The organism is Marinomonas sp. ef1 (assembly GCF_002806845.1).
Lineage (GTDB): Bacteria > Pseudomonadota > Gammaproteobacteria > Pseudomonadales > Marinomonadaceae > Marinomonas > Marinomonas polaris.
This window is the reverse complement of record NZ_NHTT01000004.1, coordinates 57,672-115,342: the sequence shown is the minus strand read 5'-3', so window position 1 is coordinate 115,342 and position 57,671 is coordinate 57,672. Positions and strand designations below refer to the sequence as shown.

General features: G+C 43.0%; 52 protein-coding genes (2 of these 52 cut by a window edge). 24 read left to right on the top strand and 28 right to left on the bottom strand.

Annotation, left to right across the window (positions count from 1 at the left end; genetic code table 11):
* Together CCS02_RS07105 and CCS02_RS07100 are read right to left on the bottom strand one after the other, a co-directional pair.
* On the bottom strand, positions 1–1,982 hold the 5' portion of the coding sequence (locus CCS02_RS07105) for a TonB-dependent siderophore receptor (protein ID WP_100636219.1). 160 nt of this gene lie to the left of the window's left edge; the window shows 1,982 of its 2,142 coding nt (coding positions 1–1,982); the start codon lies at positions 1,980–1,982; its stop codon lies off the left edge, out of view.
* Between the two features lie 141 nt (positions 1,983–2,123).
* Entirely contained in the window at positions 2,124–3,044 is a 921-nt protein-coding gene (locus CCS02_RS07100) for an AraC family transcriptional regulator (RefSeq protein ID WP_072839307.1), read from the bottom strand.
* Between the two features lie 174 nt (positions 3,045–3,218).
* Between CCS02_RS07100 and CCS02_RS07095 the strand changes: the two genes are divergently transcribed.
* Positions 3,219–4,349, top strand: coding sequence for an MFS transporter (locus CCS02_RS07095; RefSeq protein WP_100187213.1), 1,131 nt, complete (start codon positions 3,219–3,221; stop codon positions 4,347–4,349).
* Between the two features lie 77 nt (positions 4,350–4,426).
* Here CCS02_RS07095 and gmhB read toward each other — a convergent pair whose 3' ends face one another.
* The 7 genes from gmhB to def all read right to left on the bottom strand — a co-directional run bounded on the left by gmhB (position 4,427) and on the right by def (position 11,875).
* Positions 4,427–4,984: a D-glycero-beta-D-manno-heptose 1,7-bisphosphate 7-phosphatase gene (gene gmhB / locus CCS02_RS07090; RefSeq protein WP_072839305.1), complete on the bottom strand. Its 558-nt coding sequence runs from the start codon at positions 4,982–4,984 to the stop codon at positions 4,427–4,429.
* Between the two features lie 61 nt (positions 4,985–5,045).
* Positions 5,046–5,519: a Cys-tRNA(Pro) deacylase gene (ybaK, locus tag CCS02_RS07085; protein ID WP_100636218.1), complete on the bottom strand. Its 474-nt coding sequence runs from the start codon at positions 5,517–5,519 to the stop codon at positions 5,046–5,048.
* A gap of 38 nt (positions 5,520–5,557) precedes the next feature.
* A complete protein-coding gene (locus CCS02_RS07080; RefSeq protein ID WP_011977851.1) occupies positions 5,558–7,006 on the bottom strand; it encodes a TrkH family potassium uptake protein in 1,449 nt (482 codons plus the stop codon).
* Positions 7,007–7,110: 104 nt separating this feature from the next.
* A complete protein-coding gene (gene trkA, locus CCS02_RS07075; RefSeq protein WP_072839303.1) occupies positions 7,111–8,484 on the bottom strand; it encodes a Trk system potassium transporter TrkA in 1,374 nt (457 codons plus the stop codon).
* A 406-nt stretch (positions 8,485–8,890) separates the two neighbouring features.
* Positions 8,891–10,261, bottom strand: a complete 1,371-nt coding sequence (gene rsmB, locus CCS02_RS07070) for a 16S rRNA (cytosine(967)-C(5))-methyltransferase RsmB (protein ID WP_100636217.1) — start codon at positions 10,259–10,261, stop codon at positions 8,891–8,893.
* Positions 10,258–11,274: a methionyl-tRNA formyltransferase gene (gene fmt / locus CCS02_RS07065; protein ID WP_100187208.1), complete on the bottom strand. Its 1,017-nt coding sequence runs from the start codon at positions 11,272–11,274 to the stop codon at positions 10,258–10,260. The genes rsmB and fmt overlap by 4 nt, the downstream gene beginning before the upstream one ends.
* An 85-nt stretch (positions 11,275–11,359) precedes the next feature.
* Positions 11,360–11,875 carry a peptide deformylase gene (gene def / locus CCS02_RS07060; RefSeq protein WP_072839300.1) on the bottom strand — a complete coding sequence of 172 codons (516 nt, stop codon included), beginning with the start codon at positions 11,873–11,875 and terminating at the stop codon, positions 11,360–11,362.
* Positions 11,876–12,130: 255 nt separating this feature from the next.
* Between def and dprA the strand changes: the two genes are divergently transcribed.
* Positions 12,131–13,444, top strand: a complete 1,314-nt coding sequence (dprA, locus tag CCS02_RS07055; RefSeq protein ID WP_100187207.1) for a DNA-processing protein DprA — start codon at positions 12,131–12,133, stop codon at positions 13,442–13,444.
* Positions 13,445–13,515: 71 nt separating this feature from the next.
* Here the strand turns inward: dprA and CCS02_RS07050 are convergent, their stop codons facing one another.
* On the bottom strand, positions 13,516–13,932 hold the full coding sequence (locus tag CCS02_RS07050) for an RNA-binding S4 domain-containing protein (RefSeq protein WP_072839298.1): 417 nt from the start codon (positions 13,930–13,932) through the stop codon (positions 13,516–13,518).
* Between the two features lie 44 nt (positions 13,933–13,976).
* Here CCS02_RS07050 and cysQ point away from each other — a divergent pair, with 44 nt between their 5' ends.
* Positions 13,977–14,837: a 3'(2'),5'-bisphosphate nucleotidase CysQ gene (gene cysQ / locus CCS02_RS07045; RefSeq protein WP_100636216.1), complete on the top strand. Its 861-nt coding sequence runs from the start codon at positions 13,977–13,979 to the stop codon at positions 14,835–14,837.
* A 121-nt stretch (positions 14,838–14,958) separates the two neighbouring features.
* Here cysQ and CCS02_RS07040 read toward each other — a convergent pair whose 3' ends face one another.
* The 5 genes from CCS02_RS07040 to CCS02_RS07020 form a co-directional block, all read right to left on the bottom strand.
* Positions 14,959–16,551 carry an alpha-amylase family glycosyl hydrolase gene (locus tag CCS02_RS07040; protein ID WP_100636215.1) on the bottom strand — a complete coding sequence of 531 codons (1,593 nt, stop codon included), beginning with the start codon at positions 16,549–16,551 and terminating at the stop codon, positions 14,959–14,961.
* A 1-nt stretch (position 16,552) separates the two neighbouring features.
* On the bottom strand, positions 16,553–17,581 hold the full coding sequence (locus CCS02_RS07035; RefSeq protein WP_100636214.1) for an ABC transporter ATP-binding protein: 1,029 nt from the start codon (positions 17,579–17,581) through the stop codon (positions 16,553–16,555).
* A 12-nt stretch (positions 17,582–17,593) separates the two neighbouring features.
* Positions 17,594–18,427, bottom strand: a complete 834-nt coding sequence (locus tag CCS02_RS07030; protein ID WP_100636213.1) for a carbohydrate ABC transporter permease — start codon at positions 18,425–18,427, stop codon at positions 17,594–17,596.
* Positions 18,424–19,386: a carbohydrate ABC transporter permease gene (locus tag CCS02_RS07025; protein ID WP_100187203.1), complete on the bottom strand. Its 963-nt coding sequence runs from the start codon at positions 19,384–19,386 to the stop codon at positions 18,424–18,426. The genes CCS02_RS07030 and CCS02_RS07025 overlap by 4 nt, the downstream gene beginning before the upstream one ends.
* 72 nt (positions 19,387–19,458) lie before the next feature.
* On the bottom strand, positions 19,459–20,736 hold the full coding sequence (locus tag CCS02_RS07020) for an ABC transporter substrate-binding protein (protein WP_100187202.1): 1,278 nt from the start codon (positions 20,734–20,736) through the stop codon (positions 19,459–19,461).
* Between the two features lie 240 nt (positions 20,737–20,976).
* Here CCS02_RS07020 and CCS02_RS07015 point away from each other — a divergent pair, with 240 nt between their 5' ends.
* The 4 genes from CCS02_RS07015 (at position 20,977) to CCS02_RS07000 (ending at position 25,082) form a co-directional block, all read left to right on the top strand.
* Positions 20,977–21,942: a LacI family DNA-binding transcriptional regulator gene (locus tag CCS02_RS07015; protein ID WP_072839477.1), complete on the top strand. Its 966-nt coding sequence runs from the start codon at positions 20,977–20,979 to the stop codon at positions 21,940–21,942.
* A gap of 163 nt (positions 21,943–22,105) precedes the next feature.
* The gene (locus CCS02_RS07010; protein WP_011977865.1) at positions 22,106–22,885 is read left to right on the top strand and encodes a ThuA domain-containing protein; all 780 of its coding nucleotides are present in this window, start codon (positions 22,106–22,108) and stop codon (positions 22,883–22,885) included.
* Positions 22,885–23,934 carry a Gfo/Idh/MocA family protein gene (locus CCS02_RS07005; RefSeq protein ID WP_072839292.1) on the top strand — a complete coding sequence of 350 codons (1,050 nt, stop codon included), beginning with the start codon at positions 22,885–22,887 and terminating at the stop codon, positions 23,932–23,934. Before CCS02_RS07010 ends, CCS02_RS07005 begins: the two co-directional genes overlap by 1 nt.
* An 11-nt stretch (positions 23,935–23,945) precedes the next feature.
* On the top strand, positions 23,946–25,082 hold the full coding sequence (locus tag CCS02_RS07000; RefSeq protein ID WP_100636212.1) for a Gfo/Idh/MocA family protein: 1,137 nt from the start codon (positions 23,946–23,948) through the stop codon (positions 25,080–25,082).
* A gap of 122 nt (positions 25,083–25,204) precedes the next feature.
* Here the strand turns inward: CCS02_RS07000 and CCS02_RS06995 are convergent, their stop codons facing one another.
* Genes CCS02_RS06995 through CCS02_RS06985 form a run of 3 tightly spaced genes read right to left on the bottom strand, consistent with a single transcriptional unit; the run spans position 25,205 to position 26,569 of the window.
* Complete coding sequence (locus tag CCS02_RS06995) at positions 25,205–25,786, bottom strand: DUF4865 family protein (RefSeq protein WP_100636211.1); 582 nt, start codon at positions 25,784–25,786, stop codon at positions 25,205–25,207.
* A gap of 13 nt (positions 25,787–25,799) precedes the next feature.
* Positions 25,800–26,192 (bottom strand): tautomerase family protein, encoded by a 393-nt coding sequence (locus CCS02_RS06990; protein WP_072839289.1) that lies wholly within the window; start codon positions 26,190–26,192, stop codon positions 25,800–25,802.
* Positions 26,192–26,569, bottom strand: coding sequence for a carboxymuconolactone decarboxylase family protein (locus CCS02_RS06985; protein WP_084122291.1), 378 nt, complete (start codon positions 26,567–26,569; stop codon positions 26,192–26,194). The genes CCS02_RS06990 and CCS02_RS06985 overlap by 1 nt, the downstream gene beginning before the upstream one ends.
* A gap of 142 nt (positions 26,570–26,711) precedes the next feature.
* On the opposite strand from CCS02_RS06985, the gene CCS02_RS06980 reads away from it, so the two are divergent.
* Positions 26,712–27,590, top strand: coding sequence for a LysR substrate-binding domain-containing protein (locus CCS02_RS06980; RefSeq protein ID WP_100187199.1), 879 nt, complete (start codon positions 26,712–26,714; stop codon positions 27,588–27,590).
* Between the two features lie 13 nt (positions 27,591–27,603).
* Here CCS02_RS06980 and CCS02_RS06975 read toward each other — a convergent pair whose 3' ends face one another.
* Complete coding sequence (locus tag CCS02_RS06975; RefSeq protein WP_100187198.1) at positions 27,604–28,206, bottom strand: TetR/AcrR family transcriptional regulator; 603 nt, start codon at positions 28,204–28,206, stop codon at positions 27,604–27,606.
* Between the two features lie 141 nt (positions 28,207–28,347).
* Here CCS02_RS06975 and fabF point away from each other — a divergent pair, with 141 nt between their 5' ends.
* Entirely contained in the window at positions 28,348–29,616 is a 1,269-nt protein-coding gene (gene fabF, locus CCS02_RS06970) for a beta-ketoacyl-ACP synthase II (protein ID WP_100187197.1), read from the top strand.
* 105 nt (positions 29,617–29,721) lie between these two features.
* Here the strand turns inward: fabF and CCS02_RS06965 are convergent, their stop codons facing one another.
* The 4 genes from CCS02_RS06965 to CCS02_RS06950 all read right to left on the bottom strand — a co-directional run bounded on the left by CCS02_RS06965 (position 29,722) and on the right by CCS02_RS06950 (position 34,989).
* The gene (locus tag CCS02_RS06965; RefSeq protein ID WP_198432078.1) at positions 29,722–31,044 is read right to left on the bottom strand and encodes a TRAP transporter large permease; all 1,323 of its coding nucleotides are present in this window, start codon (positions 31,042–31,044) and stop codon (positions 29,722–29,724) included.
* Positions 31,041–31,595, bottom strand: coding sequence for a TRAP transporter small permease subunit (locus CCS02_RS06960; protein WP_072839285.1), 555 nt, complete (start codon positions 31,593–31,595; stop codon positions 31,041–31,043). Before CCS02_RS06960 ends, CCS02_RS06965 begins: the two co-directional genes overlap by 4 nt.
* A gap of 79 nt (positions 31,596–31,674) precedes the next feature.
* A complete protein-coding gene (locus tag CCS02_RS06955; RefSeq protein ID WP_175550754.1) occupies positions 31,675–32,700 on the bottom strand; it encodes a TRAP transporter substrate-binding protein in 1,026 nt (341 codons plus the stop codon).
* A gap of 399 nt (positions 32,701–33,099) precedes the next feature.
* Positions 33,100–34,989, bottom strand: a complete 1,890-nt coding sequence (locus CCS02_RS06950) for a HAMP domain-containing methyl-accepting chemotaxis protein (protein WP_100636210.1) — start codon at positions 34,987–34,989, stop codon at positions 33,100–33,102.
* 429 nt (positions 34,990–35,418) lie between these two features.
* Between CCS02_RS06950 and CCS02_RS06945 the strand changes: the two genes are divergently transcribed.
* On the top strand, positions 35,419–36,357 hold the full coding sequence (locus CCS02_RS06945; protein WP_072839283.1) for a LysR family transcriptional regulator: 939 nt from the start codon (positions 35,419–35,421) through the stop codon (positions 36,355–36,357).
* Positions 36,358–36,367: 10 nt separating this feature from the next.
* Here CCS02_RS06945 and CCS02_RS06940 read toward each other — a convergent pair whose 3' ends face one another.
* Complete coding sequence (locus CCS02_RS06940) at positions 36,368–37,090, bottom strand: FCD domain-containing protein (RefSeq protein ID WP_198515340.1); 723 nt, start codon at positions 37,088–37,090, stop codon at positions 36,368–36,370.
* Between the two features lie 217 nt (positions 37,091–37,307).
* Here CCS02_RS06940 and manD point away from each other — a divergent pair, with 217 nt between their 5' ends.
* The 9 genes from manD (at position 37,308) to CCS02_RS06895 (ending at position 46,473) form a co-directional block, all read left to right on the top strand.
* Positions 37,308–38,519, top strand: coding sequence for a D-mannonate dehydratase ManD (gene manD, locus CCS02_RS06935; protein WP_100636208.1), 1,212 nt, complete (start codon positions 37,308–37,310; stop codon positions 38,517–38,519).
* 6 nt (positions 38,520–38,525) lie between these two features.
* Positions 38,526–39,548 carry a Zn-dependent oxidoreductase gene (locus CCS02_RS06930; protein ID WP_100636207.1) on the top strand — a complete coding sequence of 341 codons (1,023 nt, stop codon included), beginning with the start codon at positions 38,526–38,528 and terminating at the stop codon, positions 39,546–39,548.
* Between the two features lie 97 nt (positions 39,549–39,645).
* Positions 39,646–40,611: a C4-dicarboxylate TRAP transporter substrate-binding protein gene (locus tag CCS02_RS06925; RefSeq protein WP_157807978.1), complete on the top strand. Its 966-nt coding sequence runs from the start codon at positions 39,646–39,648 to the stop codon at positions 40,609–40,611.
* A 51-nt stretch (positions 40,612–40,662) separates the two neighbouring features.
* A complete protein-coding gene (locus tag CCS02_RS06920) occupies positions 40,663–41,163 on the top strand; it encodes a TRAP transporter small permease (RefSeq protein ID WP_100636205.1) in 501 nt (166 codons plus the stop codon).
* 1 nt (position 41,164) lies between these two features.
* Entirely contained in the window at positions 41,165–42,445 is a 1,281-nt protein-coding gene (locus CCS02_RS06915) for a TRAP transporter large permease (protein WP_100636204.1), read from the top strand.
* A gap of 3 nt (positions 42,446–42,448) precedes the next feature.
* Positions 42,449–43,498, top strand: a complete 1,050-nt coding sequence (locus CCS02_RS06910; protein ID WP_100636203.1) for an Ldh family oxidoreductase — start codon at positions 42,449–42,451, stop codon at positions 43,496–43,498.
* Positions 43,499–43,632: 134 nt separating this feature from the next.
* On the top strand, positions 43,633–44,589 hold the full coding sequence (locus CCS02_RS06905; RefSeq protein WP_100636202.1) for a TRAP transporter substrate-binding protein: 957 nt from the start codon (positions 43,633–43,635) through the stop codon (positions 44,587–44,589).
* A gap of 64 nt (positions 44,590–44,653) precedes the next feature.
* Positions 44,654–45,199 (top strand): TRAP transporter small permease, encoded by a 546-nt coding sequence (locus CCS02_RS06900; RefSeq protein WP_100636201.1) that lies wholly within the window; start codon positions 44,654–44,656, stop codon positions 45,197–45,199.
* A complete protein-coding gene (locus CCS02_RS06895; RefSeq protein WP_100636200.1) occupies positions 45,199–46,473 on the top strand; it encodes a TRAP transporter large permease in 1,275 nt (424 codons plus the stop codon). Before CCS02_RS06900 ends, CCS02_RS06895 begins: the two co-directional genes overlap by 1 nt.
* 46 nt (positions 46,474–46,519) lie before the next feature.
* On the opposite strand, the gene CCS02_RS06890 is transcribed toward CCS02_RS06895, so the two are convergent.
* Positions 46,520–47,461, bottom strand: coding sequence for a LysR substrate-binding domain-containing protein (locus CCS02_RS06890; protein ID WP_100636199.1), 942 nt, complete (start codon positions 47,459–47,461; stop codon positions 46,520–46,522).
* A gap of 118 nt (positions 47,462–47,579) precedes the next feature.
* Here CCS02_RS06890 and CCS02_RS06885 point away from each other — a divergent pair, with 118 nt between their 5' ends.
* Positions 47,580–47,783: a hypothetical protein gene (locus CCS02_RS06885; RefSeq protein ID WP_100636198.1), complete on the top strand. Its 204-nt coding sequence runs from the start codon at positions 47,580–47,582 to the stop codon at positions 47,781–47,783.
* Between the two features lie 186 nt (positions 47,784–47,969).
* Here the strand turns inward: CCS02_RS06885 and gabT are convergent, their stop codons facing one another.
* Positions 47,970–49,247: a 4-aminobutyrate--2-oxoglutarate transaminase gene (gene gabT / locus CCS02_RS06880; protein ID WP_100636292.1), complete on the bottom strand. Its 1,278-nt coding sequence runs from the start codon at positions 49,245–49,247 to the stop codon at positions 47,970–47,972.
* Positions 49,248–49,341: 94 nt separating this feature from the next.
* Complete coding sequence (locus CCS02_RS06875; RefSeq protein WP_100636197.1) at positions 49,342–50,808, bottom strand: NAD-dependent succinate-semialdehyde dehydrogenase; 1,467 nt, start codon at positions 50,806–50,808, stop codon at positions 49,342–49,344.
* A gap of 299 nt (positions 50,809–51,107) precedes the next feature.
* On the opposite strand from CCS02_RS06875, the gene CCS02_RS06870 reads away from it, so the two are divergent.
* The 4 genes from CCS02_RS06870 to CCS02_RS06855 all read left to right on the top strand — a co-directional run bounded on the left by CCS02_RS06870 (position 51,108) and on the right by CCS02_RS06855 (position 57,257).
* Entirely contained in the window at positions 51,108–52,004 is an 897-nt protein-coding gene (locus CCS02_RS06870) for a Fe(3+) dicitrate ABC transporter substrate-binding protein (protein ID WP_198432077.1), read from the top strand.
* A 218-nt stretch (positions 52,005–52,222) separates the two neighbouring features.
* Positions 52,223–54,271 carry a TonB-dependent receptor gene (locus CCS02_RS06865; RefSeq protein WP_084122289.1) on the top strand — a complete coding sequence of 683 codons (2,049 nt, stop codon included), beginning with the start codon at positions 52,223–52,225 and terminating at the stop codon, positions 54,269–54,271.
* 46 nt (positions 54,272–54,317) lie between these two features.
* Positions 54,318–56,429 carry a TonB-dependent receptor family protein gene (locus tag CCS02_RS06860; protein ID WP_100636196.1) on the top strand — a complete coding sequence of 704 codons (2,112 nt, stop codon included), beginning with the start codon at positions 54,318–54,320 and terminating at the stop codon, positions 56,427–56,429.
* Positions 56,430–56,588: 159 nt separating this feature from the next.
* Complete coding sequence (locus CCS02_RS06855) at positions 56,589–57,257, top strand: GntR family transcriptional regulator (protein ID WP_100636195.1); 669 nt, start codon at positions 56,589–56,591, stop codon at positions 57,255–57,257.
* Between the two features lie 218 nt (positions 57,258–57,475).
* Here CCS02_RS06855 and CCS02_RS06850 read toward each other — a convergent pair whose 3' ends face one another.
* A protein-coding gene (locus CCS02_RS06850; protein WP_232728837.1) for an NAD(P)/FAD-dependent oxidoreductase crosses the window boundary here: on the bottom strand, positions 57,476–57,671 show its 3' end. Its footprint extends 1,055 nt past the window's final position; the window shows 196 of its 1,251 coding nt (coding positions 1,056–1,251); its start codon lies off the right edge, out of view; it ends in the stop codon at positions 57,476–57,478.

Sequence of the window (57,671 nt, the reverse complement as noted above, 5' to 3'; positions counted from 1 at the left end):
CCTATGGATAAATCGACCAATGTAAAAGACGGTACGGTATTAGAATTTGCTGCGTCGAGCTGCATTTGGCCAACATAACGTACGCCTGCACCGAGTGATGTACCGGCTAATCTTCCTTCGGTTGGCGTATAAGTTAGCCAAGTATTAAATTGCTTTTTGGGTACCCAAACCGGCGTATTACCTTCTATGCCGCTGTTGTCTTTGGTGACTTCAACGTCTTGAAGTGTATAGGCGGCTTTTACGGTGACATCAGGTGTAATCGCTTGTTGTAACTCAAGTTCGATACCACGAGATCGCATTTCCCCCACTTGGACTTTTTGGCTGTAGTCTGTGCTGTCTGGATCGCGGGTAAGTACATTACGTTTAGTGATCTCAAAGGCGGTCGCACTGGCGGTAATATCTCGTTTTTTGTATTTTAGGCCGGCTTCCCATTGATCTGCGGTGGAAGTATCAAAGGTCTTTCCTTTGCTGTCTGAGCCTGTGACAGGCTCGAAGCTTTGGGCATAGCTAATGAATGGCGCTAGGCCATTATCAAATTCATACAGTGCGCCGGCTCGACCACTAAATTGGCTCTGATCGACTTTGGTGTTTGTTATATTTCCGTATTTACGACCCTTTTCAGTTGCTTTAAATTGATCGTAGCGGCCACCGGCAATAAAGACCCACTGATCAAGGCGTATTTGATCTTGCAGATACACGCCCGTTTGTTCTTTGTCGATAGTGAAATCGCTGCTGTAACCAGACCCAGCAAAATCAAGGTTATCTCTAATAATCTGGTCGTGATTTGGGTTATATAGATCGATGCTAGGCGCTACAGCATCTTCGTATATAACGTCAGATTTGAGCTTGAGGTAATCCACGCCGACCAAGACATTATGTTCGGCATTGCCAATATCAAAAACGCCTGAAAATTGGTTGTCTATATTGATGCCTTCCGATTTTTCATCAGTCAGGTAAGCACGACGATTTAGAGTTCTTTCATCACTGTCTAAAGAGGAAGAGTAAGTGTTCTCTTGGTAAACTTTTGCTGTAGTGAAACGAGCATTTTGAAGAAAGCTCCAAGTATTATTTATTTTATGGTCGAGTTTATAGCCAAGTAAAAGTACATCTCTGTCGTAGGTTTCCCAGTTTGTGTCGCCCGCATAAGCATCTGCAGACAGTTTTCCATTGGTGCTGCTATAGACGGTTCCTTTTGATGGCAAGGTAGAATAAATACCCATGCTTGGATCTTTCTGATAATACAGATTGAGGTTAAGCATAGTGTCATCACTGATTTTCCAATCAATAGATGGCGCTATCATGATGCGTTCTTCTTCTGATGTTACAGCTTGTCCGTCTTTTTTACGAAATAGACCGACGACGCGATAGTTCATTGTGTCGTTAATCGCTCCAGTACTATCGATTTGTGTTTCGCGTTTATTATCGCTACCTAATGTTACTTCCACACTATGTTGGCTTTCAGATTGAGGCGTTTTACTGATGAGGTTCACCATGCCCCCAGGAGGCATAGCGCCATAAAGTGTTGAGGTCGGGCCTTTAAATACTTCAACTTGTTCTACCGCTGCCATATCGATTTGTGGTTGTAGGTTCCAATCGTTATAGAGTAATTGCAGTCCGTCATAATAGGCTTTGTCATTTTCAAACCCTCGGATATTAAAAAAATCCAATCGTGTTACCGCTCCGCCACGTAATTCAGTGTTAATACCTGAGGTGTATCGAACAGCTTCCGCAACGGTTTCCGTGCCTCTTTGTTGTAGTGAGCTTTGTTCAATCACTGAAATAGCTTGGGGTGTTTCTTCTGGATCTAATTGGGTTTTTGTCGCTGTATTTCGATAAGTCTGCCCCTTTACCACTAATGCGCTTAATTGATCTTCTGAGCTTGTATCTGTTGCTTCTGACGTATCAGCTGCGAGAGAGTAAGACGGCACTGAGGTAATTGCTAAAGCAAGCAAAGTGAGTTGGAAATGCACAGACGGTTTCATGTTAACTCCGGAAATAGAATAAAACAATATTGATAATGAATATCATTCTACTTTTATTGGAAATATAAAACTTAACTTTTTGGTGCATCTTCAGTAAGAGGAAGAGAGAGGAAGAAATCATTGGATTAGATTATATAAAAGCTATCTTGGCTTGATCGGAAGCCAATATTCCATATAGCTCTGAGGACTGTTTGGATCGTAATCTGGCTCGTAAACTTCTAATTCGTAACCTTGTACTCCGTAATAATTGGACTCAGGTAACCATTGGTAGATAAACCACTCTAGTGCTTTTTCAACTGCCGAAGATTTTCCATAAACGGGAATGACGGCGTATTCTTGAAGTGGAACCTTCACCGTATCTAGTAGAATGGTATTAAATGGGTTGGCGCCACTAAAAATGGTTGGGGATGATGTTTTTATTGGCTCTAAGTACCCGGCCCAATAAAGCATTTGATCTGGATGTTGGGCATGGTCCTGAGTGTCTATTATGCCAATTGGACGATAGCCTTTTGTAACTGTCTTTACTTCTGAAATAACTTGAGACCAAAGCCGTGGAACGCGTTCTGAAAAATTCGGAGAAGCTGAAAATAGTCCCCGAATCCAATCGTATCTGCCTTGAATGTGAAAACCATCGCGACTTTCAATACGTATTTGAGTGAATGTTTTTGGCGTCTCTGTCTGGGCTTTATTAGGGCATCTATATTGTAGTGGCGTACGTAATCCATGACGTTTTCCACGTTGTCGATAATCCCTAGGGGTACAGTTGAACATTTGTTTAAAGGCGCGGGAGAAGCTTATTTCCGAATCAAAACCACATTGCATCGCAATATCTACATGCCTATTTTTACTTGATAGTAACAGTTCTGCAGCTTTGCTTAAGCGTAATTCCCGAATGTATTGAGCAACGCTAAGACCAGTTGCTTGACCAAATACTCGTTGAAACTGCCAGCGCGACCAGCAGCTTTTTTCCGCCAAGCTAGTGACATGAATAGGTTCATCCAGATTTTCGTGGATGTAGTCTAAAACCTTTTCTATACGAGTAAGTCTGTCTTGGTTAGCCATAAGTCGATTTAGGAAAAATAATAATCATTATTATCTATTTTATTTTTAATGCCAATCGATTCTATGGTCGTTAGAGATTTTGTTATTGGTGGCTATTAATTAATCAAGTTGCGTGATTAAATCAAAATCATCTTTATACCATTCAAAAATAATATTTAAAATGGATGTTGCCCGATGAAGGAATTAACTCGAACTGCGCTGTATTGTGCCATGTTTATTGCTGTCGGCGCGGTCGCGGGCTTGCTAGGACCGAGTTTAATTTACTTGGCCGACTTAATTGATGCCTCTGTTGCTGAAATCTCAATTGTTTTTACTGCGCGTGCCATAGGTAATATTCTCGGCGCTTTGTTGGCGGGGAGGATGTTTGATCGCTGGCAAGGTCATCATTACCTTATCGTAATGCTGCTCTGCATGATTACCGGATTGGTGCTGGTGCCGTTCTCGACTGGATTGTCGATGCTGGTGGTGTTGTTTTTCTTGCTAGGCGCGACAGAAGTATCGGCTAATGCGGGTGGCAATATGATGATGCTGTGGCTGCATAAAGAAAAAGTTGGCTCTTATGTCACCATTTTACATTTGTGTCACAGTGCTGGATCTATGCTTGCACCCTTGATTTTGGTGTTCGCTCAGTGGACGGGTCATGGTTATGGCGCAGGTTATTGGATGGTGGCGCTTTACGCTTTGCTTCTGCCGTTGTTGTTATGGCGACAACCGAGTCCAACCTTCGAAGTCCGAGCCAGTGAAGTAGTGCCAGCGACAAAACAAAAAGCGACTTTTTTGGCATTTCTAACTGTCATTTTCTTATATGTGGGTTTTGAAATAACTATCGCTGGTTGGATCAGTACTTATGCTGTTCTGTCTGGTGAAGATCAAAATACCGCGGCTATTTTGGTTACTTGGTTCTTTGTGAGTTTGTCGTTGGGTCGTTTGTTCTCGGTATTTTTGTTGCGTTGGATTACGCCCCGACAAGGTATCTATGGTTTGCTGGTGGTGAGTTTCAGCGGAAGTTTGATGATGATTTTTTCCGATGCTTCGTTAGTGGTGATTGCCTTGTGGTTGGGTTTGGGATGTTCGGCATTTTTTCCAATGTTGTTCTCCTATGCCAACAGCATTATGGCGCTCAATGGCAAACGTACGGGGTACGTTTTTGTGTGTTGTGGATTAGGTGCTTTGGTGGCACCGTCGTTAACTGGGCCAATTATCGAGGTCTTTAGTGCCGCAGCGTTTCCGTATCTTTTATTGGTTCTAGCGTTATTAATGGTGTTTAGTTGGCAGAGATTGGCTGGGATGACGCGAGGCAGTTAGCTGTTGCATTCGAATACCTTGTTAGTGAATGTCCACTAACAAGGTATTTTTTTAGATTGTAAACTCTCTAAATCCGGTTAGCTGTATTTGTGCAGTGTCGCAATGGTGAATGCGGCAAGATCTGTGTAGACGCTGAATGGGAAGTCTATCGTCTTGTACTGCGTTTCACGGCCCTTTCCTGTTAAAACCAATACTGGTGAACAACCACGAGCATTTCCTGCCTGAAGATCTCGTAGAGAGTCTCCGACCATAATGGCTGGGTTGTCTTCGAATGATAAGCCTAGTTCTGCTTCAATCGCTTCAATCATACCGCTTTTGGGTTTGCGGCAGTTGCAGTCATCATCTGGGCCATGAGGGCAGTATTGAATGCCATCCACTTTACCGCCTTCTGCTTTGACTAGCGCGGTCATTTTATCGTGCATGGCATGCAGTGTGGCTTCGTCATAATAGCCACGAGCAATGCCTGATTGGTTAGTTACCACAAAGACTTTAAAGCCTGCTTTGGACAATGCCGCAATGGATTTAATGCTGCCAGAGATAGGCTGCCACTCATCGACAGATTTTACATAAGCGTCTGAGTCTTGGTTAATGACGCCGTCTCGGTCTAATAGAATGATGGGTTTAATTTGCGCCATAGGAATGCCTTTTTTGAATTACGTTGTTTGTTTCGTTACTATTTCATCATGGTGTTGAGCGTTATTTTACTTCACCAATCGCTGCGAAGATGGCGTTACGACAGGTGCGGCTAAGATCATTTGGCGCTAGGCCGATATCCAGTCCTCGTTGTCCGCCGCTGACATAGATTTTTTCAAACGTCTGTGCACTTTGGTCAATACAAGTGATGAGGCTTTTCTTTTGCCCTACTGGGCTGATACCGCCAACCAAATAACCAGTAAGTCGCTCGGCATCTTTCACGTCTGTCATGTGTAATTTTTTAACGCCTAGCGCACTGGCAGCTCGTTTTAAATTTAAGGTACCAGTCACTGGCACAATGGTGACGAAGGTATTTTTGTCGTCGGTGACTAATAGAGTCTTGAACACACAAGAAGGATCGAGATTGAGTTTCTCTGCGGCCTCTTCGCCAAAATTAGAACAATGTGGATCGTGTTCATATTCGTGAATACTAAACGCAATCTTCAGTTTTCTAAGTTGGTTAATCGCCGGTGTCACTGTCTTGATCCTTATGCGTTATCTAATTTTAGCGCTTTCTATTTTTGCCAGAACATTGGCGTGAACAACACCAATAAAGTAAATACTTCCAAACGACCCAACAACATAGAAAAACACAGCATCCATTTTGCAGGGTCGCTGACGCTGGTAAAACTGGAAGCTACGTCGCCCAAACCTGGCCCCAAGTTATTTAATGTCGCAGCAACGGCAGACCAAGCCGTTACCTGATCTAATCCTGTTGCCATTAGGCCAATCATTAGCACCACGTAAACTAATAAGTAGGCTGAGAAGAATCCCCATACCGCAGACACAACTCGTTCATTGATGGCTTTGCCGCCCACCTTAACCGGAATAACAGCGTTTGGGTGAATCAAGCGTTTGATCTCTCGCATACCTTGCTTGAGGATCAGAAGTATACGAATAACCTTCATACCACCACCGGTCGAACTGGCACAGCCACCGACAAACGAGGTGACGATCAATAAGAAGGGTAAAAAATGCGGCCAGCTAGCAAAGTCTGATGTACTGAAACCGGACGTTGTCGCAATTGATACACTCTCGAATACAGCATAGCGTATTGAGGTACTCCAGTCGTAAGTCGACGTCATAGCAAGTACGAGAATTGCCAAAATAACTGTGCTGGAAAGTATCAATAAAAAGAAACGTGCTTCCGGATCTTTAAAATAATGCCACACGCTTTTGTGACGCCAAGCGTAGAAATGCAGTGCGAAGTTGAACGCCGATACAATCATAAAGAAGGTACAAATCATCTCAATAGCGACACTATTGAAATAACCAATACTCTCATCATGAGTCGAGAAACCACCAATAGCCACCGTTGAGAAACTATGACAAATCGCATCAAATAAACTCATTCCGGCGATCCAATAACCCAAGGCACAAACGCTGGTTAAGGTCGCATAAATGTACCAAAGTGCTTTCGCAGTTTCGGCAATTCGTGGTGTGAGTTTAGTGTCTTTTACGGGCCCCGGTGTTTCAGCGCGATACAGCTGCATACCACCGATGCCCAACATCGGCATGATGGCAACGGCCAATACGATGATACCCATGCCACCTAACCAAGTAAGTAACTGGCGATAAAACAGAATTGATTGAGGTAAAGCATCAATGCCAGTGAGTATGGTTGCCCCTGTTGTAGTGAGTCCTGAGATAGATTCGAACAAGGCATCTGTGAAAGTTAAGTCTGGTGTTTCGGCTAAGAAGAAAGGCACCGAACCGAACAAGCCTAGTACTGTCCAGAACAACACAGTGACTAAGAAGCCATCACGAATTTTTAACTCCCCACGTTCATTCCGAACTGGGAACCATAGAAGAAAGCCGCCTAATAAATTCACGCCCAATGCATAAAGAAACGCATTGAGTGCGCCATCAGAATAAATCAAAGAAACGATAATGGGTGGAATCAGCGACACACTGAACACCATTACCAATAATCCGATGACACGTAAAATAACACTAAAATGCATACTTGCTTCCTAGACCCCGACGTCATTCTTGTGCCGGGTCAATGTTAAAAATCAGGTGAAGCCAATTGAGTCAGGCTTCTATTTTTTGCTAAAAAGCATTCAAATTAAAAGAAGCTTAAACCCACTTGGAATAGCTGCTCTACCGCTGGAATTTGTTTTTTGTTGGTCACGAAAATGATGACGTGATCTTCTGCTTGGATCACCAATTCGCTGGTGGCAACAATCAAATCGTCTTCACGAACGATGGCGCCAATGGTTGCGCCTTCAGGCAAATTCAAATTGGCAATACTGCGGCCAACCACTTTTGAAGAACGATAATCACCGTGTGCGACCGCTTCTAATGCTTCCGCAGCACCTTTGCGCATCGAGTGAACGTTCACCACGTCACCGCGTCGAATATAACTTAGTAGCGAACTGATGGTAGTTTGTTGCGGCGAAATCGCAATGTCGATCATGCCTTCTTGAACGATATCGACGTACGCAGGGTTATTGATGATGGTCATAACTGTGCGAACGCCGAGTACTTTTGCCAGCATGGAAGACATGATATTGGCTTCATCGTTATTGGTTAATGCACAGAATACGTCAGTGGATTCTATATTTTCTTCAAGCAGTAATTCCTGCTTAGACGCATCGCCGTTTAGTACTATGGTGTTGTCCAAAGTTTCAGACAAATAACGACAGCGCTCAGGATCACGTTCGATGATTTTAACGCGGTATTCTTTTTCTAAACTCTGTGCCAAACGCTCACCAATGTTACCGCCGCCAGCGATGATAATGCGTCGATAAGGAACATCCAAAGGACGCAGTTCACTCATTACATCTAATACGTCACGTTGAGCGGTTAGAAAGAAGACTTCGTCGTTGGCGCGAATGTGTGTGTTGCCGTCAGGAGAAATAGATTTGCCGTCACGATAAATTGCTGCGATACGAGTTTGGATTGACGGCATGTGTTCTTTCAAAAAGCTGATTGGTTGATCGATCAGTGGACCACCCTTTTCCGCTTTGACTACAACTAACTGTACTTTGCCTTCCGCAAATTCCATAACCTGCAACGCGCCTGGATAACGAATCAAGCGGCTTAAATGTTTAGTCACTTCTTTTTCTGGGCTGATACGAACATCCATTGGAATAGCTGAATCAACAAAGAGTTCTGGATAATTTGCATAAGCGCTAGAACGGACACGACCGATTTTAGTCGGTGTTTTAAATAAGGTGTGAGCAATCTGACAGGCGATCATATTGGTTTCGTCTTGGTTGCTCACCGCAATGAGCATGTCAGCATCGTTGCAACCGGCTTGATCTAATACAGCTGGGTGTGAGCCACTGCCCTCAACTGTTTGAATGTCGAGACGATCTTGCAGTTCTCTAAGGCGGGTTAAATCTGTATCAATGACGGTAATATCGTTATCTTCACTTGCCAAGTTTTCCGCAAGCGTGGCGCCAACCTGCCCCGCGCCTATAATGATGATTTTCATAGTCTGCCTTAGAGCGTGATTTTTTCGGCTCTTTGTTTAGTGTATTAATTCAAATGTCAAAATTGAGTTGTTTGGTTGATCGAGCGTGCATATTTTTTGCTCGAATCAAGTAGAGCAAGTTTACCCACATAAGGACAATTATTTAACTTGAACTTGATAAATACTCGTAATTATTTTGGATGATCATGTAATGAGATTTCTTTTGTTACTTATCCAGTGTTGAAACTGAGAGGCAAGTTCGCTATCAGCATGGACTAATATTAATTGAACTCAAAAAAATGCCCAACAAACTGTGTTTCATGTGAAACAATTTGTCGGGCCTTTTTATAAAACGACCTATTTTTCAGTCGTTTGCTTGAGATGATCTGTGCCTGTTTTTTATTTCTACTTACTAGACCTAGACGGCTTAAGCTTTTTGTAGAAGACAGTAGTAGAAACCATCATGAGCGTCTGCTTGCGGAAATAATTGCCTACCATGGCTGACAGGAATCCCCCACTCCATCGCAAAGTCAGGCGCTAAAGAATTGATCGCGACTTCTTTCGCGTCTTCTTGGTTTGCTAAGAAGTGTTGGATTTGTTGTTCGTTTTCTTCTGGCATCAAGGAACAAGTTGCGTACAACATGAAGCCACCAGATTTTAACGTTGTCCAAACCTTGTTAAGAATCTCTCGCTGGATGATAACGAGATCATCAATGTCAGCTGGTTTTCGATTGATCTTAATGTCTGGGTTACGACGAATAACACCTGTTGCCGTACAAGGAACGTCGAGTAGGATTTTATCGAAATGCTCGCCATCCCACCATGCATCAAGATCACTCGCATCTGCACAGATCAACTGCGCCGAATAGCCAAGGCGTGCCAAATTGGATTCGATTTTTTCCATGCGCCAAGGCTCTAGTTCAACCGCAGTGAGTTCCATTGAACTTAGTCCAGCAGAGTTGGCTTTCTCTAATAAGTGCCCTGTTTTTCCACCAGGTGCTGCACAGGCATCCAATACTTTTTCGCCGTTTTTGGGCGATAAAATATGAGCTGAAAGCTGAGCGGCTTCATCTTGAACGCTGACAAAACCTGCATCAAAACCTGGTAACTCTCCAACACGAACAGCATTTCTTAGGTACAAAGCTGAATCTGAAAATTCGCCATCTTCAGAGTCTATACCCAGATCAGCAAGTTGCTCCTTGTATGTTTCACGTGAAACCAGACTGTCATTTACGCGAATGCACATTGGCGGATGCGTGTTACTTGCTTCGATAATGTCTTCAAGATACTCTGGCCAATGCTTATTAAAACGCTTCACCAGCCATTTCGGCATGTTGAATTCTACGGAAGGTTGAGCTTCTAGAATCTCAACTATTTCGTCGGCTTCTCTTTGGTAACGACGTAGCACTGCATTCATTAACTTGGTTGCCCAGTCTTTTTTCAAGATCCGGCACGCTTCTACTGTTTCATTTACTGCCGCATGATCTGGGGTGTTCATGTAGGTTAATTGATACAAACCTAAAAGTAAGACAGCGTATAAATCTGTGTCCTTTTCTTCAAAAGGATGCGCCAATAAATGTAAGGCAATGCTGTTTAGTCTTGGGTACTGACGACATACACCAAAGCATAATTCTTTAAGCATTGGTGCATGTTCGCTTGCAACATCTATTTGATGGCGAGCAAGTTGCGTACTAAGTGAACCCTGTTGAAGCAGGATATTAGTGATGACTGTAACCGCCACTTGGCGAGCACTTTGCTGGCTAGTTTTAGATGGGAAGCTTTCGTCGTATTGGTTCATGCTGTTTGCCCACTCTTGTTTTCACTTTCATTAACGCCAAGACGCTGACCAATTTCTAGGGCGGCTTTGTTTTTACCATTTAAGGCGTCTTGCACTTTCATGCGCTTGCCGCCCGCAAATTGGATCTCAGTAATAAGGATAGAACCTTGCCCAGTGGCAACGATAATACCCTCTTTGCTAACCACCAAAATATCGCCTGGTGTGGAAGCTTCATCGCTTACGCTGGCAATGTGTGCCGCATGGATTTTCATTACACCAGCAAGGCTGTTGGTGTAAGCAACAGGCCAAGGAGATAAACCGCGAATTTGACGCTCGATCAATTCTGCCGAAGATGACCAGTTCACATCGCCCTCTTGCTTGGTTAGTTTGGCTGCGTAGCAAGTGAGGCTTTCATCTTGTTGCTCAGGAACCAATGTGCCGGCTTTGAATTTTTCTAGAGCTTCAATTAGTGCACTTCCGCCAAGAACCGCCAAGCGATCGTGCAACGTTTCTGAGGTGTCTGTTGGTTTGATATCACAGTATGCTTTTAACAACATGTCGCCAGTATCCAAGCCAACATCCATTTGCATTATGGTGATGCCGGTTTCGCCATCGCCAGCAATCAGCGAACGATGGATAGGAGCAGCACCGCGCCAGCGAGGAAGTAAAGAAGCGTGGACGTTGATGCAACCAAACTTAGGCGTATCCAATACCACTTTTGGCAGGATAATTCCGTACGCGGCGACAATCATAAGATCAGCCTCTAACGCTGCGAGTTGTGCCTTGTCTTCATCCTGTTTGAAATTCAATGGCTGATAAACTGGAATGTCGTTGGCGATAGCAAGTTGCTTAACAGGGCTCTGAACTAGCTTTTGACCACGGCCTGCTGGACGATCTGGCTGAGTATAAACGCCGACGATCTGATACTGGTTTTCAGCATTTGAATCTTTTGTGTTTGTTAAGAGTGCTTGCAGGCTGGCAGCTGCGAATTCAGGTGTGCCAGCAAAAACAATACGAAGTGGTGAGGTTGGCATAAAGGTTCCTTAACAAAAAATCAGGCCAAAGCCTGATTTTATAATACGAGTATCAATGATCTATTGGCTAAAAAGAGTCGTCTTCTTAACCTTGTTTTTGAGCTAGCTTATGGGCTTTTTCTAGTTTGCTCTTAATACGATTACGCTTTAGAGGCGTCAAATAATCGACCATAAGTTTGCCGTCTAGGTGATCAACTTCATGTTGAACACAAACCGCCATTAGCTCATCGACTTCCAAAGTGAATGGTTTGCCGTTGCGGTCTAATGCTTTGACTCTTACTTTCGCAGCACGATAAATGTGCTCGTAAAAACCAGGAACAGACAAACAGCCTTCTTGGAATTCATTTGGCTCGTCATCTAAAATTTCGAATTCTGGATTAATAAAAACGATAGGCTCGTTACGTTCTTCTGAAAAATCCATCACCACAAGACGGTGGTGATAATCCACTTGTGTCGCCGCCAAGCCCAAACCGTTCTCGTCATACATGGTATCAAGCATGTCGTCGATTTTGGTTTGCAGCTCATCAGTGAACTTGGTAATTGGCTTAGCAATTTTGCGTAAGCGTTTGTCTGGGTATTCAAGTACAGTTAAAACAGCCATGATCTTTTCCAACGATGTGTCTTTGTTCGTGAGCGGAGACGTTCTCTCCTACTCTTTTCATTGCGTCTATTGTAACGCAAGTCTGGCCGTTGAGCAGTCTTCTCATGGCGGTTTTTTGGCCAATATGATTGAATAGCCTACATAGCCAATGACTATTCGCTCTTGGTTTTGTATTTTAAGTACTCTTATTTTGTTTTTTAAGTAAACGTACGGGCAAGGAATGCCCATGTTCAACTCACAAGGAAGCTGCTTATCATGTCTACCTCTAATGCCTCTGGTTTGTCGAAAACAGATTGGTTATGCTTAAGTTTCTTATCGGGCATTGGCCCATCTCGACTCTCGCGTCTTTATACTTATCTCAGTCAACTTGATTATCATGCATCAATGGATAATGCTGAAAACTTACCCTTATTTAGTAAAGAAGAACTAAACGACGCGAGTTCCTCAGAGAAGATAACTTATGATTTGTTGATCGCGTTAAAGTGGCCAGAGATTACAGCGCGTCAGGCCATGGATTATTTTTCCAATGGCATACTCACTAAAGAACAAGAAGCCAAACGTGATGAATCATTAGCTTGGTTGGAAGAAGCCGATCACCACTTAGTACTGCAAGAAGACGAACACTATCCCGCGGCGTTAAAAGAGATCTCCGTCGCGCCGGCGTTTCTTTATGTAGAAGGTAACCGAGATGCCTTGTCATTGCCGAAAATCGGCATTGTGGGAGCGCGCAAATGTACGCGTTATGGAAGAGATGCCACCTTTCAATTTGCCGAGCAACTATCGGCTCGAGGCATTTGTGTGGTGAGTGGCGGCGCTATGGGTGTCGATACTGCGGCTCATCAAGGCGCTTTATATAACAAGACAACACCAACTATTGCGGTAATGGGAACTGGCTTGTTTCACCGCTACCCACACCATAATCGCCAGATGTTTAAAGAAATCCTAGAAAAAGGCGGCGCATTAATAAGTGAATACCCACTATCAACCAGTCCTCGCCCTCACCTGTTTCCACCGCGGAATCGAATTATCAGTGGTTTAAGTATGGGCGTGCTGGTATCAGAGGCTTCTATCAAAAGTGGTTCATTGATCAGTGCGAGTTATGCCATCCAACAGAACCGAGAAGTGTTCGCCTTGCCCGGTCGTTTGATTGACCCACAATCAGAAGGTTGTCATCAGTTACTTCGACAAGGTGCCACCTTGGTTCGTCATGTAGATGATATTTTAGCCGAGTGCTCAGAACTGTCCTGTGCTTCTATAACTAAAATAATTAAGACAGCTAAAAGCTCGACCGCTAACAAGAATAGTAAAAAACAATCATCTGAAAATAGAAATCAAACTGCTGGAAGCACACCTATTTTAGTGTCGAATCAGGTGCATGCTTTGCCGGAATCTACGTCCGATAGCGCAAAGGCAGTTATTGTCATTATGGAACAAGAAGCACAGCCTATGGATTTTGATGCCTTGATTCGCCAAAGCAAAATGGACGCAGGATTGATGATGCAGGTGTTAATGGAATTGGAATTGTATGGCTGTGTGGAGAATCGAGAAGGCCTTTATTGTCGTTGTTAAGTAGACGGCGCTGACCTTCTCTCTCTTTACTTATTATCTTGAGATATGTAATGCGTGATATTAGATCTAGATTACATGTCGCTAAAAATATCTTTCTTCAGCTGCTTAATATCACGACGCTCTTTTTTATTCGGCTTATGGTCAGACATAATTCGGCCACCAAAAGACTTGTTTTCGAGAGCGCGTTTTTCACGTTTTTCTATCGACTGTGGCGTTTCCTCATAAAGCAATTGTGCTTCAGGTGCGCCACGACGTTGGCCGCTGATGTCTTTGATTTCGACGACCTTTTCATCCCAACCAACACGTATGCCAATTAAGGCACCAATTTCCACATTACGGCTGGCTTTGCCTTTACTTCCGTTGTAAGACACCTTGCCGCCATCGATGGCGTCTTTACAAAGTGAACGAGTTTTAAAAAAACGTGCGGCCCAAAGCCACTTATCTAAACGAACGGCTTGTGGTGCCGACTGCTTTTCTGGTTTACTCATAAAGAATGCGTTGACCCTATTCTGTTGTCATATTTGAGGCTGTTATGCAGGACATTAGTAAACACCCAATTTTTCAAGCTCTTCAAAAAATAATACACGATGCCGCCGATGTGATCATGGATATTTATCAACGTGCAGATTTAGGCATTGAACAAAAACAGGATGATAGTCCTGTGACCGCTGCTGATCTCGCTGCGCACAAAGTGATTCTAGCAGGTTTGCAAGCACTTACACCCAATATTCCTGTTCTTTCAGAAGAGAGCTCTGAAGAAGGTCAGGTGACGTTTGAAGAGCGTTCTAAATGGCCTATGTTGTGGATCGTTGATCCGCTCGACGGTACAAAAGAATTCATTAAGCGTAATGGCGAATTCAGTATTAATATCGCCTTGGTTGAAAACGGTGCACCCATTCTAGGTGTGGTGTATTTACCGACCACAACCGAAGGCTATTTTGGTGTGACCAAAGCGTGGCAAAATTTGCCAGTAGGCGCGTTTAAATGGCAAGGCGATGAATACGAAAGCATCAACGTACGTGAACCTCGCGAACCTATTATTGCTATGACAAGTCGTAGCCATGGTCCTGCGCTTCCAGCCTCGCTGAAAAATAAATTAAAGCAAAGTTACGAGCAAGTAAGAGAGTTACCAAAGGGCAGCTCAATTAAAGGCTGTCGAATTGCTGAAGGGATTGCGGATCTGCATCTGCGTCGTGGCCCAACAAGTGAATGGGACACCGCTGCTCAGCAAGCCATCATCGAAGCCGCTGGCGGAATGCTAGTCACACCGGATGGAAAACCATTTCGTTACAACCAAAGAGAAACCCTGCTCAACGGCCACTTCTTTGTATCGGGTGCTGAACTCGCCCCGTATGTGATGAACTGGTATCTAGAAAACGAGGAAGAAGAGTAAGCGTTACTCTTCTTCCTCTTCCTCTTCCCTTCCTTTACCTTATCTGATTGTTTCACGTGAAATATTTTAAGTGGCAACAAGCCCTAAGGTAAAACGTTGAGCTTGTTGCCTATAAAATTTGTTACTTCGTGAAAAAAGCAAAACCATTTGCCCCCAATACTAGCTCTTTCCCTTCAACCTTAGTGTTACCAACTTTAATACATTGATTAAACTCAGTTGTATTTTGATAAGTAATCGACTGATTGCCTAAGTTAAAGATACATAGCATTGTGTCACCTCGAACGAATGCTAAAAGTGAATTATCATCGTTGATGAAGAGAGTGTTACCATTTCGTAGGATAGAATTTTGTTTACGAAACGCAAGCATCTCTCGATAAAAATTGAGTACAGACGATGGCTTATTCTGCTGGTCAGCAACATTTAATTGGCGTTGAGTTTCTTTAACTGGAAGCCATGGAGTTGAAGATGAAAAACCGGAAAACTTTGAGTTATCCCAGCTCATTGGAGTTCGGCAACCATCCCTTCCTTTGTCTTCAGGCCAAAACTCAATTCCTTGCGGGTCAACAAGTTCGTCATAGCTTAGATCTGTTTCTTGTTGGCCCAGTTCTTCACCTTGATACAAGCAAACAGAGCCTTCTAAACTTAGTAATAAAGCACAAGCCTGTTTAGCTAAAGCGGTTGGATCTTCAGCGTGTTTTTTCCAGCGGCTAACATGTCGAACAACATCATGATTGGAAAAGGCCCAGCAAGGCCATCCTTCTGGTGCTAGTCGGAAAAATTCGGTTATTTGTTTGGAAAAATGTTTGGGTGAAAACGAATTACCTAACATTTCAAATGAGTATGCCATATGCAATCGTTTATCTGTCGTATACTCCCCCATCATTTCTATTGGATGGTGGCTCTCACCTACTTCTCCAACTGATGTCGTGGCTCCATATTCATCTAGTAAAGCTCTAAACTTTTTAAGGAATACCAAATTCTCTGGTTGGTTTTTTGAAAATAAATGATATTGCATGTGGTAAGGATTCCAATCCGCTACAGATTTTTGACGAAAATCAGCGGCATCATCCCGTAGCAATTTATCATGAAAATAGTAGTTCACAGTATCTAGACGAAAACCATCCACTCCGCGTTCTAGCCAAAATCGTACAGTACTGAGAATCCATTCTTGAACATTTGGATTATGGAAATTTAAATCAGGCTGTTGGCGTAAAAAATTATGCATATAATACTGTTTACGACGAGAATCCCACTGCCAGCCAGTCCCTCCAAAAATCGATAACCAATTGTTTGGTGGTGAACCGTCAGGTTTTGCATCTGCCCATATGTACCAGTCGGCCTTATCATTGGTTTGATTTTGTCGGCTTTCTAAGAAATATGGGTGTTGATCACTGGTGTGTGAGAGCACTTGATCAATGATGACTTTAAGCCCCAAACTATGAGCCTTGGCTATCATTTCATCAAAATCTGATAGTGTTCCGAAAGACGGATCTATATCTATATAATTTGAAACATCATAACCCATATCTTTCATTGGTGATGTGAATATGGGAGACAGCCAAATAGCGTCAACACCAAAATCAGCCAAATAATCTAAACGGCTCGTGATGCCAGGAATATCCCCTATACCGTCACCGTTACTATCTAGGAAAGATCGTGGATAAATCTGATAGGTAACGCTACCTCGCCACCATTCTTGTTCAATAGTATTCATCTTAAATTGTCTCTCTGTTAGACGTTAAAGTGATAGGTAAACCATTGTTGTCAAATCGATGGAGGTGTTCTTCTAATGGACGTACATTAACTTGAGTACCTAAAGGAATCCGCTGCTGTCCATCCAAACGTACGACTAGAGGTTCTTTTATGCCCAAATCTAAGAATACAAAGAAATCTGCACCTAAGTTTTCTGTGTGTACCACTTCTCCACTCCATATACCGTCGAGATGATCGATAACAAGATGTTCAGGACGAATACCCAGAGTATGACAATGGTGTTTTTCGGCTATATCACCAGTGAGAAAGTTCATTTTTGGTGACCCAATAAAGCCGGCAACAAAAAGAGATTTCGGATGACTGTAGAGCTCTTCTGGTGTGCCAACCTGTTCGATATTACCGTCTCTTAGGACGCAAATTCGATCTGCTAGTGTCATTGCTTCCACTTGATCATGGGTAACGTAAACCATGGTTGTGTCTTTCATTTTTTGATGTAACTTAGCTATTTCTAGTCGCGTATCCACGCGCAATGATGCATCTAGGTTAGATAAAGGTTCGTCGAAGAGAAAAACCCTTGGGTCGCGGACAATGGCACGTCCAATCGCGACGCGTTGACGCTGTCCTCCAGATAGCTGTTTTGGCAGACGTTCTAGTAAGTGGTCGATTTGCAACATCTTGGCCGCTTCAAGTACTCTATTTTTCATTTCTTGTGGTGAGACGTTAGCTAGCTTTAGGCCAAAGGCCATATTTTTATATACAGACATGTGTGGATATAGGGCATAGGATTGGAAAACCATGGCGATACCACGTTCAGATGGCACCTTGTCATTCATGGATACGCCATCAAATAGTAGCTCTCCAGAGGTAATGTCTTCTAATCCACAAATAAGACGTAATAAAGTTGATTTGCCGCAACCGGAAGGGCCGACAAACACCATAAGTTCACCAGCATTAATGGTGAGATCGACGCCTCGAATAACATCTGTGCTACCAAAGGTTTTGATCAGATTTTTAAGTTCAATTTTAGCCATAATGAATACTCCTTAGCCTTTCACGCCACCAGCGGTTAGGCCGGATACAATTTTTCGCTGGAAAATAAGCACCAAGATCACCAACGGGATGGTGACCAAAACCGAGGCCGCCATAATGAGCCCCCAAGGTGTTTCGTATTGAGATGAGCCTGACAACATGGCAATGGCGACAGGCACAGTACGCATGGTCTCTGATGCAGTGAAAGTCAACGCGAATAAAAACTCGTTCCAAGCACCAATAAAAGCGAGCAATCCTGTGGTGACCAAGGCTGGCCAAAGTAAGGGCATAAAAATTTGTGTGATAATGACCCAAGGAGTGGCTCCATCCACTATGGCCGCCTCTTCTATTTCTACGGGTAAATCTCGCATAAAGGTGGTTAGCACCCAAACGGTAAATGGCAGCGTAAAAATGGTGTAGGACAGAATCATGGCCCAAGGTGTGTTGTAAATTCCAATAAAGCGAATTAGCTCAAATAAACCTGCTAAAACAGCAATCTGTGGAAACATCGAGATGGCTAAGATTGCCATAAGCAATAATCCTCGTCCTTTAAAACGTACACGAGCTAATGCGTATGACGCTGTAACAGCAAGAAACAAAGCGAATATAACCGTGGTGCTCGCAATGAAGACAGAGTTCAGCGTATTTCTAATAAACTGGCCATTATTCAATACATCTATGTAGTTGCTGAAATTAAACGAGGAAGGAAAATAGTTCACTTTGAATAAATCAGAACCTGTTTTAAGGCTTGTTAAAATCGCGTAATAAAACGGAAAAACCGAGATAAGTACGATGATAACTACGACAGAGTAAAAAGCGGCCTTTTTGAATAGTGCCTTGTTAGTCATGATTTTTCTCCACTAAGGTCAAGCTTACCAAGCCAAATATAGAGCGCTACAAACAGGGCAATAATGGCGAACAGTAAGGTGGATTGGGCTGAACCATAGGCAAACTTATCAAACTCAATTAGGTTCTCTCGGGAGATGATTGACATGGTTTTTGTGGCTTTTGAGTTAGGAGTAAGTACATACACCAAGTCAAACATCCGCAAAGCATCCAACGTACGAAAGATAACAGCGACCATGAGTGCGGGTTTTACCAAGGGGAGCGTCACTTGAAAGAACACTTTTATAGGGTGTACGCCGTCAATCTTGGCTGACTCATACATATCTCTTGGGATCATTTGTAAGCCTGCGAGGCAAAGCAGAGCCATGAATGGTGTGGTCTTCCAAATATCGACGATTAATACCGATAACATTGCGGTATCAATATTGGCGGTCCAAGCTATTTTGTGGTCAATTAAACCAACGCTTAATAGCATGTCATTGATGATGCCGAATTGATCATTGAACATCCATGCCCACATTTTTGCCGACACAATAGTTGGGATGGCCCACGGTATTAAGATAGCCGCGCGGACTAAACCACGGCCTTTAAATTCCGCATTCAATACTAAGGCCACCATTAAACCTATAATGGTTTCTAAAGAAACTGAGACCACTGCAAACCTTACGGTATTCCAGACTGCATTCCACCATGCAGGGTCGGCCAAAGTTCCCGAATAAATCGTGCGTCCTGATGAGAGGGTTTTCCACGTCAAATAGTTTTTAAAGCCAACCCATTCACCACCGTAAAGGTTGGTTAATGAAGTATTGGTAAATGAAAAGTAAATAGAACGAAGTAACGGCCAAGCTGCAACGCAAAACAACACCAGCAGCATGGGTGCGAGAAACCAGAATGCTGCGCGCAATTTTTGGCGCTGTAAGCTGGATACCTCAGGTGTTGTTAGGATGTGTTTTTTAAACATACAAGAGCTTCCTATATCTAAAGGAAGGACTCAAAAAAATGATATTGCTTTGAGTCCAGTCAATAGTCCGAATTACCAGTTATTTCCTTTTAACGTTTCAAGTTCGTATTCGAGTAATTCGAGGTTTTCTTCCGCTGAGCCACTGCCAGCAAGCGTGCTATGAACTGCGGAGAAAAATTTAGAAGACACTTCGTTGTATTTGATTTTTGTGGGTGCGGAAGGACGAGGAACAGCATGTAAAAACACATCTTTCCATTGCGCAATTATTGGCTGTTGTTCCTTTATATCTTTATCGTCATAGAGGGAAATAATGGTTGGTAAATTCGATGAATGGAGCGCCCGATACTTTTGTACTTCTTCAGATGCAAGGAATTTCACCAATGAAATAGACGCTTCTTTATGCTTAGAGTATTTAGAAACTGCTACATTCCATCCGCCCAGTGTTGCTGCTGATTTATTTGGACTTGCGCCACTTGGCAAAGGAGCGGCTCCAAATTTATCTTTTATAGCACTTTCTTCGGAGTTGCCCAGAGCATAGGCATAAGGCCAGTTACGCATAAAAACGGCATTACCTGTCTGCCAAACGCCTCGGGCATCCTCTTCCTGATAAGCTAGAACACCTGCTGGAGAAATATCACCTATCCAAGATTTTGCCATTTTAAGAGCTTCAACAGCTTTTGGATTATTTATTGAAATCGTACCATCAGCTTCAACTATTTGACCTCCACCAAAGGATTTCACCCATTCTAATGCATCACAAGTTAAGCCTTCATAAGCGTTACCTTGCCAAACGAACCCCCACATATCCGGGTTACCTGCTTCACGTTCTTTTGTTTGGATGTATTTGGCTGTCTCAGTTAGTTCTTCCCAAGTATTTGGCACCGTTTTATTATATTTTTTGAGTAGATCTTTACGGTAAAAAAGGGCTGGAGCGTCGGTGAAGATAGGTAGAGCAATTAGTTTTCCGTTGGTTGTTTGCGATTCAATAATGGAAGGGAAATGTTGGTCGACGATATCTTTAGTATAAGGAGTTAGATCAACAAAATTATTAGCGAGTTGAGGGGCCCAAATGACATCTGTTTGATACACATCGATATCAGCGTTCCCTGCTGCTAACCATAGACGATATTGGCCAAATTGGTCTGTGGTAGAAGCTGGCATAGGAAAGACAGTTAGTTTATTTCCAGTGCTTTTTTCCCAAGGTTTTACCACTTCCTTCAATACTTCAATATCTTTACCAACGGCTCCAGACACCAGCACTACTTCAGCTGCTTGTGCGAAATTGATCGCTGAGGCGACTATCGATATGGATAGCAAAGAAGGGTTTATAAATTTCCACGGATTTTTCATTGTCATCACTCCTATTTTTGTTTTTTTCGAGCTTTATGTTAAAACAGAAACGTAAACGTTTACTCTTTGTTTTTAAGCTAAAGTAAACCTTTACTCTAGTCAACAGAATATCTGATTTTTTGATTTTTTTTAAAATCATGGCGTTTGAAAGGAGAGTGTTTTGCTCTTAGTCGCTTGCAGGGTGAATTTGCGATATTCTTATCGATATTTTTAAAATCATTCAGAAGTGATCATATTCGCATGAGTAATAAGTCCGTTACGATTCATGAACTAGCCAGTTTAGCTGGTGTTTCTATAGCTTCGGTAAGTCGAGCATTAAATGGAAAACCTGGCATTAGTGAAGCGTTACGTGCGCGAATTATATCTTTGAGTGAAGAGATTAATTACAAACCGAATGTCATGGCTCGTCAGTTAATCTCTGGAAAAACCCCAGTTGTTGCACTATGTATGCCCCCTTCTCCTTATGAATTTTCTGATAGGCCTTACTTCGTTCATCTTTATCAAGCATTAACCTTATATTTACATCGAAAGGGTTTAGTGCCGGTTTTATTTGCTTACGAAAATATTGAGGAAGTGTTTTCACAGGCAAGCTCAGCGATTTTATTAGGCGCTACAGAAGATGATCGGCCTGAAATTTTTGATCGTCAAAAGTTCCCCTACGTTACTTTAGAAACAGGGGTGGGTGCTTCTGTTGTCATTGATGAGGCAAATGGCGTGTATAAACTTACACACTATTTGTTTAAAAAAGGTCGGAAAAATATGCTTTTTTTAGGGGAAAATATCGACATTTCAACAAGCCAAGGGCGATTACGTGGTTATCGAAAAGCGATTGGTGAACTAGGACTCCAAGAAAATTTTGATAATGTGCCTCGCCAAATTAGCTCTTCTCTAAGCGCTTATCGTCAGATGATGGAGCATTTTCAGTCATCTGAGCCTTTCCCTTACGACGCTGTGATTTGTGCAAATGATGAATTAGCGGTTGGTGTTATTCAAGCCGCAGAAGATGCTGGGTACAAAGTTCCTGAAGATATCTCTGTAACGGGCTTTGACGACCTTCCACGATTCTCTAATAAGATTACAACTATCCATCAAGATATTCCCAAGATTGCTGAGGCAGCTGTCAGTTTGCTGTCAGAGCAATTAGATGGGCTTCCTCCACGTGTTGTTGAAGTGATGACACGACTAGTTAGCCGAGAGAGCGCTTAACTCTTCTTTATCTAGCTATATCTTCCCTTATTCTTCGAAATTTTTTGTATTAAATTTTTCCAAAAAGGCTTTTATTTTTTTGAGTAAACGTTTAAGTTAATTACGTAAACGTTTACTTTATTTTGTTTTCCATCATCAAAAAAATAATATCTAGGAGAAAAAAATGACAATAAAAGTGACTGTGTGGGGGGAAAATGTCCATGAAAAAACCAATAAAGTGGTCGCTCGCATTTATCCTGATGGTATGCATAACTGCATTGCTGCAGGCTTGAATGAAGATCAGGATATTGAAGCAACTAGTGTTACTTTGCAGGATAAAGAGCATGGTCTTACCGAAGAAAAACTAGAAAACACAGATGTTTTGATTTGGTGGGGGCATGCTGCTCATGGTGATGTTGCGGATGAAATTGTTGATCGGGTTCAGAAGCGTGTACTTGAGGGAATGGGGTTATTAGTCCTTCACTCCGGTCATTATGCCAAAATATTTAAACGTTTAATGGGAACTACCTGTTCTCTAAAATGGCGTGAGGCTGGTGAACGTGAACGACTCTGGGTGGTCAACCCTGGTCATCCTATTGTTCAAGGCGTGGGAGACTATATTGAGTTACCTCATACTGAAATGTATGGCGAACCGTTTGCCGTACCAAATCCAGATGAAGTAATTTTCATCAGTGCATTTGAGGGGGGGGAAGTATTCCGTTCAGGTCTTGTCTATCGTCGTGGTAATGGCAAAATATTCTATTTCCGTCCGGGCCATGAAACCTATCCAATTTACTATGATGACAAGGTGAAACGTGTTCTAAAAAATGCGGTGAAATGGTCTCAGCCTGAGGGTAGCCGCTGGATCGACTCATGTCCTTGTGTCCCTGCTGATCAAGCTCCAAACCCTATTGAAGTTAAAGGCGAAGGTTTGCATAAGCCTGGTGAAGAGGGCTTCAAATAATGATTCGTATCGGCATTATTGGGACTGGCGGTATGGCGCGAGTTCACGCAGAAGAGTTTTCAAAAATAGCCAATTGCGAAGTGGTCGCGGCATGCGATCTAAATGCTTCGCGCCTTGCAAGCTTTGTTGAGGCTCATAATATTCCTTATGCCTTTGGATCGGTAGAGGCTCTACTAAGCAGCGGTCAGGTGGACGCAGTCTCTATTGTGACACCGGATCCATTTCACAAAAATCTATCGATTCAAGCACTTGAAGCTGGAATGCACGTGTTATGTGAAAAACCATTAGCTCTCAATGCATCGGATGCCAAAGAAATGGCTGACGCTGCGAAAAAAGCTAAGTGCATAAATATGGTTAATTTAAGTTATCGAAATGCTCATTCGTTACAAAAAGCACGGGAGCTTATTGCAATGGGACGTATCGGTAACATTCGTCATGTAGAAGCAAGTTATTTGCAGAGTTGGTTAGTATCCCCTAAATGGGGGGATTGGAAGACCGAAGATACTTGGTTGTGGCGGCTATCAAGTGCGCATGGCAGTAAAGGTGTACTAGGCGATGTAGGTGTTCACATACTCGACTTTGTTCGCTTTCCCGTTGGTGACTTTGCTAGTGTGAACTGTACTCTAACGACCTTCGACAAAGCTGAAAATAATCAGATAGGTGAATACCATCTCGATGCCAATGATAGCGCATTGATCACCGCTCGAATGCAAAATGGTTCCATGGCCTCTATTCATACTTCTCGTTGGGCAACAGGAAACCTCAATGACCTGCGGTTAGTTGTTCATGGTGACAAGGGGGCGGTGAAAGTCTCATTAAAGCTAGGCGAGGAATGGGATCGCTTAGAAGTATGTCTTGATGAGGATGTCATTGAGGGGATTTGGAAAGAAGTTAAATGCGAACAAACTCTCAATATATATCAGCGTTTTATTCAAAGTATTCTGTCGGGCGTACAGGACCAGCCTGACTTTGACGCTGGATTGCAGGTACAACGCGTGCTGGATGCCTGCGAACAATCCGATCAGTTGGGTCAGACAGTGCAACTTTAGGAGAGTATTGGATGGCTATATTGCATTGGGGAATGGTTGGTGGTGGAGATGGTGCGTTTATTGGCGATGTTCATCGCATGGCCGCTCGTCTGGATGGAGGCTACCAGCTTGTCGCTGGTTGCTTCTCTTCTAACTTTGAAAGAACAAAAGCATCCGCTAAATTACTAGGTGTGGAGACAGACCGCGCCTACTCTGACTTTAATGCCATGGCTGAGGTGGAAAGCCAACGAGAAGATGGCATTCAGGTGGTGAGTATTGTCACACCTAACTTTTTGCATTACGACAATGTTAAGGCTTTTTTAGATCGTGGGATTGCTGTTATTTGTGAAAAACCTCTCACTGTTTCATTGCTGCAAGCTCAAGAATTACAGGCTTTGGCAAAGGAGCGAAACACTTTTCTTGCTGTGACCTATAACTATGTTGAAAATCCTATGGTTAAAGTTGCACGAGAATTGGTCAAAAATGGAGAGTTAGGTGAGTTGTTAATGGTAGATGCCTATTATCTACAAGATTGGCTGGCCGCAGATATTGAAAATTCTGATCAAAAACAAGCCGCTTGGCGTACTGACCCTGCTAAGGCTGGACGTGCGGGATGTTTAGGTGACATAGCCATACATGCTTATAATTTGGTTAGTTATTTGATTGGTTATTCTGCATCGTCGGTAAATGCACGCTTGGCTACTTTTGTCGCAGGGAGAAGAGTTGATGACCATGCGGAAATTCAATTAGGTTACAGTGACAATATACTGCAAGGTCGGATATTGGCTTCACAAGTAATGACGGGGCATGAAAATGATCTTGGTTTTCGTTTAACCGGTCGTGAAGCAACGATTGAGTGGCGCCAAGAGGATCCTAATGTGCTGTGGTTTAAGCCAATGGGAGCACCGGCTCAACGATTGACTAGAAATGGCGCGGGTTACCCTGAGCGTTTAAACGCTTTGTGTCGTATTCCAGCAGGCCATCCAGAAGGTTACTTAGAAGCTTTTGCAAATGTATATAAGCATATACGGTTAGCATTATCGGAAAAGGACTTTTTGTATTACCCAAATGTCGATCAGGCGGTTAAGGATATGGGTTTTGTTGAAGCGTGTTTACAGTCCCATGACCAAGGTAATTGGTGTGAAGTTGAGTGCATAATTCAGGAATAACTGCAAAGCAGTAGCCTGTTTACTAGCCCGTTACAAAGTAACTAATTTTGTAACGGGCTAGTAGTGACTATCATGTTATTTTTCTTATGTTGCATTCTATTTCAAGCGAATAAAAGACATGCTCATTGCGCCAAATAGCCAATGTGAAACCAATCTCTTGATAAAACATCGGTTATTTCCTTTATCTCTACTGTTTGTGAAGTCCAAAATGTCCAGCGTGTTAGCAACCATTGCTCTGGATCTAGACTGCTGATATAGGCTACTAAACTGTTTTTAATGGGAGATAAGATATCAGTGTCTAACGCCCTTTCCTGTTCAATAATATCGGCAATATTTGAATCTCTAGAGATGTGAATGACTTCTTTTTTAAGGTATTTCGCACTTGTTAGACTTGTTTTATTTGAATAAGTAATTGGGATTCCATAACTTATTCTAGGCCTTCCAAAATCTTTCTCTAGCTGCTGATACCCTGGATTTGCTAGAAAAGAGATCATGCCTTCATTACTTTCCCAAAGATAAAAAGGCGCGTACTGATTTTCTTTAGGAGCGCCGAGTTCGTTATCGTCTTTAATTGAGTACAAGTAACCTTTAAAGATAAGTTGAGGAAAACCGTTTAATTTATGGCCGCTTTCTGTAATCCGATTACGGATAATTTGCATGTCGTAATTGGCCGGTAAAGTGAAACTGTATTGCATTACAATCATTGTTACTCTCCTTTCAAGGTAAGGTCGCCATTGCGCCGTTGCTAAATGACCATTCTTCAGTTTGATTTGTTGAAATAATGACCATGAGGTCTGCTTGATTAAGACCGACAGAAACTTGTAGTTTTGCTAATAGCGTTCGATAAAAAGCTTCTTTGGTTTTTGTGTCTCTAGGCTTTCCAGCTGTAATTTCAAATAATAACCAGTTTTTACTTCGAGCTTGGTTTACCTGACAAGCATAATCTTTGTCATAAACACGTTGTTTATCTGTGAGGCGGTTGATGATCTGGAAGCAGTCTTTTTGAGGTACTAAAAACGATTCAGTTAATGCCTCGTGAAGTGATTGAGAGACTTTTTTCACATAGCCATCAGGCTTGTCTGCTGAAATATAAATGTGTGTGAATGGCATTACTTCACCTCTTCTGTCTGTTTCTGTTGTTCTGTTGCGAGATGTTTTTTTAAGCTTGCAAGTCCTGTCGCTGCACAAGGCCAGCCTGCATAAAAGGCTAAATGTGTCATGGCTTCTGCAAGCTCTTCTACACTCAAACCATTCTCAATGGCTTTTTTCAGATGAAACGTTTGCTGTTCTGTTCGGTACAAAGCGGTTAATGCAGCAACCGTAATTAAGCTTCGCTCTCTTGAGCTGAGCTGTGGTCTTTGCCAGACTTGATCGAATAAAATCTCGTCTGTTACTAAGGCAAAGAACGGTGCTATATCTCCAAATGCTTTTTCTGCCTCTGTGGGTTTCATTATTTCTTTATCGAGATTCGATGATGATGTGTTCATGAATTCCCCCTCTAATTAATGCGCTAATGAGTTGATGTGTTGACGTTGGATAATGAGACTAAAGTTTTTCTTATGTTTAAAAAATCAAAATATATGGTAATAATAGTCCTGAAAATCAGGATCAATGTATTAGGAACTTGTCATGCGTAAACCGACGCTAGATTTGGAAGCACTTCGCAGTTTTGTATTAGGTGTTGAGTTGGGTAACTTTGCCGAAGCGGCTGAGCGCTTAAATCGTTCAACTTCTGCAGTTAGCGCTCACTTAAAGAAACTAGAAGCACAGCTTGAGCAACCCATCGTCAAACGATCTGGACGAAGTTTAGTACTGCTTCCGGCTGGCGAAGAGCTGCTTTCCTACGCTAAACGTTTGCTAGCTGTGAACGATGATGCGGTGATGGCATTACGACAACCTAAAGTATCCGGTATTGTTCGAATAGGACTACAAGAAGACTTTGGAGAAAGGTTTTTGACCGATATGCTGGCGCAGTTTAATCGGACGAATCCTGATGTTGTATTGGATGTGCAAGTTTCACGTAATAGAAATTTGATTGAAAGGTTTCAACAAGGAAAGTTGGATCTCGTTTTACTCTGGAATAATACGGAAAGCGTTATTAAGAATACTGAGGTAATTGGTCAATTTCCAATGCAATGGATTGGTGTTCCAGAGGCTCTTGCTGATCCACAAATGCCATTGTCGTTAGTATTATTTGAGAGCCCGTGTTTACTGCGCGAGAGCGCGATAAAAGCGTTAGATGCAAAAGAAATTCCTTGGCGGGTGGCTATGTCTAGTCATAGTTTATCGGGTGTGTGGTCTGCAACAGAAGCGGGTTTAGGCATTACGGTTCGTACTCCAGCCGGTCGTCCTGACTCATTGGTCGTTCTAGAAAAAGAATGGTTACCAAGGTTGCCAGATCTTATGCTTTGTCTTATGCAAGCAGACGGATTGAATACAGCAGCTCAGAGTTTGAAAGAAACCGTACTTACTGAACTTAAACAGGCATTCCCTCGCTGGGTTTATTAATGTGAGCCTGCTTCTAACCTTCCACTGGCACGCTATTTTTTAATCCGCTGTTAAGTCGATTGACGATGCGTTCTTGGGCGCGTTTTAAAAAGTCACTTTGCAGCGGTTGCGCAAAAGACCGTGCGATGGCGACGGTTCCCACTAAGGACACGACGGTCTCTTCTGCAAGTGCTTCGGCTTCTTGGCTACCACGTTTTTTTAGAATCCCTGCAAGACGGTCAACCAGACTGTCAAAACAAGCTTGATAGGCTTGGCGAACTTTCTCTTCTTTGTGTGCGGCATCGGTCACTAAAAACTCCAATGGCGATGGATGTTCTTTGTCGCTGCGACTCCAGCTTAGATAACGAGTAACCAATGCTCTTAGATGTGTTTCATTGTTTTCGGTTTGCTTGTCATTTCGTGCCCAAAAACCATTGGAGGTAGCGAATTGCATGGCGGCTTCGTACAGGCTGCTCTTACCGGAAAAATGCGCATAAAAGGCACCGTGTGTCATATTGGCTTTTTGCATGATTTGGTTAAGCGTGACGCGATCAAAGCCGTTCGAGCAAAATAGTTTTGCTGCGGCTTGTAATATCCGTTGTCTAGTTTGCTCTTTGTGTCTTGGTGTGTAAGACATAGTTAAAACCTCCTAGGTGAGCTCCTGTATATCCCATTGAGACTCCCAGTATAAATCGGAATCTAAATATTATCTTGATCATATATAGACTCACTTTAGCATGGTGGCTTTCTTTCTGCTGAAACTTAAGAGGGTTATCTCATGTCGCTTAAAGAACGTATTGTTATTACAGGTATGGGCTTGGTTTCACCACTTGGCTTAGGTGTGGCTTCTGTCTGGGATCGATTGGTTCGTGGTGAATCTGGCATTCGTTTGTTACCGACGACTTTGTCGGAAGGGCTAAGCACTCATATTGCGGGACAAGTTCCAAGTCATACGGAACAAGCTAATGGTTTGAATGAATCGGACTATCTGTCACCTAAAGATCGTAAACGTGTCGATCTGTTTACATTATTTGCTCTGGCTGCAGCCGAAGAAGCATTAACCCAAGCCGATTGGCGACCAACGACTGCTGAAGACCAAGAAGCAACCGCAACCATCATTGCAACGGGGATTGGCGGCTTACCGACCATTACTCATGCGCAATCTGTTTTAACAGAGCAAGGTGCTCGACGTTTGTCGCCTTTTACGGTTCCTGCCTTTCTTGCCAATCTTGCGGCAGGTAACGTTTCGATTAAATATGGATTTAAAGGACCGATTGGCACTCCGGTGACAGCTTGTGCGGCGGGCGTACAAGCTATTGGCGATGCAATGCGTCTATTGCGTACGGGAGAAGCAAAAGTGGCGTTGGCAGGAGGTACAGAAGCCTGCATCGATCCATTGTCTCTTGCTGGCTTTGGTGCCTTGAAGGCGCTTTCTACGCGAAATGATGCTCCAGCTAAAGCTTCTCGTCCTTTTGATAAAGATCGTGAAGGCTTTGTTATGGGCGAAGGTGCTGGCTTAGTGGTACTAGAAACCCTTGAGCATGCCTTGTCTCGAGGCGCGACACCATTGGCTGAAATCGTTGGTTACGGCACCAGTGCGGATGCTTATCATCTTACGTCTGGCCCAGAAAATGGCGAAGGTGCTGCTCGTGCTATGCAAACGGCTCTGACCATGGCGGGTATTTCAGTTGATCAAATTGGCTACGTGAATGCGCATGCGACATCTACACCGGTTGGTGATCGAGGTGAGATTAACGCCTTGCGTCGAGTGTTTGGTGAAAAAGTCACAGAGGTGGCGATCTCTTCAACTAAGTCCGCGACAGGTCATTTGTTGGGAGCTGCGGGTGGCGTAGAAACTATTTTCAGTGCGCAGGCGTTAATCACTGGCATTTTGCCTCCGACGTTAAACCTTGAGAATCCAGAAGACAGCATGGCCGACTTGGATCTTATCCCATTGGTTTCACGTGAAAAAAGTGTCGAGTACGTGTTGTGTAATGGCTTTGGTTTTGGTGGTGTAAACGCGGCTTTGATATTGAAGCGATATTGATTTATGAAAAGATCACCGTCCATACAAACAACAAAGCCAGTGTATTTCGCACTGGCTTTGTTCCTTTCTAATGATAATGAGCAACCGTTACGAATTAGATGAAAGTTATGAGTCCATTAATTGGCTAGGCAACCAAGTTACCAATTCTGGGAACATCATTACGATGATCAAGACGAAAAGTTTTAACAGCACAAATGGAAGGATAGATTTGTAAATATCCAACATGGTGATGCCCGGAGGTGCGATGCCTTTTAGGTAGAATAAGGCAAAACCATAAGGCGGCGTTTGTACGGCGATCTCAATGTTTAGAATCATCAAGATACCAAACCAAATTGGATCATAACCCAGCGATACAGCGATCGGCGTAAAGATGGGCGCACACATTAAGACGATGATAAATTCATCGATAATGAAGCCCAGCAACAGCATGATTAATTGGAACAACATGATGACGACGATTGGCGGTAAACCCAAATCTTGAGTGAAACCAGCCACCATGTTTTGCACGCCCATCAGCAAATGGAAGTTACTGAACACAGACGCACCAACAATAATCCACATCGCCACACTGACTAGCAACGCTGCTTGCATCCCCGCTTTTTGTACCATGCGCGGTTTGAAGCGTTTAAAGAAAATAGCTAGAACAATGGCACCAACTACACCGATAGCACCAGATTCTGTTGGTGTCGCGATCCCCATGATGATACTGCCAAGCACGGCAACAATCAGCAGCAGAGACAACAAGCCATCGCGAGCGGTTAGGAACTTTTCTTTTGGCGTTGGCTGTACTTCTGGCACCACATCCATCGGCGCGCGCTTTGGGTTTAACTTACACGAAATCACTACGTAAGCGATCAGCAAGACGATAGTGATAAGCGCTGGAATCAAGGCACCGATAAACATGCGCCCTACTGAGTTCTGCGTAGACGATGCAAACATGATCATCGGGATGCTAGGTGGAATCAAAATACCTAAGCCGCCACCCGCCATAATAACGCCCAATGCGAGACGTTTATCATAGCCACGTTCCAGCATCGGACGCAGTGCGATACTGCCTGACGTCATGATGCCTGCGCCAATGATACCCACCATGGCACCAATCATCGAACATACCACGATAACGCTTATGGCCAACGATCCACGTACTCGACCAATTAACATTTGGCTGGCGTTAAACATGGCATCGCCAATGCCAGATCGAGTGAGCAATTGACCCATGTAAATATACAAAGGGATGGCAAGTAGGATAAAACTAAAATGTGTGGATTCTAGCGTGGTAGGAATAACGTTAAATAACGCATCGCCCCAGGTCATATAACCTATGCCCATCGCGATACCGCCAAGCGCTAAACCAACCGGTGCGCCTAAGGCAAACGATGCTATGATGCAGGCGAATAAAATAGCCGTTAATAATTCGATACTAATCATTGTGCGGCTTCCTCTTGTTCTGCCGGTGCTTCTGGTAATAAGGGTTTACCAGTAATGGCTTGGTGTAATGAATCAATCCAATCGCTGGAAAGTTGCAGAATAAGTAGCACACTAGCGATTGCCATCATTAGCCAATAATGATGCATGTGAGGAGCCCATTCACTTTGACGACGGTAGTTAAACTCGAGTGCTTCTTCAAACTTACCTATGCTCATTTTGCAGACGATAACCATAAAGAACATGGCGAGTGCGAATGAAAATAGGTTAAATATGCTTTTCGTTCGAGCTGAGACTTTGTTGTAAAGGATATCGACATTGATGTGGGCACGTTGCTGTTGGGCATAAGCGCCGCCTAATGCCGCAATATAACCAAAGATAAATAACGAAGTGTCGTAGGCCCAAATGGTTGGGCTATCTAAGATGTAACGAGAGAAAACCTCGAAAGCAACGACAAATGCTAATACTGGCATAAGATAGGAAACGGAATTCCCAATGAAAGCCACCAACGCGTGGACTCCAAGACAATAGCGCCTAATCGCAGTCATTATCATTGTTTTGTACCTGTAAGGATGGATCGAAAAAGTAAAACGGCCTTCTTGGTGAAGGCCGTTTTAGTTATTACTGAGTAGATTATTTCTGCTCTTTACGAAGAACGTCAATCAACTCTTTGCTGTATTTGTCTGCAGCTGCGTACTCATCCCAAAGTTTAGAACCTGCATCTTTCCATGCTGCTTTATCTGCTGCACTTGGCTCAGGGCTCCACTGAAGGCCTTTCGCTTCCATGTCAGCAATTGCTTCAGATTCCCAAAGTCTAGACTTTGTCATTTGCTCTTGAGCGTGAACGGTTGTCGCCGCTTTAACAATGGCTTTTAGATCTGCTGGAAGTTTGTTCCAAGCACTTTGGTTAACGATAATAGGTAACACTTGTGCACCAGCTAGAGGAAGTGGGTACATGTATTTCGCTACTTCAACGTGGTTACCATCGCGGTGGTCGATCATGTTAGAACCGATAGAACCGTCGATTACGCCAGTTGAAAGACTTGTGTAGATCTCAGACCAAGCAAGAGAAACAGGAGAAGCGCCTAGGTTACGTAGGAACTTACCGTATGCGCCTGGCGCTCGGATTTTCAAGCCTTGGAAGTCTTCAATAGAATTGATTGGTTTCTTAGTGATAACGTAAACCGCTGGCTGAATGTAAGGGTCAAGCCAAACTAGACCTTGGTCGCCGTACGCTTTTTTAAGAATTGGCGCCCAGCCTTTTTCTTGGAACAAGGTAGTTAGCTCACCAACATCACTTGTGCCACCAGGTAGGCCAATCTCAACCAAACCAGCTGGAAGTTCGCCTGCGTTCAAAGATTGGAACGTCGCGCCCATAGTAATTAGGCCTGTTTTTACTGCACCAAAAATACCAGAAGAACCAACACCTTCACCGTCATAAAGAACTTGTACCTTGATGCGGCCGTCGGACATAGTCTCAATGTTTTTTGCTAAATCTTCATACACAGCACCGAAGGCAGAACCACGGCTGTATAGGTTAGCGAAGCGCCAGTTATAGTCTGCAGCGTTAGCAGAAGAAGCGACAGCGCCTAATCCAAGGGCCACCGCTAGAGAACTTACAACCAATCGTTTTTTTACTTTTAGTATCGCCTTAATCATTGAGCTACCTCGAGAGCAAAAGTGCATAAAAAAGTCACGCCTTTGTGGTTGTGACACCTTGTACTCGATACTTTCAAAAAGCCTAAGAGCAATAAAGCTCACAAAATCTATCTAAAGTTTTGTGAGCATCAAACAATCCAAAAAGCCAAAATTTGTTATAAATCATATAACTAACTGAAATTCAGTGCACAATAAAGAGGCTCAATGACCTAAAACGGTGCAAAAAATAGATTAGTTGAATGCACCAATAGTGTGAATATTATTGATCTATGATGTTGAAAACGTGCATTTTTTTTGCTTTTTTAAATATGCAGTCGAGTCTTTTGCTTGTAATTTATTACCGCCCCAAATTGGGGCTTCGTGATTTTTAGTGGAAGCCCTTTTCAAGGATTTTGACTGTTAAGCCACGTCAAAACCTTGGATTTGGTCGGCTAATTCTTTGGTTTGGTGGTGAACATTTTTATTTGCCATCTGAATAGATTGAGTGGCACTGTGGTTGTCTTTAATGTCATGGGCAATGATGTCCATGTCTTGTGCCATTTGTGCTGTCGTCAATGCGACCTCTTTAATGGCTTGGGTAATTTCTTGCGTATTGTTCATTGCCTCTAGGGTATTTTGCTCGACTTGATGAATCGTCAAGACAGCGTTTTCGCCTTGCTCTTTACTGCGGCCAACTTTACTTAGGCTCAACGTCATGGCATCAATGACAGCTTGAGTTTCCTTCTGAATGTTTTCGACTTTTTCGGTGATGCTGCCCGAAGCTTTGACTGTTTGCTCAGACAGTGTTTTGACCTCATCGGCCACCACGGCAAAACCTCGCCCTGCTTCCCCAGCGCGAGCCGCTTCTATTGCTGCATTAAGTGCTAATAAGCTCGTTTGCTCTGCCACACCGACGATGAGCTCGATAACCACGTCAATCTCTTTAGACAGCGTACCAAGACGAGCGACTCGTTCATTGGTGTCTTGAATAGTTTCCGCCACGTCGCTGATGCTAGTCATGGCATCACGCATCGCACTCACGCCACTGGTTGCGGATTCATAAGCCAGTTTTGCTGCGCTTTGAACGTTTTGTGTCATGGATTGCACCGTATCTGCGGTGGCGGATATTTCTTCTGTAGAGGCGGCCAGAGTGTTACTTCGATCACGAATACGCTCGCTGCCGCTGACAATGATTTGAATACCACTGTCCAACTCATCGGCTGTGAGCACCAGCTTTTCGTTGCTGTTTATTAAATGACTGATTAACAAGCGTAAACTGTCAGACATTTGGTTTGAGGCAATAAAAAGCTGCTGGAACTCATCTGGGTTGCTTGATTTGAGCGTTTGCTGACGTGAACGCAGTTTGCCTTGCGCTACTTCTTTTAATATCGCTAAAACGGCTTTTAGATTGCGATTTAAAGAGCGAATCACCGTCGACAAAATAAGACCGATCACAAGTGCAAGTAAGACACAAGCAATGACCAAAGAGCTGCGCGCTTGCTTGGCGGTTTCTGATGAGCGTATTTGCGCCTGAGCTAGTAAGGTGTTTTGCAGGTAATTAGCACTCTCATCCATGGCGTGGGTATATTGATTACTTAATGATGCGAGTTCGCTTTGCTGTTCTTTTAAGGTAATAGACAGGGTAATAACGGGCACCAATGCGTCCTCATAGGTTTGGATCATTGGGCCAAATACATCGCCAAACCCGATGTTATCGACATTATTTCTCAGTGCCTGAATAGCAGCCTGTAAATCGGCTTGATGTTCTGCATCGCTGTAAGCAAGAAAGTCTTTTTCTCTCGCTCTCACTTCTTTAAAGCTAGAGGCAAAGCTTGCTAATGATTTGAGTTGTTCAGCTAAGGCTTGTGCGGATTGGTTTAAACGCCCCAGCGCGCCAGTTTCGCCGCTTAACCCGAGGGTGGTTAAATTTTGCAGGTGACTTTCAAGTGCCGATAAATAATTAGGCTGTAAGGCTTGGCTATTCTCTAATAACGTCTTGCCTTCGGCATCGAGTAAATCTGCTCTGATGCTAAATCCAGCGGCGGTCTCGTTTTTTATTCTTACTAATGTTTGGCTGATAGCATCAACATTATCAGGTGAAAGCGTTGCCATTTCTCGTTCAAATTTTAGTAAAGCAATTTCAACGTCTTTGACTTCACTGGTTAGCCTGCTCAGCTCGGTGGCATCGTCGGACGCATTCGACATTTGCGACAAGTTATAAATGGAATAAGCGCCAAACCCCGCGTACCCAATACAAACCAAAACAACAATAGCAATTAGCTTTTGACGAACAGATAACGCAATGGACATATCAACCTCCTTTAGACCCTTTCTGAAAAGAAGGGAAGCAATCAAAATGACAAAAAAGGCCTGTTTATCAAGCAAGACAAACAGGCCAAAATAATGTGCTGGAAGAATGAAATGAAAGGCCAGAATTCGACGCTTTATTTCAGGGTTTAATCAAGCGGATACGAATCATCCTGAATGCATAAAACGTCATCATGAAGACATTTTGCTGCGGTAACCGACCTCTCTTACCTTAAAGAAGCAGAAAGGGGGATGAAAGTCGCATAAATCAATGTAAAGTTAGAGAATCAACGAACTAAATTGCGACGATCATTTATTATCTGCGGCCTGTGCTCGTCGTATCATAGCTATACCGCACATCGAACTAACTATTGTTTGGTTTGCACAGGCCTAGAATAATAAAATGTATGTCAGTACACATGGGGAGAGGCGATGAGTGTTAAAAATTACTCACTGGGGCAAGTCGGTGATTATGAGATCAAACAGCTAAAAGTCTTTAAAACCGTAGTCGATTGCGGAGGTTTTTCTGCTGCGGAAACCTCTCTGAATATTGGTCGATCTACCATCAGTCTGCATATCTCCAATCTAGAAGCGCGCCTGAACCTTGTCTTGTGTAAACGTGGACGAGGTGGATTTTCTCTCACGGAAGAAGGCGTTATCATCTATAAAATGACCGAGAATCTACTCGAATCATTAGATGCATTTCGAACCACTGTAAACAACCTAAATGCCAGCTTAACCGGCAAACTGCGTCTTGCCCTTTCCGATAAAGTGAGCCTTGATCCTCGTAGCCATTTCCCTGAAATGATCCAGCGATTTTCGACTGAAGCCCCAGAAGTCTTGATCACGACTAACGTGTCTTCTATGTCTAACATTGAGCGCATGATTTTGAATGATGAAGCCGATATAGGTTTTATTCCCTATCATCGCAAATTGGACGGTTTAAGTTACGTACATTTATACAGCGACGATTGTTACCTGTATTGCGGGAAGGATCATCCATTAGCCACTATGTCCGTTGAAGACCAAGATGAAAAAGTGGACAAATACCCTGCCACTCACGCGGGTTTGAAACCACATGAAGCGGTCAGCGAACAGATTTCCCAGATGAACCTCACGGCGATCTCGTATTTCTATGACAGCCGCTTAGCCTTGATCCTATCAGGTCGATACATAGGCTTCTTGCCTGAACGCTATGCTGAGTCATATGTTGAGTCCGGACAAATCGTTGCCGTAGCGCCAGAAAACCGTTCTTACACCTTAGGTGTTGCCGTGATTTGCAAGAAAACCACCCAACCTAATAAACCCCGCGAATTATTCCTGAAAGTGTTACATCAGACGGTAGAAGAGCTAATTTCTGCACCTTATTGATGTGTTCGTGCTAGCTGTGCGGTTGGGCAAAAAGATAACCATCGAAATCTGGTGCGTCTGTGTCTGAGAGTTTAAATAAGGTTTGTTTTACATTTTCTAAATGCTGCCACATGGCTTGGCGAGCGCCTTCTGCATTACGCTTACGAAGCTGAACCAATACCTTCTTATGATCTTCTAACCACTGATCATGGTAAGACGTGTCTTGTATTCGTGCATGGAGCTTTTTCCACATCGGGTTACCATCTCGCATATCCCATAAGCGTGTCGCGGTATCAAGCAACACTGTGTTTTGAGTCGCTTGTGCAATAGACAGGTGAAAGTCTCGGTCTGCATCGTTGGCTTTTTCTACCGTCTCTAATTCAGCGCTTTCGATGTCGAGTATGTCTTGCAGCTTTTGCAAATCTTGCTTGGTGATGACTGGAGCAGCACAAGCCGCTATAGAGCTTTCTATCTCTTGTCGTGCTTGTAATAGCTCAAACGGTCCAACATCGGACACCTTATGGCTTGTCTTCAAAGAGAGGTTATTTTTCAAATAACTGCCAGAGCCTTTTCTAACCTCTATCAGCTCTTCGATTTCCAGCATGATAAAAGCTTCCCTAACCAATGTTCTGCTAACTCCAAAGAGTTCGGCATAAACGCGTTCAGTCGGCAACTTATCACCAATTTTAAGCGGTGATTTTGCTATTTCTTGTTTAATGCTCTCGCCAATTTCTCTGTAGAGTCGTTCTGCCATAGGAATATTCTTAGTCGTTATATTGCTGATAATTTGGTATGCCATTTTCACGTAAAGACTATGAAAAGTCGATATTTTAATCAAAGGTAACGCGATAATTTGAATATTGGTATGCCAAAATGACGATTTTTACTTGTCCGTAGATGTTTTTTCAGCTACTTTTGTCGAATACATAGATATTTGGCATACCAAAAAAAATAATTAGGTATCGTAGTTTATGAAAATTCGATCAGCGAAAGTAATAGTGACTTGCCCTGGGCGTAATTTAGTCACGCTTAAAATAGAAACAGACGAAGGTTTTTACGGTATTGGTGATGCGACACTAAATGGCCGTGAAAAGTCTGTTGTCTCCTACCTTGAAGACCATGTCATTCCTACCCTTATTGGTAAAGACCCTCAGCGAATAGAAGACATTTGGCAGTATTTGTACCGCGGTGCTTATTGGCGCAGAGGACCTGTTGGTATGACGGCGATTGCCGCTGTTGATGTCGCTTTGTGGGATATCAAGGCAAAATTAGCTGGTATGCCTTTGTATCAATTGCTTGGCGGTAAAAGCCGTGAAAAAGTGATGGTTTATGGCCATGCAACTGGACTGGATATTGAGTCTTGTCTTGCTGAAGTCCGTAAACATGTTGAATTAGGCTATAAAGCCGTTCGAGTTCAATGTGGCATACCAGGCATACCAACCACCTACGGTGTTTCCAAAGAAGCCGGAAAACCTTATGAACCTGCAGACTCTGCTTTACCTGCAGAACATGTTTGGTCTACGGAAAAATACCTTAATCATGTACCTGAACTTTTTGCCGCTGTTCGCAAAGAGTTTGGTGAAGACTTACATATTCTGCATGATGTACATCATCGTCTCACGCCAATCCAAGCAGCGCGTTTAGGCAAAGAAGTCGAGAAGTTCCACTTATTCTGGTTAGAAGATTGTACGGCAGTAGAGAATCAGTCTTCCTATGAATTAATTCGTAAGCATACGACGACACCTCTAGCGATTGGCGAAGTATTCAATAGTTTGTCTGATTGCCAAGAGTTGATTCAAAATCAGCTAATAGATTACATCCGGGCAACAATCACCCATGCAGGCGGCATCACCAATGTACGTCGTATCGCTGATTTTGCCTCTGTCTATCATGTCAAAACAGGCTTCCACGGCGCGACGGACCTTTCTCCTATTTGTATGGGCGCTGCACTGCATTTTGATACTTGGGTGCCTAACTTTGGCATTCAAGAACATATGCCGCATACCAAGGAAACCGATTTAGTCTTTCCTCATGGCTATGAGTTCAAAGATGGTTTTTTTACACCCGGTGATGTTCCTGGCCATGGTGTTGATATAGATGAAGAGCTTGCCGCGAAATATCCCTATAAACCTGCTTATCTTCCGGTTAATCGTTTAGAAGATGGCACCTTGTGGAATTGGTAGAAAATTATGAAAGCGTTTCAAGTAGCTAATGTAAATGACTATGCCTTAATCGATACCCAACAGCCTGTCGCTGAGGCCGGAGAAGTCTTGATTAAAACCGCCTTTGCGGGAATTTGCGGATCTGATTTGCACATTATTCATGGACAAAATCCTTTTGTTCAGTTTCCTAGAATTACCGGCCATGAATTTTCAGGTGTTGTCGCCGCAGTTGGCGAAGGCGTCACGCATGTCAAGGTTGGCGATAAAGTGTGTGTTGATCCTGTTATTAGTTGTAGTGAGTGTTATGCCTGCCGTGCTGGTCGATTTAACGTTTGTGCGAAATTACAGGTTTTTGGTGTGCATCGTAACGGTGGTTTTGGTGAGTTCACCAGTGCGCCTGCCAGCAATGTTTTAGTCCTTCCTGACAATGTCACACTTGAGCAAGCTGCATTGGTTGAGCCTTATTCTATTGCCACTAATGTGTTGTCTCGAATGGAGCCAATTCCAGGCGATACCTTGCTGGTTTACGGTGCTGGCGTGATCGGTTTGACCATAGTGCAAGTGGCAAAAGCCATGGGTATCGAACGTATCATTGTTACCGATATTGTTGATGAACGTTTAGAAACGGCTAAATCTCTTGGCGCAACAGATGTGATTAACAGCAGAGTCAATAAAGTCGAAGACTGTATCCAAGAATGGACAAATGGCGAAGGTGTACCTTTGATTGCCGATGCTGCTTGTATTCCGGCGCTTTTGCCTGAAATTTTACGTATCGCCTGCCCTGCTGGCCGTATTGGTTTGTTGGGTTTTAGTACAACACCAAGTGATTTAGCGCAAATTGAAGTCATTAAGAAAGAGCTGACGATTGTGGGTTCACGCCTTAACAATCGCCGTTTTCCTCAAGTGCTTGAAATGATCGCATCAGGTCGTTTGGATCCTTTGGCATTAATTAGCCATCGGATTGCTTTAAACGACATTGGCGATGGCATTCAGCTAATGGAAAACCACCCTGAACTTACTCGTAAAGTGCTTGTTGATATGAGTGAGTGAATTCGCCATTGATACGATAAACCACTTTATAAGATAAGTTCTTATCAAGGCCAATTGTCTTAATAAAATACAAAAATAAAAAATAATGGAGACGACTATGAACATCAAAAAAATATTATTAATTGCATCGGTATCATTTGTCAGCTTGTCGGTTAATGCTGAGTCGTACAAGTTAAGTATGAGCACGGTACTTGCTCCAAATAACCCTCTGACAAAAGGCCTCTTTCATTTTAAAAAGGAAGTAGAGGCTGCAACTAATGGTGATATTAAAGTCAACGTTTTCCCAAGTGGTTCACTTGGCGGAACAGGTGATCTAATTGAACAAGCACGAGCTGGTTCCAATGTGAGTATGATGGCTGATCCATCACGTTTGCAAAACTATGTGAATGATTTTGGTGTTCTAGCTAGCCCATATGTTTTTGACTCCTTAGAACAGGCGCAGAAGTACTATAAATCAGATGCCTTCAAGGAATTAGAAGCTGAACTACAAAAAAAAGGTGGTTTAGTTATTTTATCTGCAAACTGGTTCCAAGGAACAAGAATGCTGATTACCAAAAAGCCTGTATCGACACCTGCTGACGTAAAAGGCATGCGCATTAGAGCTGCCGGTTCAACTATCGGTGTGAAAACAGTCGAGATTTTAGGTGGTACAGCAACACCAATGCCTTGGAATGAAGCATATACGGCTTTACAGCAACAGGTTATTGATGGTGTAGAAGTCCACCCAGCTGCGTTTTATGATTCAAAGCTCTATGAAGTAGCAAATTATATTCAACCGACAAATCATGCTTTTCTAATGACTTATCTTGTAGTGGGAGAGCAGTGGCTCAAATCTCTACCAGAAGGCTATCAAACATTATTAAAAGAAAAAGCTTCCGATTCAGGTGATTTTGTAACCACGACTATTCTTAAAAATGAACAACAATATATTGATGAATCCATAAAGCATGGTATGAAGTTTAATCAAGTTGATATTGAAAAGTTTCAAGAAAATAGTAAAGGGTCATTCGAATCGATAGGCTTATCTAATGAATATAAAAAAGTAGAAGCAAGCTTAAAATAACATACCGAAAATAAGGTAGCCCATTTTTAAATTTTGCTTTAAGGACTTTTTATGTTTAATAAAATCAGTCGCTCTATATATAATTTAGAAGTGATTTTGTCTCAAATTATTTTGTCATTAATCGTTATACTCGTATTTTCCGCTGCGGTATCACGAAGCATGGGTTACCCTATAATTTGGTCTGTTGAGATTGCTAAAATACTTTTTATGATTGTGTGTTTTTTGTGTGTTGATTTAACGCTAAAGAAACATAAACATATAGGTATTACATACTTTGTTGAAAAATTAAATGAAAAGAAACAAAACATATTTCAATTATTTGTTCTTATACTTATGTTGGCGTTTACCATTTTCTCTATCACCAAAGGTGTGGAGTTAATTCATGTTTATAAATTTAGAATGTTCAATGCGACAGGTATTCCATATCGATATATTATGCCGGTTATTCCTCTCTCAATGCTCCTGATGTCTATTACAATTATCGCTCATATGGAAACCTGCATAAAAAAATTAGGATACTACAAATTAAATAAAGAAAAGGTAGAGGTATAGAATGCTAACATTAATCATAGTGTTCTTTACCTTAATTTTTATAGGAATGCCTGTATCATTTTCAATTTTAATATCATCGGCAATATATTTTCATTTTATTGGTGAATTACCATTTACCATTTTTTATCAAAAAATAGCATCGCCAACACAAAACTTTGCCTTGCTTGCTGTGCCTTTATTTATTCTCGTTGGGAATATTATGAATGAAACAGGTATTGCTGCTCGCCTGTTTCATTTCACTAAGTATGTTGTTGGTTGGATGGCTGGTGGTTTAGCGCAGATATCTATCTTTATGAGCGCAATCCTTGGTGGTGTTTCTGGATCTGCTGTTGCTGATGCGTCCATGCAAAGTCGATTGATTGGCCCTGAGATGGAGCGTAAAGGCTACCCTGTTCCCTATTCTGCCAATGTGATTGCCTATAGCTCTTTGATAACAGGTTTATTTCCTCCCAGCATTAGCTTGATATTATTTGGATTTGTAGGAAACGTATCAATCGGCAAGCTTTTTCTAGCCGGTATCGTGCCTGGTTTATTGCTGACTGTTATGCAGATGTTATTAAGTTGGTGGATAGCAAAGCATTATAAAATACAGCCAGAATTACCTGGATTACCTAAATTTAAAGAAGTGTCTCATAGTGCAAGAATCAATATCTGGGCATTGCTATTTCCTGTTTTTTTGCTATTTGTTATTCGGCTTGGCCTTTTCACACCTAGTGAAGCGGGTGCTTTTGTTGTTGTTTATGCATTGATAGTAGGACGATGGATTTACAAAGAGCTATCTTTTAATGGTCTTAAAAAAGCGTTAAAAAACTCTGCTGTAGACTTAGGTATGGTGATGTTTTTGATAATGGCTGCTGGAGCTCTAGGGTATGCCATAATATTAGAGCAGCTACCCGTAGCGGCAGGCGATTTTATCTCCAGTGTTACAAGCAATCAATATTTAATTCTCATTCTTTGTTTACTACTCGTGTTGATTTTCGGAATGATTTTAGATGGATCAGTATGTATTCTTTTATTAACGCCGATAATTTTACCTGTTTTAACATCAATCGGTTATGACCCTGTACATATCGGAATATTGATGACGACAACTATTCTGATTGGGGCAAATACTCCACCAGTTGGAATTTGTATGTTTACAGTTTGCAGTCTACTGAACTGTAAAACAGAAGATTTTTTCAAGTCATCAATACCATTTATTTTAACTTTCATCTTATTTTTAATCATATTAACCATATTTCCAGATATCTCTCTGATGCTACCTTCTACTTTAATGGAGTAAAAAATGAAATTTACTTATTTCAATCGTAACGAATTAAAATCATTAGGAACCAAATTATTAAGTCAATATGGAATGCCTGATGATAGGGCAAGTATCACTGCAGAGTTATTAATTCAAAGCGATGAGCTAGGTTTTACCACTCACGGATTATCTTTAATTCCATACTATATTCCGGAGTTACAAGCAGGAAAGATGCAAGAGGCTGATGATGTTGTGGTCGTTAACGATACAGGGTCAACATTTGTATGGAATGCACAGTATCTTCCAGGAATCTGGATGATGAACAAGGCAATGGATGAGGCGTTTTCACGAGTAAAAGAACATGGCGTCGTCACAGCATCAATTAATCGAGCACATCATATTGGCTGCCTATCAACTTACGTTAAATTAGCCACTGATAAGAACTTAATTTGTATTGTTTCAACGTCTGATCCAGCAGGTAAACTTGTCGCTCCGTTTGGAGGTATTGATCCTGTTTTGACTCCTAACCCTTGGGCAATTGGTTACCCAACAAGTGGCGATCCTGTGATCATTGATACTGTGACTTCTATTTGTACTTTTTCTAAAGTCAGAGAGCATTTAAATACTGGCTTACCTATGCCTTACCCAATGCTGCAAGATAAGAATGGAAATGAAACTACGGATGCCACAGTCATTAATGATGGTGGCGCAATCCTTCCTATTGGTGGCACTGATTATGGCCATAGAGGTTACTGCTTTAGCATTATGGTCGAAATGCTCACTCAAGGACTGTCTGGTCATGGCCGAGCAGATGATGTTTCTCGATGGGGTGGTAATGTTTATATTCAATTGATTGATCCAGAAGCTTTTGCTGGCTTAGAAGCCTTTAAAGAGCAAATGGATAAATTGACTGAGCTATGTCTAGCTTCTCGCCCAAGAGAAGAAGGTAAACCTGTTCGAGTGCCAGGACAATTTGGACTTTCTTGTGTTAAACAGTCAAAAACTCAAGGCATCCGGTTAAATGATGAAACATTAGACCGTCTCAAGCAATCAGCCGAAGCCGCAGGAATAGAGTTCCCTAAATCGATTTAGAAATCCCTTTAAACATTATCTTAACAACACTCATTATTAATGCCTGTCTGCTTTATGCAGCAGGTATTTTCAGGCAGATAATGAGAAAAAGATAACCCAATAGCATCAATCTAATAATAAAAACGGAGTTCACCATGATTAAACCAATGTTAAAAGTCGCCGTCATGTCATCTATCTTGTTGGCTGGGCTAGCTCAAGCTGCTGATGTTACGTTGAAATTTGGCTATCCAGCCAACGAAGACAATATTTGGCACAAAGCTGCTTTGAAATTTAAAGAAGTCGCAGAAACAAAATCGAATGGCCGTATTGACGTTAAGCTTTATCCTAATGAGCAGTTAGGCAAAGAAATGGATGTTATTAATAGCATTCAGCTTGGTACAGCGGATATGACCATAACGGGTGAATCGCTACAAAACTGGGCACCAAAAGCGGCATTGATGGCAGTTCCTTATGCTTTTACCAGCTCTGAACAGCTGACAAAAGCCGTTGATGGCGAAGTTGGTAAAGAAATTAGTGAGCAGATTTCTGAGCGTACAGGACTTAAACCTATTGCGTGGTTCGAGCGTGGTCCTCGTCATTTAACCTCCAACCGTAAAATTCAATCTCCGAGTGATTTGGATGGTTTGAAGTTGCGAGTGCCTAACGTGCCTCTGTTTGTAAAAACCTGGCAAGCACTAGGGGCTAAACCAATCCCTATGGCATTTAGCGAAGTATTTACTGCCTTGCAGCAGAATACGATTGATGGGCAAGAGAACCCACTAAGTTTGATCAATAGTGCGAGTTTCTACGAAGTTCAGAAATATGTGAACTTAACAGGTCACGTTCGTAGCTGGATTTATGTGGTGATTGGCCAAGACAAGCTAAACAGTATGCCTGCCGATTTGCGAGACATCGTTCTGGACGCTGGTAAGCAAATGCAAAGCTATGAACACAGCATGTTTGCTGCAGATGAAGCACAATTGCGTTCTACTCTAGAAGCTCGTGGGATGGAGTTTGTGCAGCCAGATCTTGAAGCGTTCAAAGCGGCAGCTCAAAAAGCAGTACAAGATGCTCTAACTCCTGAACAACTTGCGCTTTATAACAAAATCTAAATCCGTTTAAGACCGCCTATTTTCGCTTTTATAGCGAAAATAGGCCCTTTTGGAGAGAAATACGATGAGTATCTCATCTCAAACCAATAACCCAAGAGATTTTGTGGGCAAGCTGGAAGCAAGTATTCAGTGGTTGCTACACATCATTGATTGGGTATTTTCTGTATTAGCTGTATCTGCATTATTGGCGATTACTGCGGTGGTTATGCTGCAAGTAATCTCGCGTTTCTTGTTGCCTAGCTCCCCTATTTGGACAGAAGAGCTGTCTCGCTATTTATTTGTTTATCTTATAGTGATGGGTTCTGGATTAGTGATTCGACATAATCGCCATGTGCGTCTAGAACTGTATCAAGGTGCTTTAAATCGATTCTGGAATAAGGTATATCAAATTTTCTGCCATGTATTGGCGGGGAGCTTTGCTATTTATATTCTGCCTTATGCCATCAAATACGCTCAAATAGGACGTTGGCAGACCTCTCCTGCTTTAGAAGTTCCTATGTACTGGGCATTCCTATCGGTGACTTTTTTCTTCGCGTTAACGGCATTTTATAGCTTTATGAGTGCACTGCTTGTTCTGCTTGAACGTGATGACCAAGGAGTAGCGTCATAATGGAAGTCATTTTACTGTTTCTCGTATTCTTTTTACTGCTTTTTGTGGGCGTACCAATCGTGTTTTGCCTAGGTATCGCATCGCTTACTTATTTAACTATGGCAGGGATTCCTTTAACCATAGTGCCTCAGCGTTTGTACGCAGGTATGGATTCCTTTGTTTTGCTCTGTATCCCCGGCTTTATTCTGGCTGGCAATTTAATGAACGTCGGTAATATTACCGATTATATTATTCGGTTCAGTAATGCCTTGTTAGGTCACATTCGTGGCGGCCTTGGACTGGCGAATGTTGGCGGCTCAATGATCTTTGGCGGTATTTCTGGTACTGCTGTGGCGGATACGGCGAGCATTGGCGCTGTGATGATTCCAGGTATGGCTCGAAGTGGTTACGACAAACCCTTTGCGGCGGCGGTAACGGCCGCATCATCGACGATTGGACCGATCATCCCACCTAGTGTTCCTATGATTATTGTGGGTTCATTAAGCGGTATTTCCGTTGGCAAAATGTTTTTAGCAGGTGTCGTCCCTGGCATTATGCTAGGGCTAGCAATGATGATAACGGCTTATATTATTGCTGTGAAACGCCAATATCCTCGTGAAAAACGTGCCACGTTAAAAGAAATTTACATCGTTGGGAAAGGTGCTTTTTGGGCGCTATTGATGACCTTCATTATCCTGTACGGGATTATTGGTGGACTATTTACACCAACGGAAGCCTCTATTATGGCAAGCCTATACGCATTTATTGTCGGTATGTTTGTTTATAAAGGCCTGACTTGGAAGAACCTTCCGAAACTATTAGTGGACACGGTTTTAAGCTCAACCAGTTTGTTGTTGCTGGTGGGCATGGCAAATTTATTTGGTTGGATTCTTACCAGCGAACAAATTCCACAGATGTTAGCGGGCGCGATATTTAGCATTAGTGAAAATCCATTAGTAGTGATTCTAATCATCAATATCGTGTTATTGATTGTGGGTGGTTTTATGGAAACCATCGCGGCTCTGATTATCCTTTTTCCGACTTTGTTAAAAGTGGCAGAAGGTATTGGTATGGATCCGATTCACTTTGGCGTGATGGCAGTGCTTAATCTGATTATCGGCTTAACAACGCCACCAGTTGGTGTTTGTTTGTTTGTAGCTGCAGGAATCAGTGAACTGCCAATGACAACCATTGTAAAAGCGATTTGGCCTTTCTTACTTTGTAACCTTTTTGTACTTTTACTTGTTTCTTATATCCCAGCCATTTCATTGTGGCTGCCTTCCTTGTTGGGCTAACGTTGCCATACAGAGGCGATTCCATCTGAACGTGGTCGCCTCTTTTTTAAGGCCAAGGCAGTGACTGGTGAGGACCTTTTTTTATGGGAGCATCATTCTGTCCGTTACTTTCTTCTCTTAACCAATCGACAAAGGCTTCAATTCGAGCTCTTCTCGGCGAGTTTTTCGCGTAGTTGACGTAAAAGTTAATCTTATGACTTAGCAAATGAGGGAAAGCTTGTACTAGTACTCCTTGCTCTAGCTCTTCTTGCACCATAAACCTTGGGCATAAGAATACACCGTGACCCGCTTTTACCGCGCTTATTCCCATGTACCAAGAGTTCACTTCTGCCCAGAGTAATTTTTTACTGCGCAGTGGCGAGATCTGTTGCTCTGCAAACCATGCTTCCCAACGATAAATAGGAGTATCGACTTGTATAAGCCAGCATTTGAGTAAATCTGTCGGATGTTCAAATGAGATGCTTTTCGCTAATTCTGGTGCGCAAATTGGAATGATATCGGAAGATAAAAGCAGGCTCTGAGAAATATTATCTTGATGATTAATAAGGTTATCAATACTAATATCGATTTTGCCCGAGTGGATGTCTTCGCGCTCATCAGAAGAGAACAGTTTGACGTTGATATTTTGGTGTAAGTGGGAAAAGCGCCATAACTTTGGCATCAACCATAAGGACACAAAGCTTTGTAGTCCTGAAACGAGCAATGTTCCTTCAAGCGGTTCGAGTTTAACGCTTTCTAAGCCTTTTCCTATATGTTCAAACGCTTGATCTAGATGTTCTGCTAGAACTTGTCCTTGGCTGGTGAGGCGCATGTCGCGACCAGAGCGGTAGAATAGCACTACACCAAGATAATCTTCTAATAAACGAATTTGCTGGCTCACAGCCGCTTGTGATACATGCAGTTGCTTTGCGGCTTTAGTGTAGCTCAATGTTTGGCTTGCCACCGAAAAATAATGTGCTGCTTTGAGGTGAGTAACGCGATTGCTCATAAGCTAGTATCCAAAATAAAAGCCATAAGATTTTCTAATCTTATTTGTAAGAATATAGCATTCGTTTTTACCTCTTTTTAGCGACACAATAAAGCTCTTATCAGCAGGAGGTGTGAGTATGTGGACGTTATTGTTGTGGTTGAATCAGAAAATAGTAGCAAGCTATGAGTTGCTAAAGAGTAAGTATCAAGCACAAAAAGCCAGACGTATCACGAGAAAACAAATGGCTATGACTCGACATCTACCGGCTTATCTGCGCCGTGATATGGGGCTTCCACCCTACACGGAACGCGAAGAGACAGGATCCAAAGATTTTCAGTAATTTCTCAAATTATCTAATGAATACTGTTGTTTTCAACTTCAGCATTCAGCGCTGCAAATAAAAAAATCCGCATAAAAAAAGCCACCGTGTTACCACAGTGGCTTGGAGCAAGAATCATTCTTGCAAGCGGAAGTGTTACTTATCAAAAAGAAAGCTGTTCAAATACAGCGACTCAAATAAAGCAGCTTATACAAGCTCTTTAAAGCAGCGTTTGAAGATTTCCATGCCTTCGTCAATGATCTCCATTTCGATGGTCAAAGCGGGTAAGAAACGAATAACGTTGCCGCGAATACCACAAGACAAAAGCACTAAACCATTTTCAGACGCTTTTGCAGACAGTTTTTTCGCAAGCTCTGGATAAGGCTTATTCACATCGCCGTCATGTACGAATTCCACTGCGATCATCGCGCCTGAGTTACGTACGTCACCGATAATGTTTGGAAAGTCAGCTTGAAGCGCTTTTAGATGCTCAACAAAACGTTTGCCGATTAGCGTCGCACGTTCGCATAGTTTCTCTTCTTCGATAACATCAAAAACGGCTAGGCCAGTAGCACAACCAATAGGAGAGCCACCGTAAGTGCCGCCTAAACCGCCAGGAATTGGCGCATCCATGATGTCTGCTTTACCGACAACAGCGGCTAAAGGGATACCGCCTGCGATGCCTTTAGCTGTGGTCATAAGATCGGCTTCGATGCCTGCTTGTTCATGGCAAAACATAGTACCAGTTCGAGCAAAGCCAGACTGAATTTCATCAAGGACTAACAGCATTCCGTGATCGTCACATAGCTTACGAAGCTTTTGTAGGAAGCTTGCTGATGCTTGGTAGAAACCACCCTCGCCTTGTACTGGTTCAATGATGATAGCGGCAACACGAGATGGCTCGATGTCGCAAGTAAAACGTAACTGTAGATCCGCTAGAGCTTGTTCTTCTGTTATACCTAGGTAATCATTTGGGTAAGGGATATGGAAAATATCGCTTGGGAAAGGGCCAAAACCGATTTTGTAAGGGTTCACTTTGCCTGTTAGACCCATGGTCATGTTAGTACGACCATGGTAACCGCCGTTAAACGCAATGATGCCAGGACGACCCGTGTGAGCGCGAGCAATCTTCACACAGTTTTCTACCGCTTCCGCGCCCGTTGTGACGAAGATAGATTTTTTCGGTGTATTGCCTGGCGCCGCCGCGTTTAGCTTCTCAGCCAACGCCACAGCAGATTCGTATGGGCTGACCATCACACAGGTGTGACAGAAACGCTCTATTTGCGCCAATGTCGCAGCTTTTACTTTTGGATGGTTATGGCCCGTGTTAACAACGGCGATACCTGCACCAAAGTCGATATATCGTTTGCCTTCCACGTCCCAGATTTCTGCATTTAGAGCACGGTCAACATACACTGGTGCCATGTTAGCTTGGCCACGAGCGATGGCACTTTCTTTGCGTTTTTGTAGATCAGCGTTTTTCATTTTGTCTTTCACCTTTAGAGCAAGCTCTATGTACATGAAGCGGCGCCAGCACCGCTTGTTAATTTAGATAAGAGAGGTTGAGTAAGGTAGAACCTTACGCCAAGCCGCCCATGCACAAGTATTTGATTTCAACGTATTCGTCGATGCCGTACTGAGAACCTTCACGGCCGCTACCAGATTCTTTCACACCACCGAATGGCGCTACTTCACTGGAAATAATGCCTTCGTTGATGCCAACCATGCCGTATTCCAAGGCTTCAGATACACGCCAGATACGCGCAATATTTTGGGAATAGAAGTAAGATGCCAAGCCAAATGGGGTATTGTTTGCCATGGCAACGGCTTCATCTTCGGTTTTAAATTTGAACAGCGGAGCAACTGGGCCAAAGATCTCGTTAGAGAAAATGTCCATATCTTCGGTAACGCCAGTCAAAATGGTTGGTTCGAAGAACTGGGCGCCAGCAGCCGTGGCTTTTGAGCCACCAATTAGCGCTTTCGCGCCTTTTGCTATAGCGTCGCCAACAAGTTGTTCAACTTTGCTGATCGCCGCTGGATTGATTAGCGGACCAATGTTGACGCCTTCAGCAAAACCATCACCAGTTTTGAAGGTGGCAACACGTTTAGCCAGCTTCTCTGCGAAAATATCGTACACGCCTTCTTGCACTAAAATTCGGTTCGCGCAAACACAGGTTTGGCCTGCATTACGGTATTTAGATGCAATCGCGCCTTCTACTGCGGCATCTAGGTCGGCATCGTCAAACACGATGAAAGGTGCGTTGCCGCCCAGCTCCATCGAAGTACGTTTAACCGTTTGCGCGCATTGAGAAAGCAACAACTTGCCGACTGGTGTAGAACCGGTGAAAGATAATTTACGCACGGTTGGATGGCCTGTTAATACGCCGCCAATAGCTTTTGCATCTTTACCGACAACAACGCTCAATACGCCTGCTGGAATGCCTGCTTGATGCGCAAGTTCAGCCAGAGCCAAAGCACACAAAGGGGTTTCGTCAGAAGGCTTGATGACAATCGCACAACCTGCTGCAAGCGCAGGACCTGCTTTACGAGTGATCATGGCTATTGGAAAATTCCATGGCGTAATTGCCGCCACCACACCAATAGGCTGTTTAATAGTTAATACGCGCTTGTCTTTGGCGAAAGTAGGAATAACATCACCATTCAAACGACGTGCTTCATCTGCAAACCAATCAATAAAAGACGCGCCATAAGCCACTTCGCCTTTCGCTTCAGCAAACGGTTTACCTTGCTCCAAGGTCATCAAGGTCGCTAAGTCGTCTTGGTTGTCCAGAATGAGTTGGTTCCAACGACGCAATAGTGTCGCGCGCTCTTTCGCTGTGCGACCTTGCCATTCTTTTTGCGCTTTTTCGGCAGCTTCAACGGCAAGCGTTGTCTCTTCTGCGCCTAAATCCGCAACATCGATAATGTGTTCGCCATTCGCCGGGTTTGTAATTGCGAAGGTCTTGCCAGACTTGGCTTCTACCCATTCGCCACCAATGTACGAGCGGCTTTTAAGTAGAGAAGGTTGAGATAGTATCGCTGTCATAAAACACTCCAGACTAGACTGCGGAGAATGGTTAGTAAGTGCGCTTCGAAACGCTGCACTTTTAATACCAATCGATAGTAGGCAATGGCTACAGTTTGAAAAATGAGAAGCTATCAACTCAATGTTTGAAGTTATTCAAACATTAGGCTGTTAGCGTTAGTGCGAAGGTTTTTAATAAAAGTTGTAAGTGGAGCAATGAAAGCTTTCTGAATGCCAAATGGATTATTTCGTTGTTAAAAATGAAATTGATAGCGATTCTCTTTTGAAATATGATGCGATATCAAAAAAAGAGCCGTCTTATGCTGTTTCGCCATGTATCTATTTATGTAATTTCTCTTTTATTGTCATTATCTTCTTGGGCCTATCCAAGCATTCAAGATGAAAATGGTACTTTTACGCTTCCCAGCGAGCCTAAGCGCATTGTTGTTTTAGAGTTGTCTTTTGTGGATGCGCTTGTTGCGGTTGGTCTCTCTCCAATTGGCATTGCGGATGATAATGACCCTAATAATTTACTCCCAGAAGTTAAGGCGAAACTGAAACCTTGGACCTCTCTAGGAATGCGATCACAACCAAGTATGGAGAGAATTGCCGAACTACAGCCAGACTTAATTATCGCGGATTTTCAGCGGCACGCGGCGGCCTACGATAATCTATCCCGCATTGCCCCAACTTTGCTGCTAAAAAGCCGTGGTGAAAGCTATTTAGACAGTCTTGCGTCTGCTGAAAAGATTGGAATTATTGTTAATAAAAACGCAGAAATGCAGGCAAGGCTTAGCGAACATAAAGCCATCATGGCTAGCTATCGAAAGGTATTTGAAAAAATGACGTCGGTCGGAAGTGTACAGTTTGCGATTGTTAGTGCTCGGGGCATGTGGTTGCATGGGCCAGACTCATACGCTGGCGGGGTGTTAAATGCTCTGGGATTAGCCAGTCCAATTCCTGATGATGGCAACATGCCATATTTAGCCAATAGCCTAGAATTATTACTCAAGGTGAATCCTGATTGGTTGTTGATCGGCTCATATGGTAATCACACGGTCCTGGATGATTGGCGTACTAACCCATTGTTTCAGTTACTTACCGCAGAGAAGAAAAATCAACTTATCAAAGTCTCACCCGAGTTATGGTCTTTAAACCGAGGCATTCTTGCTGCAGAAGGGATAGCTAAAGATCTCAACCGGGTTCTGTCCCCCTAAAATCATTATTTATTAATCTATTACCTCCTCAAATGGCGTTTACCCTGATTCTACTCACTTTATATTTTCTTTTGTAAAACACGTTGCGCAAGTTGCAACGTGCCATTTCTGTTTGTAAATGATAATGATATGTGTTCTTATTATTGAAAAGTAAATGTATGTAAGTTTACTTGTCCTACGCATTTCATCTCAATATTCAATATTTGTGGAAAACAATAATGATAATCAAATCTTTCATTTTGACGCCTTTGGCTGTCGCTATTTCTTTGGCTTCTTTTTCTGCCCTCGCTCAAGACGGTAATGTTGGAGATTTATCTGAATCTGTGCCAGATGAAGTTATTCCTTTGGTGGTTCAAGGTTATAAAGGGTATGCGCAGGAATTACCGACATCGGGTAGTAAATCTGATGCTGAATGGTTAGATATTCCACAATCTGTATCCGTTGTAACGGATACAGAAATGAAAGATCGTGGTGCGGTCAGACTGGTTGACGCATTAGATGGTGTTGCGGGTGTTAACAATACGCTGGGTGAAGGCAGCCGAGATCAGTTTGTGATTCGGGGTTTTGATGCGATTCGAGATATTTACCGAGATGGCTTAAGAGACGATGGTAATTTGCAGTCGTATCGTAGTTTAGCCAACGTAGAACAGGTAGAAATAGTCAAAGGCCCTGCTGGAGCCTTGTACGGACGAGGCTCCGCCGGCGGTATTATTAACCTAGTTACAAAACGAGCCAATGGCGATGAATTTACGCGTTTATCCACCAGCTATGGCAGTAACGATAAGTTCTCAGGCTCAATCGATACGTCAACTAAATTAACCGACACCATTAATGGCCGCCTTAACGTAGAAGTACGTCGTTCGAACTCTTTTGTCGATTATGTTAATTCAGACGATTATTTTATCGCTCCAACATTTCAATTTAAGCCATCGGATGATCATACGGTCAATTTAGATATCGAAGTCATGCATCAAAACCTTGTGCCTTATCGCGGCATACCATCTAAAGATGGCAAGCCAGTGGATGTCTCTCGTCACACATTTTTTGGTAGTAAAAACGATTACCAAGAATCTGACAGCGTTAGAGTAGCGATAGACGATGAGCTTAAGTTTGGTCCTGATATTACATGGAACAATCGAGTTGCCTTTACAAGAGTGACTTTGGAGCAACAAGGCACTCGACAAACCACATCAGCAGTAACCAGTGCCAATACAGTGGCTCAAACGGTGAACGATTTTGGCTACGACCCTCGTACTACGGCGACACTTCAGTCCGAGTTGAAATGGGATGTAGGCAATCAGCAATTATTATTTGGTGCAGATTACAATCAAATCGATATTGATTTGAACTTAAGAAATCAAAGTTTGCCAGCAAAAAGCATTGATGACCCTATAGCAGATAACGTTGCTAGCCCAGGCTTTCCCGCCTCTCGAGAGAATACGACTAAAACCATCGGTTTATATGTCCAAGATATTGTTACGCTAGGTGATTGGTCATTCACCGGGAATATTCGTCAAGATCATATGGATTTAGATCAAACGACAGCAGCCGGTGTTAAAAGTAATAATGACGATGATAAGACCAGTTATCGTCTTGGTGCGGTTTATCGTATTACCGACAATATGTCTGCTTATACAACCTTCGCCAAATCATGGCAGTTACCTTATGGCGGTAGCTTTATTAGCCCTACGCTTGCTGAATTCTACTCCACGAAATTAAAAGAAGTGGGGGTTAAAGCTTACTTGCTTGATGACGCTTTAATGCTAAATGCGGCAGTGTTCCAAATTGATCAAGAGCAGCCTCAAACTGACACGAACGGCTTTATTGTCAACAAAAACCAAGAGCGCCATCGAGGGATCGAACTTGAAGCTCGTGGACAATTAACCAAGCAATTAAGCGCAACGGCTAGTTATACCTACCTTGATGCAGAAGATCGCGACACAGGTAAAAAACCAAACGATGTGTCCGATCAGCTTATTTCTCTAGGCACGACTTATCAACTTAACGATACATGGCGTTTTGGCGGCAGCGTGAAATATGTGGGAGACCGTTACGCTGGTAACAACGAAGCCGTAGATCTAGGCGACTACACCACAGTCAACGCCATGGCGTCTTATCAAACCGGCAAACATCGTGTGCAATTTAATGCATACAACATTTTTGATGAAAAGTATTACCTAGGCTCCACAGATGGCACATCCGGTATCAACTCGATTGGCTACGGCTCACCAGCTGAGTTCATGGTCAGTTACAGCTATGAGCTATAAATCAGAAAATGTTGTCATTCCTACCTCCTAAAGGAAACGTTTTTATATGTTTATCCAAGAATCGTCTGTTTTAAGTAGTACGACATTCCGCTATTCAATTTTGGCCTGTTCTATGATGTTTGGCTTGTCTGCTCAAGCGGCTAGCGACGTGACAGAATTAAAGGCACTTACAGTTAACGCGAGTGTAATTGGTGAATCAAAAGAATCGGACGTAAAAGAATACGCAGGTAGCCGGACTGTTATTTCTGCTGAACAGATGACTAAAACAGCAGCAAAATCCATTGATGATGCTCTACAGCAAGTTCCGGGTGTAAAAGTACAAGATGAAACCGGAACGGGTGTGTTACCGAATGTCTCTGTTCGTGGTTTGAGTGCCAGCCGTAGTGGACAAGCTCAGTTTTTAATGGATGGAGTGCCATTAACACTCGCACCTTACGGTCACACTGGACAGTCCGTTTTCCCTGCAACCTTGTCATCATTAGAGCGTATTGATGTGGTTCGCGGTGGGGCTGCGGTTCAATATGGTCCTAATAACGTCGGCGGTGTGATTAACTTGGTGACTAAGTCAATTCCGAGAGAATGGGAGTCGAAAATTAGCAATAGAATCACTGGATTTGAGCACAGCAGTAATATGCTGAATAACTTGTATTTGCGTACTGGCGGTTGGGTGACGGATGATTTTGCTATACAGGTTGAAGCAAATACTCAAAATGGTGAAAGTGCTCGTGATCACTCCGATACCGATATCCAGAATTTCCAAATTAAAACCGATTGGTTAATCAGTGATACCCAGGAACTACAAGCGTTTGTACAGCGTTATGATGCCGATACGCAAATGCCGGGAGCGCTATCGCCACAAGCATATAAAGAAGATAGAACGCAGTCTCAGCGAACCAACGATACTTATGAAGCCGATGCCACACGTTGGCATTTAAAGTTTTTACAAGATTTAGACTGGGGCAACGCCGCGCAATTTGAAGTACTGACCTTTGGTCATCGTGATACACGCAATTTTGTATGGGGTTACAACGGAACTTCTGGCGTAGCTTGGTCTGATCCACGGTTTGCTTCTACTGATATCCGTAACTCGCCTCGTGAATTCAATGTGTTTGGGGTGGAGCCCAAATTATCTGTGGCATTTGGTTCACCTGAGTCAGTGACGCAAAACCTTATTGTAGGTATGCGTTATGTGAACGAAGACATCGATTATCAATTACGCCAAACTTCAATTTCTACAGGTGCGGTAACGGTACCTCGTGATTGGCAAATGGATACGGATGCGGTTGCAGCTTATGTGAGTGATGAAGTTGGTTTGATGAATAATCGCTTGAAAGTCACACCAGGTGTCCGTTTTGAATCGGTTCATATGAATTATCAAGATAATGGTACGACCAAGGAACAGAGAAGCAATCAGATTAACGAAGCCTTACCTGGATTGACGGTTGCTTATAGCTTGACGGATGACTGGGTGTCTTACGCCAATGCACAAAAATCCTTGCGTGCACCGCAGATTTCATCAATCCGTGGCGATGGAAATAAAGACGGCGAATTGTCCTGGAACTATGAAGTCGGCGCGCGTTATACCCATGGACGAAACGCTTTTAATGTCGCTTTGTATCGAATTGATTATAAAGATCAGCTGGAATGGATTGCTGGAGAACAAACCTTTGAAAATGCGGGTAAAACTCTTCACCAAGGCGTTGAGTTATCCGGTCGCTATGGGCCAGAATCTTTGCCTGACTTGAGTTTAGGTTTGGCTTATACCTACCTAGATGCGACTTATGAAGAAGGTGCGAATAAAGGTAATCAGCTGATTGACGCTTCAAAACATCAGCTTTCTTGGGATGCGAGTTATAACTTTGCTGGTTACCAATCTACTGTGTCTGGCTATTACTACAGTGACGCTTTCTCTGATGCGAGTAACACGACTGAGGAAGATGCTAATGGATCGACAGGTAAAATTCCGTCTTATACGGTTTGGAATCTTAACGTCAGCAAAGATCTTTATGAAGCGGGTAAAACCAAGTTGAGTATTGATGTCGCTGTAAACAACGTATTTGATAAGGAATACTACTTCCGCGGCGTTGATACCAGTCCTGTTGGTCGTTACCCTGCCCTAGGCCGTACTTATAGCGTGACAGGTAATCTTACGTTCTAAATGCATCGATCGGCTTAAAATAATTTAAGATATGAGCTATAAAAAAAGCGCCGTTAACCTCACGTTAGCGGCGCTTTTGCGTATAATAGCCCAATCTTCCACACTTTAGATTGTGAAGTGTTTAGGCCGCGAAGGCTTAGCTCACGAAGGAGTAAGAGATTGGCGCAGAAAAGAGCTGTGGTTCGTCAGAGTTTTCCCGATATTATTGCGGCAGATTTGCGTCAGCGTATTTTGTCTGGTGACCTTGCTGAAGGTGAACTCATTCGTCAGGAGTTATTGGCGGAAGAATACGATGTCTCGCGCATGCCAATTCGTGAAGCGTTGAAGCGTCTTGATGCAGAAGGGCTGGTGGTGTTTACCAACAACCGTGGCGCCACCGTGACCAAACATACTTTAGAAGAAATCGCTGAAATCTTTGATGTACGAATGATGCTAGAGGTGGATCTTTTCACTCGTGCTATCCCCTTGATGCAAGGCGAACATTTTGAGCTCTGCGAGAGTATTCTTAAAGAGATGGAATTGTCCTATCAAAGTGGCGATGTCGCGGCTTGGGGACCTTTAAATGCAAGGTTTCATAGTGCACTTTATGCTGCTTCCGACAGGAAACTCACAAGTAACTTATTAGAGCGTGCAAGCTTACAATCCAATCGCTATGTGAGTATGCACATTGATCAGTTGAATAAGTCAAAAAGCGCCCAGCAAGATCATAGCGATTTACTAATGCTAGCTCGCCAACGAAACGTCAATGCAGCCGCAGACAAGCTCCGCTCTCATATTGAAAATACCAAGTTCCAAGTGCTTGAATGGATTACCGCAGCGCGGCGGTAGCGTCCCTAACCGCTCTAATGTAGGTCGGCCTTCAGGCCGTCAAAAAATCTGATAACACCAAATCCAAGTCCCTGACGCGCTAAAGCACGACCTACAAAAAATGATAAAAACCAATCACATGTAGGTCGGCCTTCAGGCCGTCAAAAAACTGATAACACCAAACCGAAGCTCTTTACGCGCTAAAGCACGCTAGAACTTTTTCAAAACCTTAAAACAGACTAAAACCGAGTGGCTGAAAATGGCGTAAGGTCAATATCTGGAGCCTGAGTATTGGCAAGTGCCGCGACGAGCTCAGCGGTTCCTGCGGATTGAGTCAGTCCTAAATGTCCATGTCCAAAAGCGTAAATCACCCGTTGAGATCGACTGGAATAACTGATTACCGGAAGGCTGTCTGGCATAGAAGGACGAAAGCCC

Bases quoted from the DNA above. Each gene is read 5' to 3' on its own strand.
- CCS02_RS07100 (WP_072839307.1), bottom strand. From the start codon at position 3,044: ATGGCTAACCAAGACAGACTTACTCGTATAGAAAAGGTTTTAGACTAC.
- CCS02_RS07095 (WP_100187213.1), top strand. From the start codon at position 3,219: ATGAAGGAATTAACTCGAACTGCGCTGTATTGTGCCATGTTTATTGCT.
- gmhB (WP_072839305.1), bottom strand. From the start codon at position 4,984: ATGGCGCAAATTAAACCCATCATTCTATTAGACCGAGACGGCGTCATT.
- CCS02_RS07080 (WP_011977851.1), bottom strand. From the start codon at position 7,006: ATGCATTTTAGTGTTATTTTACGTGTCATCGGATTATTGGTAATGGTG.
- trkA (WP_072839303.1), bottom strand. From the start codon at position 8,484: ATGAAAATCATCATTATAGGCGCGGGGCAGGTTGGCGCCACGCTTGCG.
- rsmB (WP_100636217.1), bottom strand. From the start codon at position 10,261: ATGAACCAATACGACGAAAGCTTCCCATCTAAAACTAGCCAGCAAAGT.
- fmt (WP_100187208.1), bottom strand. From the start codon at position 11,274: ATGCCAACCTCACCACTTCGTATTGTTTTTGCTGGCACACCTGAATTC.
- def (WP_072839300.1), bottom strand. From the start codon at position 11,875: ATGGCTGTTTTAACTGTACTTGAATACCCAGACAAACGCTTACGCAAA.
- dprA (WP_100187207.1), top strand. From the start codon at position 12,131: ATGTCTACCTCTAATGCCTCTGGTTTGTCGAAAACAGATTGGTTATGC.
- CCS02_RS07050 (WP_072839298.1), bottom strand. From the start codon at position 13,932: ATGAGTAAACCAGAAAAGCAGTCGGCACCACAAGCCGTTCGTTTAGAT.
- cysQ (WP_100636216.1), top strand. From the start codon at position 13,977: ATGCAGGACATTAGTAAACACCCAATTTTTCAAGCTCTTCAAAAAATA.
- CCS02_RS07040 (WP_100636215.1), bottom strand. From the start codon at position 16,551: ATGAATACTATTGAACAAGAATGGTGGCGAGGTAGCGTTACCTATCAG.
- CCS02_RS07035 (WP_100636214.1), bottom strand. From the start codon at position 17,581: ATGGCTAAAATTGAACTTAAAAATCTGATCAAAACCTTTGGTAGCACA.
- CCS02_RS07030 (WP_100636213.1), bottom strand. From the start codon at position 18,427: ATGACTAACAAGGCACTATTCAAAAAGGCCGCTTTTTACTCTGTCGTA.
- CCS02_RS07025 (WP_100187203.1), bottom strand. From the start codon at position 19,386: ATGTTTAAAAAACACATCCTAACAACACCTGAGGTATCCAGCTTACAG.
- CCS02_RS07020 (WP_100187202.1), bottom strand. From the start codon at position 20,736: ATGAAAAATCCGTGGAAATTTATAAACCCTTCTTTGCTATCCATATCG.
- CCS02_RS07015 (WP_072839477.1), top strand. From the start codon at position 20,977: ATGAGTAATAAGTCCGTTACGATTCATGAACTAGCCAGTTTAGCTGGT.
- CCS02_RS07010 (WP_011977865.1), top strand. From the start codon at position 22,106: ATGACAATAAAAGTGACTGTGTGGGGGGAAAATGTCCATGAAAAAACC.
- CCS02_RS07005 (WP_072839292.1), top strand. From the start codon at position 22,885: ATGATTCGTATCGGCATTATTGGGACTGGCGGTATGGCGCGAGTTCAC.
- CCS02_RS07000 (WP_100636212.1), top strand. From the start codon at position 23,946: ATGGCTATATTGCATTGGGGAATGGTTGGTGGTGGAGATGGTGCGTTT.
- CCS02_RS06995 (WP_100636211.1), bottom strand. From the start codon at position 25,786: ATGATTGTAATGCAATACAGTTTCACTTTACCGGCCAATTACGACATG.
- CCS02_RS06990 (WP_072839289.1), bottom strand. From the start codon at position 26,192: ATGCCATTCACACACATTTATATTTCAGCAGACAAGCCTGATGGCTAT.
- CCS02_RS06985 (WP_084122291.1), bottom strand. From the start codon at position 26,569: ATGAACACATCATCATCGAATCTCGATAAAGAAATAATGAAACCCACA.
- CCS02_RS06980 (WP_100187199.1), top strand. From the start codon at position 26,712: ATGCGTAAACCGACGCTAGATTTGGAAGCACTTCGCAGTTTTGTATTA.
- CCS02_RS06975 (WP_100187198.1), bottom strand. From the start codon at position 28,206: ATGTCTTACACACCAAGACACAAAGAGCAAACTAGACAACGGATATTA.
- fabF (WP_100187197.1), top strand. From the start codon at position 28,348: ATGTCGCTTAAAGAACGTATTGTTATTACAGGTATGGGCTTGGTTTCA.
- CCS02_RS06965 (WP_198432078.1), bottom strand. From the start codon at position 31,044: ATGATTAGTATCGAATTATTAACGGCTATTTTATTCGCCTGCATCATA.
- CCS02_RS06960 (WP_072839285.1), bottom strand. From the start codon at position 31,595: ATGATAATGACTGCGATTAGGCGCTATTGTCTTGGAGTCCACGCGTTG.
- CCS02_RS06955 (WP_175550754.1), bottom strand. From the start codon at position 32,700: ATGATTAAGGCGATACTAAAAGTAAAAAAACGATTGGTTGTAAGTTCT.
- CCS02_RS06950 (WP_100636210.1), bottom strand. From the start codon at position 34,989: ATGTCCATTGCGTTATCTGTTCGTCAAAAGCTAATTGCTATTGTTGTT.
- CCS02_RS06945 (WP_072839283.1), top strand. From the start codon at position 35,419: ATGAGTGTTAAAAATTACTCACTGGGGCAAGTCGGTGATTATGAGATC.
- CCS02_RS06940 (WP_198515340.1), bottom strand. From the start codon at position 37,090: ATGGCAGAACGACTCTACAGAGAAATTGGCGAGAGCATTAAACAAGAA.
- manD (WP_100636208.1), top strand. From the start codon at position 37,308: ATGAAAATTCGATCAGCGAAAGTAATAGTGACTTGCCCTGGGCGTAAT.
- CCS02_RS06930 (WP_100636207.1), top strand. From the start codon at position 38,526: ATGAAAGCGTTTCAAGTAGCTAATGTAAATGACTATGCCTTAATCGAT.
- CCS02_RS06925 (WP_157807978.1), top strand. From the start codon at position 39,646: ATGAACATCAAAAAAATATTATTAATTGCATCGGTATCATTTGTCAGC.
- CCS02_RS06920 (WP_100636205.1), top strand. From the start codon at position 40,663: ATGTTTAATAAAATCAGTCGCTCTATATATAATTTAGAAGTGATTTTG.
- CCS02_RS06915 (WP_100636204.1), top strand. From the start codon at position 41,165: ATGCTAACATTAATCATAGTGTTCTTTACCTTAATTTTTATAGGAATG.
- CCS02_RS06910 (WP_100636203.1), top strand. From the start codon at position 42,449: ATGAAATTTACTTATTTCAATCGTAACGAATTAAAATCATTAGGAACC.
- CCS02_RS06905 (WP_100636202.1), top strand. From the start codon at position 43,633: ATGATTAAACCAATGTTAAAAGTCGCCGTCATGTCATCTATCTTGTTG.
- CCS02_RS06900 (WP_100636201.1), top strand. From the start codon at position 44,654: ATGAGTATCTCATCTCAAACCAATAACCCAAGAGATTTTGTGGGCAAG.
- CCS02_RS06895 (WP_100636200.1), top strand. From the start codon at position 45,199: ATGGAAGTCATTTTACTGTTTCTCGTATTCTTTTTACTGCTTTTTGTG.
- CCS02_RS06890 (WP_100636199.1), bottom strand. From the start codon at position 47,461: ATGAGCAATCGCGTTACTCACCTCAAAGCAGCACATTATTTTTCGGTG.
- CCS02_RS06885 (WP_100636198.1), top strand. From the start codon at position 47,580: ATGTGGACGTTATTGTTGTGGTTGAATCAGAAAATAGTAGCAAGCTAT.
- gabT (WP_100636292.1), bottom strand. From the start codon at position 49,247: ATGAAAAACGCTGATCTACAAAAACGCAAAGAAAGTGCCATCGCTCGT.
- CCS02_RS06875 (WP_100636197.1), bottom strand. From the start codon at position 50,808: ATGACAGCGATACTATCTCAACCTTCTCTACTTAAAAGCCGCTCGTAC.
- CCS02_RS06870 (WP_198432077.1), top strand. From the start codon at position 51,108: ATGCTGTTTCGCCATGTATCTATTTATGTAATTTCTCTTTTATTGTCA.
- CCS02_RS06865 (WP_084122289.1), top strand. From the start codon at position 52,223: ATGATAATCAAATCTTTCATTTTGACGCCTTTGGCTGTCGCTATTTCT.
- CCS02_RS06860 (WP_100636196.1), top strand. From the start codon at position 54,318: ATGTTTATCCAAGAATCGTCTGTTTTAAGTAGTACGACATTCCGCTAT.